Source organism: Frateuria sp. GZRR35, assembly GCF_051900415.1.
GTDB lineage: Bacteria > Pseudomonadota > Gammaproteobacteria > Xanthomonadales > Rhodanobacteraceae > Frateuria_A.
Genome location: NZ_JBHZGL010000007.1, coordinates 113,361 through 166,069, shown reverse-complemented (window position 1 = coordinate 166,069; position 52,709 = coordinate 113,361). Strand labels below are relative to the sequence as shown.

General features: G+C 68.4%; 62 protein-coding genes and 1 tRNA gene (1 of these 63 only partly in view). 42 read left to right on the top strand and 21 right to left on the bottom strand.

The features are described from left to right. On the bottom strand, window positions 1–126 hold the 5' portion of the coding sequence (locus tag ACFWZ3_RS10600; protein ID WP_439707700.1) for a hypothetical protein. Its footprint begins 63 nt before the window's first position; the window shows 126 of its 189 coding nt (coding positions 1–126); its start codon is at window positions 124–126; its stop codon lies off the left edge, out of view. A 170-nt stretch (window positions 127–296) separates the two neighbouring features. Here ACFWZ3_RS10600 and ACFWZ3_RS10595 point away from each other — a divergent pair, with 170 nt between their 5' ends. The 6 genes from ACFWZ3_RS10595 to ACFWZ3_RS10570 all read left to right on the top strand — a co-directional run bounded on the left by ACFWZ3_RS10595 (window position 297) and on the right by ACFWZ3_RS10570 (window position 2,693). Further along, the gene (locus ACFWZ3_RS10595) at window positions 297–764 is read left to right on the top strand and encodes a DUF1203 domain-containing protein (protein WP_439707699.1); all 468 of its coding nucleotides are present in this window, start codon (window positions 297–299) and stop codon (window positions 762–764) included. A 152-nt stretch (window positions 765–916) separates the two neighbouring features. Further along, entirely contained in the window at window positions 917–1,186 is a 270-nt protein-coding gene (locus ACFWZ3_RS10590; protein WP_439707698.1) for a hypothetical protein, read from the top strand. A 76-nt stretch (window positions 1,187–1,262) separates the two neighbouring features. Then, window positions 1,263–1,472 (top strand): hypothetical protein, encoded by a 210-nt coding sequence (locus ACFWZ3_RS10585; protein ID WP_209615603.1) that lies wholly within the window; start codon window positions 1,263–1,265, stop codon window positions 1,470–1,472. A gap of 44 nt (window positions 1,473–1,516) precedes the next feature. Continuing rightward, the gene (locus tag ACFWZ3_RS10580) at window positions 1,517–1,960 is read left to right on the top strand and encodes a hypothetical protein (protein ID WP_439707697.1); all 444 of its coding nucleotides are present in this window, start codon (window positions 1,517–1,519) and stop codon (window positions 1,958–1,960) included. After that, complete coding sequence (locus tag ACFWZ3_RS10575) at window positions 1,957–2,157, top strand: hypothetical protein (protein WP_439707696.1); 201 nt, start codon at window positions 1,957–1,959, stop codon at window positions 2,155–2,157. The genes ACFWZ3_RS10580 and ACFWZ3_RS10575 overlap by 4 nt, the downstream gene beginning before the upstream one ends. Further along, window positions 2,154–2,693, top strand: a complete 540-nt coding sequence (locus tag ACFWZ3_RS10570) for a GNAT family N-acetyltransferase (protein ID WP_439707695.1) — start codon at window positions 2,154–2,156, stop codon at window positions 2,691–2,693. The genes ACFWZ3_RS10575 and ACFWZ3_RS10570 overlap by 4 nt, the downstream gene beginning before the upstream one ends. 83 nt (window positions 2,694–2,776) lie before the next feature. Here the strand turns inward: ACFWZ3_RS10570 and ACFWZ3_RS10565 are convergent, their stop codons facing one another. Together ACFWZ3_RS10565 and ACFWZ3_RS10560 are read right to left on the bottom strand one after the other, a co-directional pair. Further along, window positions 2,777–2,950, bottom strand: coding sequence for a small, acid-soluble spore protein, alpha/beta type (locus ACFWZ3_RS10565; RefSeq protein ID WP_209615595.1), 174 nt, complete (start codon window positions 2,948–2,950; stop codon window positions 2,777–2,779). 155 nt (window positions 2,951–3,105) lie between these two features. After that, window positions 3,106–5,448: a PAS domain S-box protein gene (locus tag ACFWZ3_RS10560; protein ID WP_439707694.1), complete on the bottom strand. Its 2,343-nt coding sequence runs from the start codon at window positions 5,446–5,448 to the stop codon at window positions 3,106–3,108. Window positions 5,449–5,704: 256 nt separating this feature from the next. Between ACFWZ3_RS10560 and ACFWZ3_RS10555 the strand changes: the two genes are divergently transcribed. Then, complete coding sequence (locus ACFWZ3_RS10555) at window positions 5,705–5,926, top strand: hypothetical protein (protein WP_439707693.1); 222 nt, start codon at window positions 5,705–5,707, stop codon at window positions 5,924–5,926. Between the two features lie 30 nt (window positions 5,927–5,956). Here ACFWZ3_RS10555 and ACFWZ3_RS10550 read toward each other — a convergent pair whose 3' ends face one another. Continuing rightward, the gene (locus ACFWZ3_RS10550) at window positions 5,957–6,166 is read right to left on the bottom strand and encodes a hypothetical protein (RefSeq protein ID WP_439707692.1); all 210 of its coding nucleotides are present in this window, start codon (window positions 6,164–6,166) and stop codon (window positions 5,957–5,959) included. Between the two features lie 199 nt (window positions 6,167–6,365). Here ACFWZ3_RS10550 and ACFWZ3_RS10545 point away from each other — a divergent pair, with 199 nt between their 5' ends. From ACFWZ3_RS10545 to ACFWZ3_RS10505, 9 genes are all read left to right on the top strand, one after another. Further along, complete coding sequence (locus ACFWZ3_RS10545) at window positions 6,366–6,908, top strand: hypothetical protein (RefSeq protein WP_439707691.1); 543 nt, start codon at window positions 6,366–6,368, stop codon at window positions 6,906–6,908. 257 nt (window positions 6,909–7,165) lie between these two features. Next, window positions 7,166–7,780, top strand: a complete 615-nt coding sequence (locus ACFWZ3_RS10540) for an OmpA family protein (protein WP_439707690.1) — start codon at window positions 7,166–7,168, stop codon at window positions 7,778–7,780. A 489-nt stretch (window positions 7,781–8,269) separates the two neighbouring features. After that, window positions 8,270–8,461, top strand: a complete 192-nt coding sequence (locus ACFWZ3_RS10535) for a KGG domain-containing protein (RefSeq protein WP_439707689.1) — start codon at window positions 8,270–8,272, stop codon at window positions 8,459–8,461. A 116-nt stretch (window positions 8,462–8,577) separates the two neighbouring features. Beyond that, complete coding sequence (locus ACFWZ3_RS10530) at window positions 8,578–9,123, top strand: hypothetical protein (protein ID WP_439707688.1); 546 nt, start codon at window positions 8,578–8,580, stop codon at window positions 9,121–9,123. Between the two features lie 61 nt (window positions 9,124–9,184). Then, window positions 9,185–9,559 carry a YciI family protein gene (locus ACFWZ3_RS10525; RefSeq protein WP_439707687.1) on the top strand — a complete coding sequence of 125 codons (375 nt, stop codon included), beginning with the start codon at window positions 9,185–9,187 and terminating at the stop codon, window positions 9,557–9,559. Between the two features lie 315 nt (window positions 9,560–9,874). Beyond that, window positions 9,875–10,030: a DUF3309 family protein gene (locus tag ACFWZ3_RS10520; protein WP_209615534.1), complete on the top strand. Its 156-nt coding sequence runs from the start codon at window positions 9,875–9,877 to the stop codon at window positions 10,028–10,030. 64 nt (window positions 10,031–10,094) lie between these two features. Then, window positions 10,095–10,826, top strand: coding sequence for an HAD family hydrolase (locus ACFWZ3_RS10515; RefSeq protein WP_439707686.1), 732 nt, complete (start codon window positions 10,095–10,097; stop codon window positions 10,824–10,826). Then, window positions 10,813–11,289 (top strand): PIN domain-containing protein, encoded by a 477-nt coding sequence (locus ACFWZ3_RS10510; RefSeq protein ID WP_439707685.1) that lies wholly within the window; start codon window positions 10,813–10,815, stop codon window positions 11,287–11,289. Before ACFWZ3_RS10515 ends, ACFWZ3_RS10510 begins: the two co-directional genes overlap by 14 nt. A gap of 34 nt (window positions 11,290–11,323) precedes the next feature. Further along, window positions 11,324–11,512, top strand: coding sequence for a CPXCG motif-containing cysteine-rich protein (locus ACFWZ3_RS10505; protein WP_439707684.1), 189 nt, complete (start codon window positions 11,324–11,326; stop codon window positions 11,510–11,512). A 1,021-nt stretch (window positions 11,513–12,533) separates the two neighbouring features. Here ACFWZ3_RS10505 and pncA read toward each other — a convergent pair. Further along, window positions 12,534–13,175 carry a bifunctional nicotinamidase/pyrazinamidase gene (gene pncA / locus ACFWZ3_RS10500; RefSeq protein ID WP_439707683.1) on the bottom strand — a complete coding sequence of 214 codons (642 nt, stop codon included), beginning with the start codon at window positions 13,173–13,175 and terminating at the stop codon, window positions 12,534–12,536. A 124-nt stretch (window positions 13,176–13,299) separates the two neighbouring features. On the opposite strand from pncA, the gene ACFWZ3_RS10495 reads away from it, so the two are divergent. Beyond that, window positions 13,300–13,668, top strand: a complete 369-nt coding sequence (locus tag ACFWZ3_RS10495) for a hypothetical protein (protein WP_439707682.1) — start codon at window positions 13,300–13,302, stop codon at window positions 13,666–13,668. 66 nt (window positions 13,669–13,734) lie between these two features. Here the strand turns inward: ACFWZ3_RS10495 and ACFWZ3_RS10490 are convergent, their stop codons facing one another. From ACFWZ3_RS10490 to ACFWZ3_RS10480, 3 genes are all read right to left on the bottom strand, one after another. Continuing rightward, a complete protein-coding gene (locus tag ACFWZ3_RS10490; protein WP_439707681.1) occupies window positions 13,735–15,138 on the bottom strand; it encodes an FAD/NAD(P)-binding protein in 1,404 nt (467 codons plus the stop codon). A 23-nt stretch (window positions 15,139–15,161) separates the two neighbouring features. Next, window positions 15,162–15,731 carry a cysteine dioxygenase gene (locus tag ACFWZ3_RS10485; protein ID WP_439707680.1) on the bottom strand — a complete coding sequence of 190 codons (570 nt, stop codon included), beginning with the start codon at window positions 15,729–15,731 and terminating at the stop codon, window positions 15,162–15,164. Between the two features lie 88 nt (window positions 15,732–15,819). After that, window positions 15,820–16,479 (bottom strand): energy transducer TonB, encoded by a 660-nt coding sequence (locus ACFWZ3_RS10480; RefSeq protein ID WP_439707679.1) that lies wholly within the window; start codon window positions 16,477–16,479, stop codon window positions 15,820–15,822. Window positions 16,480–16,657: 178 nt separating this feature from the next. Between ACFWZ3_RS10480 and ACFWZ3_RS10475 the strand changes: the two genes are divergently transcribed. Then, on the top strand, window positions 16,658–17,092 hold the full coding sequence (locus ACFWZ3_RS10475; RefSeq protein WP_439707733.1) for a hypothetical protein: 435 nt from the start codon (window positions 16,658–16,660) through the stop codon (window positions 17,090–17,092). Window positions 17,093–17,181: 89 nt separating this feature from the next. Further along, the gene (gene trhA / locus ACFWZ3_RS10470; protein WP_439707678.1) at window positions 17,182–17,847 is read left to right on the top strand and encodes a PAQR family membrane homeostasis protein TrhA; all 666 of its coding nucleotides are present in this window, start codon (window positions 17,182–17,184) and stop codon (window positions 17,845–17,847) included. Between the two features lie 562 nt (window positions 17,848–18,409). Here the strand turns inward: trhA and ACFWZ3_RS10465 are convergent. Next, window positions 18,410–20,185, bottom strand: coding sequence for a DUF885 domain-containing protein (locus ACFWZ3_RS10465; RefSeq protein ID WP_439707677.1), 1,776 nt, complete (start codon window positions 20,183–20,185; stop codon window positions 18,410–18,412). A gap of 69 nt (window positions 20,186–20,254) precedes the next feature. Continuing rightward, window positions 20,255–20,734: a DUF456 domain-containing protein gene (locus ACFWZ3_RS10460; protein WP_439707676.1), complete on the bottom strand. Its 480-nt coding sequence runs from the start codon at window positions 20,732–20,734 to the stop codon at window positions 20,255–20,257. Between the two features lie 291 nt (window positions 20,735–21,025). Between ACFWZ3_RS10460 and ACFWZ3_RS10455 the strand changes: the two genes are divergently transcribed. Further along, window positions 21,026–22,606, top strand: a complete 1,581-nt coding sequence (locus ACFWZ3_RS10455; RefSeq protein ID WP_439707675.1) for an MASE1 domain-containing protein — start codon at window positions 21,026–21,028, stop codon at window positions 22,604–22,606. A gap of 62 nt (window positions 22,607–22,668) precedes the next feature. Here the strand turns inward: ACFWZ3_RS10455 and ACFWZ3_RS10450 are convergent, their stop codons facing one another. The 4 genes from ACFWZ3_RS10450 to ACFWZ3_RS10435 all read right to left on the bottom strand — a co-directional run bounded on the left by ACFWZ3_RS10450 (window position 22,669) and on the right by ACFWZ3_RS10435 (window position 26,170). Then, window positions 22,669–23,154, bottom strand: a complete 486-nt coding sequence (locus ACFWZ3_RS10450) for a hypothetical protein (protein ID WP_439707674.1) — start codon at window positions 23,152–23,154, stop codon at window positions 22,669–22,671. 147 nt (window positions 23,155–23,301) lie between these two features. After that, window positions 23,302–24,078, bottom strand: coding sequence for an alpha/beta hydrolase family protein (locus ACFWZ3_RS10445; protein ID WP_439707673.1), 777 nt, complete (start codon window positions 24,076–24,078; stop codon window positions 23,302–23,304). Then, window positions 24,065–25,207, bottom strand: coding sequence for a DUF3182 family protein (locus tag ACFWZ3_RS10440; protein WP_439707672.1), 1,143 nt, complete (start codon window positions 25,205–25,207; stop codon window positions 24,065–24,067). The genes ACFWZ3_RS10445 and ACFWZ3_RS10440 overlap by 14 nt, the downstream gene beginning before the upstream one ends. Window positions 25,208–25,393: 186 nt before the next feature. Beyond that, window positions 25,394–26,170 carry a ferredoxin--NADP reductase gene (locus ACFWZ3_RS10435; protein WP_439707671.1) on the bottom strand — a complete coding sequence of 259 codons (777 nt, stop codon included), beginning with the start codon at window positions 26,168–26,170 and terminating at the stop codon, window positions 25,394–25,396. 231 nt (window positions 26,171–26,401) lie between these two features. On the opposite strand from ACFWZ3_RS10435, the gene ACFWZ3_RS10430 reads away from it, so the two are divergent. From ACFWZ3_RS10430 to ACFWZ3_RS10410, 5 genes are all read left to right on the top strand, one after another. After that, entirely contained in the window at window positions 26,402–27,022 is a 621-nt protein-coding gene (locus ACFWZ3_RS10430) for a TMEM175 family protein (RefSeq protein WP_439707670.1), read from the top strand. A 65-nt stretch (window positions 27,023–27,087) separates the two neighbouring features. After that, complete coding sequence (dusA, locus tag ACFWZ3_RS10425; protein ID WP_439707669.1) at window positions 27,088–28,071, top strand: tRNA dihydrouridine(20/20a) synthase DusA; 984 nt, start codon at window positions 27,088–27,090, stop codon at window positions 28,069–28,071. Between the two features lie 77 nt (window positions 28,072–28,148). Next, window positions 28,149–28,451: a PepSY domain-containing protein gene (locus tag ACFWZ3_RS10420; protein WP_439707668.1), complete on the top strand. Its 303-nt coding sequence runs from the start codon at window positions 28,149–28,151 to the stop codon at window positions 28,449–28,451. After that, on the top strand, window positions 28,451–29,143 hold the full coding sequence (locus ACFWZ3_RS10415) for a response regulator transcription factor (protein WP_209615474.1): 693 nt from the start codon (window positions 28,451–28,453) through the stop codon (window positions 29,141–29,143). The genes ACFWZ3_RS10420 and ACFWZ3_RS10415 overlap by 1 nt, the downstream gene beginning before the upstream one ends. 83 nt (window positions 29,144–29,226) lie before the next feature. Continuing rightward, entirely contained in the window at window positions 29,227–30,603 is a 1,377-nt protein-coding gene (locus ACFWZ3_RS10410; protein ID WP_439707667.1) for an ATP-binding protein, read from the top strand. 134 nt (window positions 30,604–30,737) lie between these two features. Here ACFWZ3_RS10410 and ACFWZ3_RS10405 read toward each other — a convergent pair whose 3' ends face one another. After that, the gene (locus ACFWZ3_RS10405) at window positions 30,738–31,049 is read right to left on the bottom strand and encodes a hypothetical protein (RefSeq protein ID WP_439707666.1); all 312 of its coding nucleotides are present in this window, start codon (window positions 31,047–31,049) and stop codon (window positions 30,738–30,740) included. A gap of 186 nt (window positions 31,050–31,235) precedes the next feature. Here ACFWZ3_RS10405 and ACFWZ3_RS10400 point away from each other — a divergent pair, with 186 nt between their 5' ends. From ACFWZ3_RS10400 to ACFWZ3_RS10365, 8 genes are all read left to right on the top strand, one after another. After that, the gene (locus tag ACFWZ3_RS10400) at window positions 31,236–32,207 is read left to right on the top strand and encodes a biotin--[acetyl-CoA-carboxylase] ligase (protein ID WP_439707665.1); all 972 of its coding nucleotides are present in this window, start codon (window positions 31,236–31,238) and stop codon (window positions 32,205–32,207) included. Continuing rightward, window positions 32,204–32,959: a type III pantothenate kinase gene (locus tag ACFWZ3_RS10395; protein WP_439707664.1), complete on the top strand. Its 756-nt coding sequence runs from the start codon at window positions 32,204–32,206 to the stop codon at window positions 32,957–32,959. The genes ACFWZ3_RS10400 and ACFWZ3_RS10395 overlap by 4 nt, the downstream gene beginning before the upstream one ends. Before the next feature lie 27 nt (window positions 32,960–32,986). Further along, window positions 32,987–33,661 (top strand): SPOR domain-containing protein, encoded by a 675-nt coding sequence (locus ACFWZ3_RS10390; protein WP_439707663.1) that lies wholly within the window; start codon window positions 32,987–32,989, stop codon window positions 33,659–33,661. Between the two features lie 58 nt (window positions 33,662–33,719). Further along, window positions 33,720–33,795 (top strand) — tRNA-Thr (locus ACFWZ3_RS10385). A 48-nt stretch (window positions 33,796–33,843) separates the two neighbouring features. Then, window positions 33,844–34,758, top strand: coding sequence for an arginase (gene rocF / locus ACFWZ3_RS10380; RefSeq protein WP_439707662.1), 915 nt, complete (start codon window positions 33,844–33,846; stop codon window positions 34,756–34,758). A 120-nt stretch (window positions 34,759–34,878) separates the two neighbouring features. After that, window positions 34,879–36,237 carry a tryptophan--tRNA ligase gene (locus ACFWZ3_RS10375; protein WP_439707661.1) on the top strand — a complete coding sequence of 453 codons (1,359 nt, stop codon included), beginning with the start codon at window positions 34,879–34,881 and terminating at the stop codon, window positions 36,235–36,237. A 10-nt stretch (window positions 36,238–36,247) separates the two neighbouring features. Further along, window positions 36,248–36,577 carry a hypothetical protein gene (locus tag ACFWZ3_RS10370; RefSeq protein ID WP_439707660.1) on the top strand — a complete coding sequence of 110 codons (330 nt, stop codon included), beginning with the start codon at window positions 36,248–36,250 and terminating at the stop codon, window positions 36,575–36,577. Between the two features lie 7 nt (window positions 36,578–36,584). Then, entirely contained in the window at window positions 36,585–37,229 is a 645-nt protein-coding gene (locus ACFWZ3_RS10365; protein ID WP_439707659.1) for a DUF6348 family protein, read from the top strand. 117 nt (window positions 37,230–37,346) lie between these two features. Here ACFWZ3_RS10365 and ACFWZ3_RS10360 read toward each other — a convergent pair whose 3' ends face one another. From ACFWZ3_RS10360 to pdhA, 4 genes are all read right to left on the bottom strand, one after another. After that, entirely contained in the window at window positions 37,347–37,730 is a 384-nt protein-coding gene (locus ACFWZ3_RS10360) for a VOC family protein (protein ID WP_439707658.1), read from the bottom strand. A gap of 196 nt (window positions 37,731–37,926) precedes the next feature. Continuing rightward, entirely contained in the window at window positions 37,927–39,315 is a 1,389-nt protein-coding gene (locus ACFWZ3_RS10355) for a dihydrolipoamide acetyltransferase family protein (protein WP_439707657.1), read from the bottom strand. Window positions 39,316–39,489: 174 nt separating this feature from the next. Next, the gene (locus tag ACFWZ3_RS10350; RefSeq protein WP_439707656.1) at window positions 39,490–40,470 is read right to left on the bottom strand and encodes an alpha-ketoacid dehydrogenase subunit beta; all 981 of its coding nucleotides are present in this window, start codon (window positions 40,468–40,470) and stop codon (window positions 39,490–39,492) included. A 3-nt stretch (window positions 40,471–40,473) separates the two neighbouring features. Continuing rightward, on the bottom strand, window positions 40,474–41,559 hold the full coding sequence (gene pdhA, locus ACFWZ3_RS10345) for a pyruvate dehydrogenase (acetyl-transferring) E1 component subunit alpha (RefSeq protein ID WP_439707655.1): 1,086 nt from the start codon (window positions 41,557–41,559) through the stop codon (window positions 40,474–40,476). 384 nt (window positions 41,560–41,943) lie between these two features. Between pdhA and ACFWZ3_RS10340 the strand changes: the two genes are divergently transcribed. Next, a complete protein-coding gene (locus ACFWZ3_RS10340) occupies window positions 41,944–42,786 on the top strand; it encodes a tryptophan 2,3-dioxygenase (RefSeq protein ID WP_439707654.1) in 843 nt (280 codons plus the stop codon). Window positions 42,787–42,945: 159 nt separating this feature from the next. Continuing rightward, window positions 42,946–44,454: a peptide MFS transporter gene (locus tag ACFWZ3_RS10335; protein ID WP_439707653.1), complete on the top strand. Its 1,509-nt coding sequence runs from the start codon at window positions 42,946–42,948 to the stop codon at window positions 44,452–44,454. A gap of 179 nt (window positions 44,455–44,633) precedes the next feature. Here the strand turns inward: ACFWZ3_RS10335 and ACFWZ3_RS10330 are convergent, their stop codons facing one another. Further along, window positions 44,634–45,107 (bottom strand): MarR family winged helix-turn-helix transcriptional regulator, encoded by a 474-nt coding sequence (locus ACFWZ3_RS10330; RefSeq protein ID WP_439707652.1) that lies wholly within the window; start codon window positions 45,105–45,107, stop codon window positions 44,634–44,636. Window positions 45,108–45,244: 137 nt separating this feature from the next. Between ACFWZ3_RS10330 and hppD the strand changes: the two genes are divergently transcribed. Then, on the top strand, window positions 45,245–46,339 hold the full coding sequence (gene hppD, locus ACFWZ3_RS10325) for a 4-hydroxyphenylpyruvate dioxygenase (protein WP_439707651.1): 1,095 nt from the start codon (window positions 45,245–45,247) through the stop codon (window positions 46,337–46,339). Window positions 46,340–46,361: 22 nt separating this feature from the next. On the opposite strand, the gene ACFWZ3_RS10320 is transcribed toward hppD, so the two are convergent. After that, window positions 46,362–46,754: a DUF5362 domain-containing protein gene (locus tag ACFWZ3_RS10320; protein WP_439707650.1), complete on the bottom strand. Its 393-nt coding sequence runs from the start codon at window positions 46,752–46,754 to the stop codon at window positions 46,362–46,364. A 122-nt stretch (window positions 46,755–46,876) separates the two neighbouring features. On the opposite strand from ACFWZ3_RS10320, the gene hmgA reads away from it, so the two are divergent. The 6 genes from hmgA (at window position 46,877) to ACFWZ3_RS10290 (ending at window position 52,562) form a co-directional block, all read left to right on the top strand. After that, complete coding sequence (gene hmgA, locus ACFWZ3_RS10315; protein WP_439707649.1) at window positions 46,877–48,184, top strand: homogentisate 1,2-dioxygenase; 1,308 nt, start codon at window positions 46,877–46,879, stop codon at window positions 48,182–48,184. Beyond that, window positions 48,184–48,771: a lectin gene (locus tag ACFWZ3_RS10310; protein ID WP_439707648.1), complete on the top strand. Its 588-nt coding sequence runs from the start codon at window positions 48,184–48,186 to the stop codon at window positions 48,769–48,771. Before hmgA ends, ACFWZ3_RS10310 begins: the two co-directional genes overlap by 1 nt. Before the next feature lie 18 nt (window positions 48,772–48,789). Continuing rightward, on the top strand, window positions 48,790–49,776 hold the full coding sequence (locus tag ACFWZ3_RS10305; protein ID WP_439707647.1) for a fumarylacetoacetate hydrolase family protein: 987 nt from the start codon (window positions 48,790–48,792) through the stop codon (window positions 49,774–49,776). A gap of 75 nt (window positions 49,777–49,851) precedes the next feature. Beyond that, on the top strand, window positions 49,852–50,094 hold the full coding sequence (locus ACFWZ3_RS10300) for a hypothetical protein (RefSeq protein WP_439707646.1): 243 nt from the start codon (window positions 49,852–49,854) through the stop codon (window positions 50,092–50,094). Window positions 50,095–50,379: 285 nt separating this feature from the next. Then, entirely contained in the window at window positions 50,380–51,780 is a 1,401-nt protein-coding gene (gene hemN, locus ACFWZ3_RS10295) for an oxygen-independent coproporphyrinogen III oxidase (protein ID WP_439707645.1), read from the top strand. A gap of 20 nt (window positions 51,781–51,800) precedes the next feature. After that, window positions 51,801–52,562 carry a helix-turn-helix domain-containing protein gene (locus tag ACFWZ3_RS10290; RefSeq protein WP_209615402.1) on the top strand — a complete coding sequence of 254 codons (762 nt, stop codon included), beginning with the start codon at window positions 51,801–51,803 and terminating at the stop codon, window positions 52,560–52,562. Window positions 52,563–52,709: the final 147 nt, after the last annotated feature.

Sequence of the window (52,709 nt, the reverse complement as noted above, 5' to 3'; positions counted from 1 at the left end):
ATCGTTCGTGGCCTCGCCGCTGGCGGTCGTGTCGGCAGGGCGCTTGGGAATCTGCGCGCCCGGATCGCCGCCGGTGCGTTGGTTGCGTTCGGGCTCGTCGCCCTTGCCGGGATGGGACGTGTTCATGCACTGCTCCGATCGATGGCTTGTGGCCATTCTGGATACGCACACGGAAGTGCGGCGTGAGGGCGCCGTTCGGAATCCGGCACGGACTGGCATGGGTCTGCGCAAGAACCGGAGGGTGCCATGGCGGCCGGAGGTCCAGCCTTGTGGCTTGCCTTTTACCGGAGTTCGCCATGGCCTTCCGCATCCGCGGGCTTTCGCCCGAGCCTTTCCGTCACCTGTTCGGCCTGGACGATGCGGCGCTGGCGGCCGCCGGCGCGCGCCGCTACGTGGTCGACCACGCACCCGGATTCCCCGATCGCATCGAGGTGCGCGACCTCGAGCCCGGCGAGACGGCGCTGCTGCTGAACTACGTGCACCAGCCGGCAGACACGCCATTCCGCGCCAGCCATGCCATCTTCGTGCGCGAGGGAGCGACTACCGCCTGTGACGTCGTCGATCGCATCCCGGACGTTCTGCGCATCCGGCCGATTTCGCTGCGTGCATTCGACGTCGGCGGCATGATGGCGGACGCCGAACTGGTCCAGGGCACCGAGCTGGAAGCGGCCATCGGGCGTCTGTTCGCCCAGCCCGGCGTGGCTTATCTGCATGCCCACTACGCCACGCGCGGCTGCTACGCGGCACGCATCGACCGCAGCTGACGGTCCGCCCGCGCAGTACGTCTCTATGGCGGTTGCCGGGGATCCTGTCCTGAGCCGGCCATCACACTTCACCGCCTTGCCTGCGGGATTTTCATGTCGGCGTGATGTCGCGCGAGCCCAACATGGTCCTGCCGAGGCAGAGGAGCAGGTCCATGGCGTACCTCGTCGGAGACATCGTGGTGGTGGGTTCGTGGATCGTGCCCGCCGAAGGCCGGGGTTTCGTGGGCCAGTTCGCGCTGCTGCAGGCGCAGCCGGGATTGCCGCTCATCCGCACCGACACCGTGTGCGGTGAAGCGCCGTTCGCCGACCTGTTCGAAGCCGCCGAAGCCGGTTGCCAGGCAGGCATCGCGGCGGCCAAGCGCAAGCAGGGGGATGCCGCGCTGATACCAATCCCGTATCCGCCGGGCCCGTTGCCGGTCTAGCGCCACGGTCGCGCCTGCTTGCGTTGGCCAGGGCCGCCCGCAAGATGGAACCTACCCACCCACGAGGAGCCCCTCCATGCAGCACACCCACCATGAGCGCACCTTCGAGGACAGCGGCAAGCATTTCGTGGCGATCCTCAACGAGCAGGCCGACGGGTTGCTGAGCGTCACCGTGCGCCTGCCGGACGGCACCCTGCGCGTGGTGCCCGGCGAACACTTCCGCGACGAGGACCAGGCGATGGCGGCCGCCAGCTCGTTCGCACACGAGCTGGTGGGGTCCTGCTGAGAGCGCACGCCCAGCCCGACCCGTGCCCGGCCGGATGGCTGGGCGTGGCGTTCGGCGTCCTGTGGACCTTGCCCAACACGCTGCTCGGCCTGCTTGCCGGCGGCATCGGGCTGACGATGGGAGCCCGCGCACGGTGGCGCCCGCGCGAGCTCGCGCTGGTCTTCGCGCGCATGCCGTGGTTTTCGCCGGGTGCGTTGACACTGGGCAACGTCATCCTGCACACCGGCGACAGCCTGGACGTGACGTGCGCGACCTACGCACATCGCGCCGGGCACGCCATCGAGCCGCAGGTGTTGCTGACCGATCACGAGCGCGCGCACGTCTATCAGTACATGGTGCTGGGTCCGCTGTTCCTGCCGCTTTACCTGCTGTGCGGGGGCGTCAGCGTGCACAATCGGTTCGAACGCGCGGCCGACCGCTATGCGTGCCATGGCGCGGGCTGGTGGCCGTACAGCCGGGATGAAGCGATCGGAGGAGGCCGCCGATGACCGACAAGCTCGACCTGCAGGATCTGGCCCATCTCGCCCGCGTAGCCGAGGGCCAGGGGGCCATGGTGTCCGAGGAGGCGGTGGCGCGGCTGATGCTGGCCGGGCTGGTGCGCCGGCCGGAGCACGTTTGCGAGGGCGCTCCGGTACTGGAACTGACGCCGGCGGGACTGGCGCGGGTGCGTTCGAGCGACCAGTGACCGGCGTGCGCATCCGCGAGGCCCGTCCGGACGAGTTCGAGCCACTGGGGCGCCTGCTGGTCGACGTGTACGCGCGGCTGGAAGGTTTCCCCAGACCGGACGAACAGCCGCGCTATTACGCCCTGCTGGCGAACATCGGCCAGTTCACCCGCAAGCCGCAGGCGCAGTTGCTGGTGGCGCTGGACGATGAAGAGCGGCTGCTCGGTGGCGTGGTGTATTTCGGCGACATGGCGCAGTACGGCTCCGGCGGCATCGCCGGCACGCTCACGCACGCCTCGGGCATCCGCCTGCTCGGCGTGGCACCGACGGCACGCGGCCTGGGCGTGGGGCGGGCGCTGACCGGGGCCTGCATCCAGCGTGCCTGCGAGCACGGCCACGCGCGCGTGGTGCTGCACACTACCCGCGCCATGCAGGTGGCCTGGCGCATGTACGAGCGGCTGGGGTTCGAACGGGCGCCGGAACTGGATTTCATGCAGGGCGAGTTGCCGGTGTTCGGTTTCTGCCTCGATCTGCAGGGCGGCTTCCCTCTGTCCTGACGGCAAGGGCCTGGGTGCCTTCTGCCTGATGCAAAAAAAGCCTGGCGCGAGCCAGGCTTTTTCTGTCCGCGGACCCTGGGGGCCTAGCGATCGTTGCCGCTGCGGCCGCCCTCGGAATCCTTGCCTTCCTCGACCAGTTCGCGCACGCGCTGGCCGCCTTTCTGGCCGGCTTCGCGGACAGTCATGTCGCCGTTGTCGTCGCTGGCCGAACGGCCCGACTGCTGGTTGCTGCGCTCGTTGTCTCGCTGGTTTGCCATGGTGCCTCCGTGGGGTGTGGGAGTACGCGTGATACCCGACCGGATGGCCAGGCGCCTTGGGCGATGCAAGGGCGGCGCCAATGCCCGCAACCCGCGGACAGCCGAAGCACCGCCACCGGCGGCCTGAAAAAAAGCGTCCGCCGCTGGGAGATTTTTCAGGACGGATCGCCCGCCTGCGGCGCGCCACGTAGCATGTCGCGGATGCGCGAGGCCAGCGCATCCATCGCGAACGGCTTGGTCATCACCTGCATGCCCGGCTCGAGCGAACCGATGGCGGCGTTTTCCGCATAGCCGGTGATGAACAGCACGCGCAGGGCCGGCCGCGACATCCGCGCCGTGTCGGCCAGCTGCCGGCCGCCGATGCCGCCGGGCAGGCCGATGTCTGTCACCAGCAGGTCCACGCGTACCTGCGACTGCAGTACCCGCAAGGCGGAGGCGCCGTCGGCCGCTTCGATCGCGGTATAGCCGAGCTCGCGCAGCACCTCGCCCACCAGCATGCGCACGGTCGGCTCGTCGTCGACCACCAGCACCGCCTCATTGGCGCCAGCCTGGAACGCGTTCGCCAGCTCGGTGGCGGCGGCATCGGCCTCCGGCTCGCCCTTGTGGCGGGGCAGGTAGATCGTCACGGTGGTGCCCTGACCGGGCGTGGAGTCGATACGCACCTGGCCACCGCTCTGGCGCGCGAAGCCGTACACCATCGACAGCCCGAGCCCGGTGCCCTGGCCTTGCGGCTTGGTGGTGTAGAAAGGATCGAACGCGCGGGCGATCACCTCCGGCGGCATGCCGGTGCCGCTGTCGGACACGCGCAGCGCCACATACGCGCCCGGCACCATGTCCAGGCCCTTGGCGGCCGCCGCATCCAGCCGCGTGTTGGCGGTGCCGATGACCAGCCGCCCGCCGCCGTGCATGGCGTCGCGGGCATTGATGCACAGGTTGAGCAGCGCGTTTTCCAGCTGGTTGGAATCGCACAGCGTCGTCCACAGTCCGTCCGCCGGCTCGACCTCCAGCCGGATGTGCGGGCCGATGGTGCGCCGGAGCAACTCGACCATGCCTTGCACCAGCGCGTTGAGATCGGTCGGTCGCGGATCGAGTGTCTGCCGCCGGGAGAACGCGAGCAGGCGGTGGGTCAGCGCCGAGGCGCGATCCGCCGCACCGCGCGCGGCGGCGATATAGCGGTCCAGGTCGTTGTAGCGGCCCTGCGCCGTGCGCCGATGCAGCAGGTCCAGGCTGCCGACGATACCGGTCAGCAGGTTATTGAAGTCGTGCGCGAGGCCGCCGGTAAGCTGGCCGACCGCCTCCATCTTCTGCGCCTGGCGCAGCGCCTCTTCGACCTGCACGCGGTCGACCGCCTCGGCATGCAGCGCCTCCACCGCCTGGCGCAGCTCGGCGGTGCGCGCATCGACCTGCGCCTCGAGCGTCTCGTTGAGATGGCGCAGCGCCGTTTCGCTCTGGCGCAACTGCTCTTCGGCCATCCAGCGTTCGGTGATGTCCTGCCCGATCTTCATGTAGCCACGCAGCTCGCCGTCCGGCCCGCGCAGCGCCATCATGTGGCCCTCGATGAACACCCGCGAGCCATCGCGCCGCATGTGCCAGCGCACGTCCGGCGCCACGCCGTGCTCGCGGGCGAGGGCCATTTCCTTGACGGGGCGCCCCGACGCCTGGTCCTCCGGCGTGAAGATCATGGTCCCGGGTCGGCCGAGCACTTCCGCCTCGCTCCAGCCGAACACGGCAGTGGCACCGGGCAGCCAGCGCGTGATGCGGCCCTCGGGATTGGTGGCCATGATGGCGTAGTCGCGGGCGCTCTCGACGATGAGGCGCAGCTGTTCCTCGCTTTCGCGCAAGGCCTCCTCGGCCTGGCGTCGCGTGGTGACGTCCAGCACGACGCCGAGCGTGACGTCGCCCACCTTGCGGGCGGCGAATAGACCCCACCAGCGCGAGCCGTCCTTGCGCAGGTATTGCTTCTCGTAGGGCGTGCTTTCGCCCGTCGCCTGGATCTGCTCGATCGCGCGCAGCGTCACCGGATAGAACTCCTCGGGCGTCAGTTCGCGCCAGCTCAGGCCCTGCGCTTCTTCGCGGGTGTAACCGCTCATCGCCAGGAAGCCGTCGTTGACCTCGGCCATGGTCAGGTCCGGACCCCAGATCATCACGCCGAGGGTGTTCATCGCGAACAGACCGTGGAACCGCTCCTGGCTCTGGTTCAGGGCGGCCTCGCTGGCGGCGAGCGCCTCGTTGCTGCGGCGCAGGTCGGCGTTGAGCGCCTCGGCATCGGCCAGCCTTGCACGCCCCTGTTCCATCGCTTCGGCGTGGTCGTGGGCTGCAACGGCCGCCTCGTCGTGCGCCTGTCGGGTGGCCTGGCGGGCGACACCCGCCTCCTCCAACGCCTTGTCGACGTCCACGCCGGCCCGTTCGAGTGCCTTGCGCAGGCGCGCGTTCTCCCGCGCAAGCTCAGCTTCCCGCGGAGTGCGGCCGTGATCGTCTGCGGCATCGTGGGTGGACATGGCCCGGGCGACGGTCCCATGCGTGTCAGGCGGTCGCTCGCGCGGGACACGGGATATGCGCAAGCGGCCCCAGCGTCTGACGGCCGGGGGCAAAGGGATGTGTAAGTTGCGTAGGCGACGCCGCGGAGCGTCAGGACGATGCAGGCGGCGACGACCGATCGCGCGCGGCAGCTTCACCCGGGCGAACGTAGGCTGGCCATGCCAGGCGAGCTCTGGTGCATGCGCCGGTACGAAACGCCGGCAGGGAGCCGATCCGTTGGATGTCGATCACATCATCCAGGCCGACGCGAAAACCGAGCGGGTTCGCTATGACGGTTTCCGCGCCTTCCTGCTCGGTCGCGACCCGACCCGCCGGTTGGCCGACGCGTTCGCCCGGCAGATCGTGGCAAGGGGCGAGCATGCGCGTTACGGGTACGCGCCGGACGCGGGCGAGAAGGTGATCGCGCAGGATTTCTATTACTGGGTGTTGGGACCTTGAAACGGCCGCAGGGGCGTCCGGTTGCGCCGATCAGCGATGACCGCGGGCCAGCTCGGCGGCGCGGCGCTGCTCGGCGCGGCGGCGGTCCTGCGCCGCCAACAGCTGCTGGCGGCGGGTGGGCGGCACGATGGGTGCCTGCTCGGCGATCAGGCCCAGCTGGCGGCCCAGGCGCAGCGCCAGCTGGCGCCACCGGTTGGTGGGCCACAGGGAGTGGTGGGGGAGCTGTGCATGCGTGGTCATATGCGCGTTCCTGAACCGTCGAACCGGGCCGCGGCGGCGCGTGATCGCTGCCTCGGATGCTGAATGTGCACCGAACCTTGTTAGATACCTGTAATGCGCAGGCTATGACGGCGGCGATGAGCCCGCTGGCGCCCTTCGACGCTGCCCTGACGGCCATCGCGCGAGACTTTCCCGCACGCAAAGCCGAGGAAAAGACGCCATGGGCAACCAACACGACGAGCGCGACCGCGAGCCGATCGGAGGCCCGATGGCTTCCGATGCCGAGGGCAAGACCGCCGGTTCCAACACGCAGAGCCAGGGCGGGATCAGCCACAAGGTGGCGCAGGCCGCGCGCGAGGAGTTCGACACCGCCGCAGGCCTGCCCGGCGGACTGCCGCGCGTGGATCCGCCCGGCCTCTCGCTGGACGAAGGTGGCCCGGCGCGCAAGGGCAGCGCCGAGCAGGGTTTCAGTGGCGACGACGGCGGGCATGTCCCCAGCGATAGCACCGGCGTGCCGGCCTCGCGCAGCCCCGGCGCCGCGGCCGACCTCGGTGCGCAGCAGGATCAGCGCGTGCACGGCATGCCACGCGATCCGGCCGATCGCACCACCGGCGCGGATTCGCCCAACCGTGGGGGCACGGCCGGCTCGCCCGGTGGGTCGGCGCGCATGGCGCCGGCGCACATGCCCGGCCAGGAGCCTGACGAGGGCGTGATCCAGGGTGGCCAGAGCGGCAACGACGCGCAGCGTGACCAGCAGATCTGATGGCAGGCACGCCCTTGTTCCGCGGTTGGCACGAAGAGGCGGGCCCGCCGCCCGCCGCCTTAGCACAATCTCCACATTGCTAAACGCCTGGATATCCCTTCACGTGGTCTCGCGCACGTTTGTCCGTCCGAGTCAGGAAACGTCAAGGTAGCGGGCGACGGGGGGTGCTACGGTCCGACGCTCTGGGCCGACACGGTTGGTGGTTGTCCGAAGGGCAGGCACCCGCCAAGGGCTCGCTCATGAAGGAGAAGGCGCACATGGTCAACTCGACATTCCGGTGGGCCGCGGGATCGCTGGTCGTCACGGCGATCGCGCTTGGCGGTTGCACCAACTATGTGAAGAAAGCCGATTACGACGCCGCGATTGCCGAACTGCGCGCCAACGACCAGAAGCAGCAACAGCAGCTCGACTCGCTGACCCAGGAGATGCAGCAGCGCTTCGCCAAGTACGACGCGCAGATCTCGCAGATGGCCGGCCGCGTGCGGCTCGACACGGCAGCGCACTTCGCCTTCAACGATTCCACCTTGCGCGATGAAGACAAGCCGTTGCTGGACGACTTCGCCAAGGTCGTCGGACAGCACTATCCCGACGCCGTGATCACGGTGGAGGGCTTCGCCGACCCGGCCGGTTCGGCCAGCTACAACCGTCGCCTCGGCGAGCGTCGCGCCAAGGCCGTGCGCGACTACCTGGTGCAGAGCGGCCTGTCCGCCGACCACCTGCGCGCGGTCAGCTACGGCGAGGCGAGCGATCGCCAGGTCGAGCGCGGCCAGACGCGCGAGGCCGGCGCATCCAACCGGCGCGTGACGCTGGTGGTGGATTTCGCCGGGCAGTCGAGCGGCGATCAGTCGATGTCTTCCGGCACGACAGGCTGACAAGCCGGCCCGGTTCCTGACGGGAGCCGGATTAACGACGTTACGTGGGGCGGGCTTCGGTCCGCCCCACGCGTTTGTGCGATCGACCGAACCCGCACGCATTCTGCGTCGCTTGCAGCCGGACGCGTGTGGCTTCTGCGCTGTGGCTCCCGCTCGAGCCAGGCATCACGTGCCTGCGTGGCCGGCACCGTCCGACACGCCGACGTGCCTGACCGGGCATCGCCTGCTTTCCATGCACGCGACGCGATACCTCAAAAAGCGTCAGGCCGGGAATGTTCCTGCGTGCCGGCGAAGGGTATCGACCGCCAGTGGCGCCGGCACACCGCGCGATGGGTCGCCTGTGCGTTGACCACACAGGCAAGCTGGGTGAACGGAACGCTGTAGAGGAGCCCGTTGATCCACAGCTAAGGGCTTCTTTATGGCCCCCCCGCTAGGGTGGAAAGCGTTCGCCAGCTGGGCGGACTTTCCTTCCACAGACAGGAGAACGCCATGAGCAACGACAAGCGCGGTTTCGCATCGATGGACGAAGACAAGCAGCGCGCGATCGCCAGCAAGGGCGGCAAGGCCGGTGGCGGTGACCACGCCACGCACGAAGAGCATGTGCGCGCCGGCCAGCAGAGCAGTGGCGGCACGCACGAGCAGCACGTCAAGGCGGGCCAGCAGAGCCACAAGAACGACTGATTCCGCTTCGGTCCATTGCCACTGCGAAGGGCGGCCCTCGGGCCGCCCTTCGCTTGTCCGGCATGCGTCCGTCTATGATCGCCCGGCCGCGACGTGCGGCTTGGGGAGAAGCCTCGATGAGACGTTTCCAGATGGTTCTGCTGGGCGGCCTGCTGCTGGCCGGCTGCTCGTCGCATGACCAGGCCACCGATACGACGGCCAGCAGGTCGTCCGCACCTGCGATGGCCGACCAGCCGTTGGACCTGTGCCAGCTGATGCCGGTGGCCGACGTGGCCGCCATCCTGCAGGCCAACGGTGCCGACACCGTTACCGAGCAGAAGGCGGGCGCGGGTGGCATGTGTTCGTACCTGCACCAGCCGCAGCCGGGCGACTACCGTACCAAGCTGCTGATCGACTTCACCCGGATGGCCTCGCCCGAACAGGCCGGCCAGGCGCTGGCCGCGCACCGCGAGGATTTCACCGGCCGCGGCATCAGCGTCACGCCGGTGCCCGGGCTGGGCGACGAGGCCTTCCTCGCCGAAGCCGAAGGGGCGGCCGGTCTCAAGCTGCGCGTGGGCGCCTACCAGGGCCAGATCAACCTGCGCGTGGACGACCGCGACCCGGCCACGTTGCGCCCAGCCGTGCTGGCGCTGGGCAAGCAGGTGGTGGCACGCCTGCACTGAGGCTGCACGGCGTGGCGGGGCCGGCCATAATCGGCCGTCCCCAACTCGCCGGAAGCCGCCCATGAAGTTCCTGATGATGGTGTACGTCGACGACGCCCTGCTGCAGGCCCTGCCCGATGGCGAGTTCGACACGCTCATGCGCGGCTGCCTGGCGCACGCGGACGAATTGCGCGCACAGGGCTGCGTGCTCGACTCGCAACAGCTCGAGCCGCCCGCGACCGCCCGCTCGTTCCGCGTGCGCCAGCAGCGCACCACGGTGTTCGACGGACCGTTCGCGGAAACCAAGGAATACCTGGCCGGCTTCAACCTGATCGAGGCGGACGACCTCGATCACGCCATGCGCATCGCGCAAGACTTCCCGTGGGCACGCATCGGTGCGATCGAGCTGCGGCCGGTACGCGACATGGACGCGGTGCGCCAGCGCGTGGGCGCCTGAAACGCTGGCAAAAAAAGGCCGCGTCCTGCACTAAGGACGCGGCCATGAAAAACCGAGCCACTGCCAAGCAGATCGGATACCCGCGGCGGAGGACCGCGAGGCCCGGGAACGATAGTCGGCCGCTGTCTCAGGAATTCGGACGCCCGTCGGCGGCGGATCATTTGCCATTCGCGTCCGTTTCACTCTTCCGCAACCTTCGCCGCAAGGGGGTCGCCGGCTGTTCAGCGTCTGCACGTTTCCCGCTCCGCCGGCTCACACGCCCTGAACGGGTGTGGCGCGCACGATGCAAGCACCCTCAACGGCAAGGAGTCCTACATGCTGATTACCATCCTGGTCATCCTGGTGATCCTCGCGCTGCTCGGCCTGCCGACCTGGGGCTACTCGCGCTCGTGGGGCTACGGCCCCAGCGGAGGCCTGGGCCTGATCATCGTGATCGTGATCGTGCTTTGGTTGCTGGGCGTCTTCCACTGACGTCCTGAGGCCACGTGTGCGCCGTGCGTGGGAGAATGGGCAGCTCCCACCACGGCCCGCACCCATGCTCGAACTGATCGGATTCGACGGCGACGACACGCTCTGGCACAGCGAGGGCTACTACCAGGCCGCCGGCGCCGAATTCCAGACCCTCCTCGCCCGCTACATCGACGTCACCGACAGCCAGGTGCAGGCGAGCATGCTGGCGACCGAAAGGCGCAATCTCCAGCTGTTTGGCTATGGCGCCAAGGGCATGACGCTGTCGATGGTCGAAACGGCCATCGCCATGACCGACGCGCGCATCGAGGCGCGCGACATCCATCGCATCGTGCAATTGGGCAAGACGGTGCTCGAGCATCCGGTCGAGCTGCTGCCCGGCATCCGCGAGGCAGTCGAGGCGGTGGCCGCGCGGTATGCGATCGTGCTGATCACCAAGGGCGACCTGTTCCATCAGGAGAAAAAGGTCGCCGAGTCGGGCCTGTCCGACCTGTTCGGCCGCATCGAGATCGTGTCGGAAAAGAACGAGCGCACCTACCGCCGCGTGCTGGGCGAGTTCGAGCTTTCGCCGGCGCAGTTCGCGATGGTCGGCAATTCGCTGCGTTCGGACATCGAGCCGGTGCTGGGGCTCGGCGGCTGGGGCGTGCACATGCCCTACCACGTGACCTGGGCGCACGAGCTGGAGACGGGCCTGAGCGGCCAGGAGGAACGCCTGATCAGCGTGGACGGGCCGGCCGGTATTCCGGCTGCGGTGGCGCGTCTTGGCGAACGGGCGGCAGCATCGCTTGCTGCGCCCTGAGGTGACGGTCGTGCCGCCGCGCGTGGTGCTGGACACCAACGTCTGCCTGGACCTGTTCGTGTTCGATGACCCGCGCTGCGCGGGGCTAGCCGCCGCCCTCGCCAGTGGCGCCGTCGAGGCGGTGACCGCCGTGGACTGCCGCGCCGAATGGCTGGCCGTGCTGGGTTATCCGCAACTCGCACTGGACGGGGCCGGGCGCGAGCGCGCCGTGCTGGCGTTCGACCAAAGGGTGCGCGCGCTGCCCACCCTCCCGTGCGATGCCCCCCTGCCACGTTGCGCCGACCCCGACGACCAGAAATTCCTGACGCTCGCCGCCGCGGCTGGTGCACGTTGGTTGCTCAGCCGCGACAGCGCCTTGCTGAAGCTCGGGCGACGAACGCTGCGCGATGCCGGCTTTGCGATCCTCACGCCGGAACAATGGTCGCTGCAGCACGCTTCTCCGGCGCTCCGCGTGCGCATGTAGAAGCGCGGGCCCATCGGCTCTGGCGAGGTGACTCATGCTGACCCCCGCTGACGTGTCCTGCCCCTACTGCGGCGAGCGGATCGAGCTGCTGCTCGATGGCTCGGCCGGCGAACAGGCCTATATCGAGGACTGCCCGGTGTGCTGCCGTCCGATCGGCGTGCACGTCAGCGTGGACCGGGAGGGCGAGCCGCGGGCGACTGTGTCGGGCGAGAACGAGGCTTGAGGGACGGCAAGCGAAGCGCCGCGCGTGAACCTCTCCTCTCCGGGAGAGGGCAGGGTGAGGGATCGGGAGTCGCCCGACAAGTCGGCCGTGCGAAACATCCCGCCGCATTGTGAAAGCGGCGGTTTTCCCGCAAGCGCGCCCCCTCACCCCAACCCTCTCCCCGGAGGGGAGAGGGAGCCACGTGCGGCGCTCCTGCACCCAAACGCGCAAGCCCTCTTGCCTCAGCTCCCGAGCGCCCGCGGTAAAGCGGCGGCAGCTCCTCTAAGAGCAGGCGACCCACCACGCGAAGGCGGCGCTCCTGCGGGCATTCCCGCGAGCCCCGGCCCCTCACCCCAACCCTCTCCCCGGAGGGGAGAGGGAGCAAAGTGCGGCGCTCCCGCACCCAAACGCGCAAATCCTCTTGCCTCAGCTCCCGAGCGCCCGCGGTAAAGCGGCGGCAGCTCCTCTAAGAGCAAGCGACTGACCAAGCAAGGCGAGGCGGCACCTAGCTCTTATCCCTCACCGGGCTTAGCAGGCCATTTCTTTGGTTACTTTCTTTGGGCCAGCAAAGAAAGTGACCCGAGCGCCGGCAGGCGATCGGAAGCCCGCGGCAGGCGAGCCAAGTCGCGGTGAGGCCGCGCAAGAACGATAAGCAACACATCGCTCCTGCGGGCATTCCCGCGAGCACCGGCCCCTCACCCCAACCCTCTCCCCGGAGGGGAGAGGGAGCCACGTGCGGCGCTCCTGCACCCAAACGCGCAAGCCCTCTTGCCTCAGCTCCCGAGCGCCCGCGGCAAAGCGGCGGCAGCTCCTCTAAGAGCAGGCGACTGACCAAGCAAAGCGAGGCGGCACCTAGCCCTTATCCCTCACCGGGCTTAGCCGGCCATTTCTTTGGTTACTTTCTTCGGGCCAGCAAAGAAAGTAACCCGAGCGCCGACAGGCGATCGGAAGCCCGCGGCAGGCGAGCCCAGTCGCGGGGAGGCCGCGCAAGAACGACAGGCAAGACACCGCTCTCGCAGGCACCCCCGCGAGCCCCGGCCCCTCACCCCAACCCTCTCCTCGGAGGGGAGAGGGAGCCAAGCGTCGCGCGGGTGGCGTCATCGCTCGCGGGAGTCACCGGGCGCGTCAGCTCCCACAGCATGTGCGCGCGGAAGCCCAGCGCCTGCGCATCCTGCACCGTCCACAGCACGCATACGTCGCGCGCCAACCCGCACACGTGCACCTCGGCCACGCCGCGCTCGCGCAGCCAGCCGGCCAGGCCGGTCGGCGGACGCGTGCCGCCAGGGCCGTGGTTTTCGCGAAAGGCGCTGTAGGAGTCAACCGCCGGGTCGGTGCCCTTGCGCACGATCAGGTCCAGCGGTGTCCAATCGATCGCCGGGTGCAACGCCGCGCCCGGGGTGCCGGCGACGCAGTGCACCGGCCACAGGGTCTGCGGGTGGCCATGCAGGGCGATCTGCGCGAACGGCACCTGATCCGCATGGTTGGCGGCGAAGGAGACGTGCTCGCGCGGGTGCCAGTCCTGCGTGGCGACCACGTGGTGGTAGCGGCGCGCGCGCAGCAGGGCGTCGATGCCGGGCACGATGGCGTCGCCCTCGTGGCAGGCCAGCGGCCCGCCGGGCATGAAGTCCGGTTGCACGTCGACGAGGATCAACGCGGTATCGGACGGATGGGTCGGGTGGCTCATCGGGAAAGTGTAGTGGGTCGCCGGAAGCCTCCGCCGCCCGGACATGGGGGAAGGGGAATGCGTGGCCACGCGCAGCGGCAGTCGCGCACCCGGCATAATGCGTGTCCAACCATGGCGGACAGCAATGCATTACGACCAATCCTGGATGGGCTACGGCTGGATCGGCGGGCTGCAGGCGGGCCTCATCGCAGCGGTGGTCGGTGCGTTGCTCTTTCTGCTGTTCCGCTGGCGTACGCGCGAGGCCTGGAGCCATGGCGCGCAGATGGCCTGGGCCTACGTGCTGGGCGTCGCACTCGCCGGCAGTGGGGATCTGGCGGATCTCTTCTACTTTAATTACGCGCGCCTGCAATCGGTGCAGTTGCTGCGCGCGAAGCTGGCGGAGTTGCACGATCCGGATGGCCTGGGCACGCGCGTGCTGTGCGAGCTGGCCGGCGTGGCGGTCGGCATCGGGCTCGCCTGGATGGCCAGCGAGTGGGCCGCGCGACGCAAGTGACGTAGGACTTCAGCCCACTGCCTTTCGCGACGAGTCGCATGGTGGGCTCAAGCCCGCCTGGCGCCTTCAACCGGCCTGCGACGCGAGTCGCCGCCGTGCAGGCGCGGCGACCGGTTCGAGCATCTGCGACGCCAGCATGCGCGCCTGCAGCTGGATCTCGGGCATCGCGATCGATTCCCAGCGCGCGCCGCGCATGAGGCTGCCGATGCCGAACAGCCTTGGCCACGGCGTGCCGTCGCGGCACAGGTGACCATCCAGCGTCGCCTGGCAGCCCAGGCCCAGCGGATCGGGCGTGACGTGGCCGTTGGTGACCATCTGGCGCATCAGCGGGTGCAGCGTGTTGCGCACGTCGGTGTCCAGGCCGATGGTCTGGATTGCCAGGTCCGCGAGCAGCGTCGAGCTGGCCCCGGCGTGCCACGCCTCCAGTTCGACGCGCCCGTCCCTTGGCCGGGCGGCGGTGACGCGGCCGCTGACCCGTTTGAGCCGTCCTTCGCGTTCGAGCGCCAGCACCTGCCGCTCGACTTGTGGCGGCATGCGGTGGCGGGCGCGTTCCCACGCCCAGCGGGCGTGGCGCAGGAAGCGTGCGCGTTCGGCCAGCGGCAGCGCCTCCCACAGTTGATGGGTGGACGGGCGCAGGCTGTCGATCACCACGCGCCAGTCGTCGCCGGCGGCGATCGCCTCGCGCAACAGGTGCAGCCAGCGGCGGATTTCGGGCGCGTCGTGCATGGCATCGACCAGCGCGCCGCCGTCGTCGTCCGGCACGGCCGACACCGGCAGGTGAGCCGCCGGCAGGCGGCCGTGGCGCGAAACCGCAGTGAAGTGCGTGTCCGGCCAGCGATCGGCCAGTTCCAGCAAGACGTCGACCGCGCTCAGGCCCAGCCCGACCAGCGCGACTTCGCGCGGTGGCGCGTGCGCCTCGGCCGACGCCAAGAAGGCCCACGGGTCGATGATGTAGCGTTGTTCTGCCAGCAGCGAGGCCTCGACGCCGGCGAGTGGCCGCACCGGCAATGCGCCGACGGCCAGCACCGCGGCATCGACACGACTGGCGCGCTCGCCCTGGATCACCGTGACGCCGTCGATCTCGGGGACCAGCGCATCGGCCGCGAACGGCACCACGCGCACGTCCACGCCACGGCTGCGCGACCGCGCCAGGGCGTTTGCCGCTTCGTCTTCCAGGTAGTCGCCGTACAGCCGCCGCGGCAGGAAATCGGTGCCGGCGACCTGCGGGTCGACGCGCTGGGCGTAGTCCAGAAAGCCGCGCGGCCGGCGCGAGAACATGCCCATGGTGGCAGCGCGCACGTTGAGCAGGTGGTGCGGCGAGGTCGTCCCGTAGGCGATGCCCCGCCCGGGGTGCGCGGCGCCGCCGGTGTACCAGTCCAGGTGCAGCGGTGCACTGGCGCGATCGACCAGTTCGGTGAGGAGGGCGACGGCGGCGGCTCCGCCGCCAACGATGGCGACCCGTCGGAACATGGCGACTCTCCGGTGGTCGGCGCTCAGCCCGGCAGCGGTCCGGCGATGGCCGGTCGCGAGGGGGGCATCCGCTGCCGGGTGGAGGAGGGCGGGGCATAGGCCAGGCCTGCGCCCGGGGCGCCCCCGAAAAGGTGCAGGCTGAGCGCGACTTCGCGCCCGGAAAGATTGCGGCAGCGGTGCAGGCGCGACTGGTCGGCGTCGAACCACAACGCGTCGCCCGGGCCAAGCCAGTGGCGCCCGTGCGCCAGCGGTTCGCCGCCGTCGCTCTGGCGGCGCCAGGCCTCGATTTCCATCGCCCCGTGCAGCGGGATCTCCAGGCCCCAGCGCGCGCCGTGGTCGTGCAGCGCGGAGACGTGGTTGGCCGGCCAGGCGATCAGCAGCAACTGTAGTTGCGCGCTACCGGTCCGCAGCGGGCGGATGCGCGGGCCGCCGGCGGTGCGTACGCGCGTGGCCAATGCGGTGAAACCGTCCGTATGGAGGCGGACCACGCTGCCCAGTTCGCGGGCGAGGGCGGCCAGGTCGGGGTGCTCCCCTCGGCAGTGCGCCAGCGCGATACGGCGCAGCGCCTTCAAGCTTTGCCTGTGGTTTGCCATGGCAGGACCGTACGAAGAACGGCGCCCAGTGGAGCATGGGCGCCGTTAAGCAGTCGTAACCCTTCAGTGCGCGACGCTGGGCGGCTTTTTACAGCTTGCGCAGCTCGAAACTCACCGGCACGCGCGCCCACGCACGCACCGCGTGGCCATCCACGCTGGCCGGCTGAAAGCGCCAGCCCGCCAGCACCTGCGCGCGCGCACTGCGGTCGAGCAGCGCGTAGCCGCTGCTCCGCTCGACGATCACGTCCACCGGCTTGCCCGCTTCATCCACCAGCACGCGCAGCAGCACGGTGCCGTGCATGTGCTGGCGGATCGCCTGGGCAGGAAAGACCAGCGGCGCGCTGCGGTAGGCCAGGCTGGCTTCGATTGGCTCGCCCGGCACGGTGAATGGCGTCGATCCCACCGCCGGTGGCGCGATCGTGGGCACGTGGATCGTGGGCGCCGCGACGGTGCCTTCGTCGCTGATGTGCAGCGTGGTGGCGATGGGCGGCGCCACGCGCACGGGTGTGTGCCGCGTGATCGGCAGGATGGCCGGCAGCGGCGGTGTCTCGACGGGCTTGGGTTTGGGCGGGATGAAGCGTGCGCTCAGCGATGGCGCCTCCAGGCGCGGCAGGGCCGGTGGCGGCAACGGCCGGGTGGCGGCGATGAATACGGTGAGGTTGACGGCCATCGCCGCGCTCAGCGCGGTGATGCGGACCAGATCGGGCTGGGCGTGCGTGCGGGATGAAGCCAGGGCTGCGGACGACATGGGCGATCCTCCTGTGCTTGTGGCGCAGGCACGCTGCCCGGAGGCAGAGGGAATCGTGCCGACGCGATACCAGCCTAGGCCTGCTCTTCGCTCCTGCGCAAGCATTCCCGCTGCCGCGCGCTTTGCCGCACAATCGAGCGGCGCGGCCGCGGGGGCCGAAAGGGAGGCAATCATGACGATGTGGAAGCAACTGGGCGCGCTGGCGCTGCTGGTGGGTGGACTGGTGCTGATGCCGGGCCCGGCGCATGCGGGCGAGATCTCCTGCAAGATGACTTTCTCGCTGTCGGGCTGGTCGGTGTTCTACAAGACCGCCAAGGGCACCGGCATGGTCCGTTGCAGCAACGGCCAGACCATGCAGGTGAAGCTGCGCACCAAGGGCGGCGGGCTGACCTTCGGCAAGACGCATATCGAGGACGGCATCGGCAAGTTCACTGGCGTGTACGACATCCACGAGGTGCTCGGCCATTACGCCAACGCCGAAGCGCACGCCGGCGCCGGTGAATCGGCCGGTGCGCAGGCGCTGACCAAGGGCAACGTGGGCCTGGCGCTCAGCGGCAAGGGCGAGGGCTGGAACCTGGGCGTCTCCTTCGGCGCGTTCATCATCGAACAGTAAAGCCGGCTTGGACGTCCAGACGTCCGTCGCAAAACAGTACGCGCGGGTATGGTAAGGTGGCCGCCCGGCCTTTCCGTCAGGAGCCTGCCATGCCCGCGCCTTCCGTCGTCAGCCCGCCGCGCTACCGTTTCGGTGACGAACTGGCCAGCACGCTGATCCACGGCATTGGCATTCTGCTCAGTATCGGCGGCCTGGCGACCCTGGTGGCGTTCGCCGCGTTGCGCGGCGATGCGCGGGCGGTGGTGGCTTGTGCGGTGTTCGGTACCACGCTGATCCTGCTCTACACCGCCTCGACCCTGTATCACGCCATTCCCGGCGAGCTGCCGCGGCGGGTGCTGCGTACGCTCGACCACATTGCGATCTTCCTGCTGATTGCCGGGACCTATACGCCGTTCACGCTGATCGTGCTGCCGGGAGCGTGGGGCTGGGGGTTGTTCGGCACGATCTGGGCGCTGGCGCTGGTCGGTAGTGCGCTGGAGCTTGGGCTGTTGCGGCGCATCCAGACGCGCTGGCTGGCGGTGTCGATTTATGTGGCGATGGGCTGGGTGGCGCTGGTGGCGTTCGAGCCGTTGCGCACGCATCTGGCGCCGGGTGGGTTGGTGTTGTTGATCGCGGGTGGGGCGACCTACACGCTGGGGGTGCCTTTCTATCTGTGCAAGCGGCTGCCGTTCCATCATGCGGTATGGCACGGGTTCGTGCTGGCTGCCAGCGTGCTGCATTACCTGGCTGTGCTGCTTTACGTCATTCCCGACTGAGAGCTCCCGCTTTTCGCTCCCTCTCCTCTCTGGGGAGAGGGTTGGGGTGAGGGCCGGGGCTCGCCGGGATGTCCCCAGGAGCGCTGCCTTGCTCCTCGTTTTTGCGTGATCTCTCCGCGACTGGGCTCGCCTGCCGCGGGCTTCCGATCGCCTGCCGGCGCTCGGGTCACTTTCTTTGCTGGCCCAAAGAAACTAACCAAAGACATGGCCTGCTAAGCCCGGTGAGGGATAAAAGCTAGGTGCCACTTCGCCTTGCTTGGTCAGTCGCCTGCTCTTAGAGGAGCTGCCGCCGCTTTACCGCGGGCGCTCGGGAGCTGAGGCAAGAGGACTTGTGGGCGTGTGTGCGAGCGCCGCATTTGGTTCCCTCTCCCCTCCGGGGAGAGGGTTGGGGTGAGGGGGCGGGTTCGCCTGGAACGTGGACGTGTGGTGCAGATCTTCGGCCGCGGCGCGAAAGTCGCTACCACTTGCCGGTTCACGCAAGAAGCGGCGGGGTTCTTGCGCCCGCGTTCGGGTGGCCCCAGCTCTCCCCTGCGATGCAGGGGAGAGGCGGTCCGGTGCGCGGTCAGTGCTTCTGCTTCTGTTGCGGTACGAACTGGGTCTTCACTGCTTCGGCCAGCTGCGCCGGCGGCAGCAGGCCCTGGCCGATCACGAAGTCGTTGAAGGCCTTGCGGTCGAACTTGTCGCCGAGCGCCAGTTCGGTTTCCAGCCGCAGCTGTTGCAGGCGCAGGTAGCCGTAGAAATACGCCGTGGCCTGGCCGGGGCTGTTGAAGGTGTAGCGATCCAGTTCCTGGCGCGCCATGGCTTCGGACAGGCCGACATCCCCGGTGAGCACGTCGTGTGCGCGCTCGCGGGTGATCAGGCCCAGGTTGAGCATCGGGTCGAGGTAGGCGCGGGCGGCTCGCATCAGGCGCGCCTGCAACGCGGTGAACTGCCCGGCCGGCGGCTCGTAGGGCAGCATCTCGGACTCGGCATACAGCGCCCAGCCTTCCACGTTGACGCTGTTGAAGGCGAACAGGCTGCGCGCCAGCGACACGCCGCGCTCGACCATCGCGGCGAACTGCAGTTCGTGTCCGGGTCGGCCCTCATGCGCGGTCAGCGTCCAGGCGGCGGCCTTGAAGGTGAAGTCGTCGTAGGACTGGCTGTTGTCCTTGCCGTTGCCGGGGTTGCCCATGGTCAGCACGAAGGTGCCGCGTTCGCCGTGGTTGTTGAGGAACGGCGGTGGGTCCATGTGCGGCGCGGGTACCTGTGCAGCCTCGGCCTCCGAGGCCAGGCGCATCTGCATCTGGCGCTTGGGCAGCGTGACGATTCGCTTGTCGCGGATGGTGTCCTCGATGTGGCCGAGCACTTCGTGGTACCAGGGCTCCACCTGGTCGCGGGCAAGCTGTTGCTTCTTCAGCGCCTTGAACACATCGCGGTAGTCGGTGGCGTCGATACCTTCGTCCTTGGCCACCACCGGTGCCAGCGCCTGCATCATGCCGCGCAGTTCCATGAACTCGAGCTCGGCCTGCTTCATCAACTGCTCGGGCGGGATGTCGATGCCGACCTGCTTGAGGTTGAAGGCGTACAGCGGCTCGGGCAGGCGGAAGTCGGTGCGTGCGCGCGGCAGCACGGTGCTGCGTACCCAGGCGTCGTAGTCCTTCAGCTGCGTGTCGAGCGCGTCCAGCGCGACCTTGCCCTCGGGGGTATCGAGCTTGTACTTGGCGAACAGTTGGCGGATGCCCTCGACGTAGCGCGGTGTGTTGGCGAGCTTCTGCTCGATCTCGGCCTTGTACGGCCCCAGCAGCGGCTTCTCGTCCAGTCGCGCCGCGGTCAGCGCCTTGGCCTGCTCGGTGATCGGCGTGCAGCCGGGCGCCTTGCCGACGTAGCACTGAAGACGCTCGAGCGCGGCCGGACGGCGCTTGGCGTCGACGTCGTCCTTCAGCAGCGCGAACTCGCCGCTGAAGATGAGCGAGCCAACGTCGTTGTAGGGCAGCAGGTATTTGTGGTTGAGGTCGATGCCTTCGATCTGCTGGGCGGTGGCCTCGATCATGATGTCGAGATCCTCGCGCACGTTCGGGTCCTTCTCCGTCGCGAGCAGCTTTTCGAGCTTGCCCTTGGCCTCCACCAACGCCGCCCGCGAGCGTTCGTCGATACCGGGCCTGAGGTCGGCGACTTTCGTGTCGTAGCCGGGTACGCCGACTTGGGTGGCAAATTCGGGGCTGAAGCGGGCGATCGTGTCCAGCAGCACCTTGGCGTCGGCGTTGCTGCGCTGGACCCAGGTGTCGGGCGCGGCCTGCGCATGCAGCGATCCGGCGGTCGCCAGCGTGGCGGCCAGGGCGAGGGCGAGGCTCTTGCGCATGGGACGCTCCTTCTTGGGTGATGGCGCAGCGTACGCGGGTGTGGTCGAGGCGTGCCTGTGCCTTAGGGTCTAGAGCAGCATGGCCAAGCCGAACAGGCCGACCATCAGGAACGAGATCACCAGCTTGACCAGCGTGCCGGCGAGCAGCCCAATCCAGGTGCCGGCACCGACATGAGCCGAACGCAGCACGCTGGTGCCGGCCGAAAGCTCGCCCACCAGCGCGCCGACGAACGGTCCGAAGATCAATCCGGGGATGCCCAGGAACATGCCCACCAAGGTGCCGATGGTGGCGCCCCAGAGCGCCCGCGGACTGGCGCCGATCCGCTTGGCGCCCACCGCGCCGGCGACGAAATCGACCAGCACGCCGAGCGCGCCCAGCGCGCCGATCACCAGCAGCCAGGCGAGGCCCAGGTGGCGGTAACCATCGACCGCGGCGACCAGCCAGATGCCCCCGAAGATCATCGGGATGCCCGGCAGGATCGGCAGCACCGTCCCGGCGAGGCCGCCGAGGATCAGCAAGGCGGCGAGCAGGTAGAGCGCGATTTCCATCTGGCCGCCTCTCTTGGGGGAGACGACACTGTGGGGCAGTAGCTCCGGCGCGGGCAAGCCCGAAGCCCTTCGTGCAGCGGATTGCAGTCCCGTAACCGGCACGTTCTGCCACGGTCGCCGCAGTGCGGCGATCGGGTACGCTAGGATGCGTCGTGCGTGGTGAAGACATGGGACGGACGTCCCGGCTTCACCTGAATTTGATCTGTCAGATGGTCAGGTTGCGCGAATTTGCGCCGCGTACGCATCGGTCGGCGGGGCGGCCTGGTTCGGGCCAAGGGAAGGGGATGAAGGATGCTGAAAGGGATAAGGGCAAACTTCTGGCTGGGGCACGTGGCTGTCGCTCTCGCCTATGCGCTTGCGTACTTCCTCCTGCGCCAAGTGACGATTACCCACTGGGTTCCCATCTCCGGGCTCCGCTTCAGCGTGTTGTTGCTCTTGCCCTACCGGTACTGGCCGGCGCTCGTGGTTGGCGAGTTCATCCCTCTGGCCTATACCGGCATTACCTGCGCCGGTGAATTCGGTTGGCCGTGGGCCCTCGCGCTGATGGCGCCCCCGATGGTGTTCGCGATGCCCGTTGTCCGATGGTGCCGCGAGCGCCGCCGACTCTTTCCGGCGGGCCTTGCACCAGACATCAACATTCTTTTGCTTGGCCTGTCGGCGACGGCCCTCATCTGGGCGGCAATGAGCTTCCTTGTGCTGTTGCTGGTGCAAGGGCCTCCTGGAGTGGCATACCGCGAGGCTGCGGGCTGGTATGTCATCGGCTTTTACCTCGGCAGCCTTACGCTGGTTCCGCTGGTGCTCCTGGTGCGAGAGGAGCTGTTGACGCACGGCGCGCGTCGGCTATGGGCGCGATTGTCGGAAAGCCGGTTGGCCATGGAAACCGTCTGCCTGTTGCTGCCGACCTTGGCGTTGTTGGTATGGCTCGCCTTGGGGCCAGCGGGGGCTGCCAGCGAGGAGGCGCGCGTTGCGATGTTCCTTCCCGTCACGTGGCTGGCTTTGCGGTATGGCTGGCGCGGCGCGGCGGTTGGCGGTACTGCCGCCAGTATCGCGGTGATGCTTGCCATGCCCCATCGCTACGACCCGGCGACGCTGCACGCCGAGGTGTTCGTGGCCTTTGCGATAACCACCATGTTGATGCTCGGCGGGCGAATCGCAGTGCTCCATACACGCGAGGAGCGTGAAAAGGCCGATGCGCGGCTGACGCTCGCGTTGGCACAGCGGAACCTCCACCTGGGCGAGCTGCAGCTGCGCCAGACCGCATATGCTCTGGAACAGATGAGCGGGGCGATTCAAGCCTCCTACACGCAACTGCTCGGGCGCCTGCGTTGCCTGCTGCCAGGAGCCGACGAACGCACCTACTACCGCCAGGCGGCGGTGACCCAGCACCAGATCTATCGCCTGGCCGATTCGCTCTATCCGCTGGCTTGGCGGGAGCGTGGCTTGCCGGCTGCGCTGCGTGAGGGCTCGGTGGCACGTGCCCTGGACGAAGCAGGAGTCGCGTATTGGTGCGATATCGACGGCCCCAAGCTGGGTGGGCTCTCCAGCAGCGTCCATCTGGCGCTGTACCGCCTCGCCAACGAAGCGATAGCCGTGATCTGCGCTGGTCGCAACCTCAATCGCATCCAGATGAAGCTCAGGGGCGGATCGTTTGGAAGGCGCCGTTGGGTGCTGCTTCGCGTGGAAGCCAGCGTTGACTACGAACGGCTGAGTCGTGTGCGTTGGGATGGCCTGCAGGCCGCGTTGAACCCCAGCGGACTGGGCCTGGGCGCCATAAAGGACCGGGCCGCCGTTTTCGGTGGCAAGGCGCGGATGTATTCCGTGGCTGAGGGCACCCGGATCAGCATCTTGTTGTTTGACCCGGAGCTCGTCTGACTTCGTGCGACGTCTGACTTCGTGACAAAAAAACCGCCTTCAACGGCGGTTTTTTTTTGGTTTCAGTCGACGTGGGTGCTGCACTCGGCCGGATTATCGCATGGGGCGACCAAGGTGGTCGTGGATGGTGCCGCGGTAAACATCGTCGCACCGCTGCTCAGGGGCGTGGCCTGAACTTGAATGGCGGCGTCGCGATAGACAGTTTGCGCGTACGAAGTCAATGCAACCACGCTATTGTCGAGCGTCATCGGCTGCTGGGGCGTAGCGATGCGCTGCGCGTCGCGACCCATCGGCAGGACCAGGAACTGACCATTGGCGGCGGCGAAAGCTCCACGCACGTTGCCGTTGAGGTCGTTGATCTGCACGTACCGGATCCCGTTGACCGTGAAGACGTAAACATGCCAATTGGAGTTGGTGCTTACGTCTTGCGCGTTCGGCCAGGCCTGGCCCAGGCCGGTGCTTGACGATTCGGACGCGAAAACAGGAGCCGAAAGACCCATGACGACCAGGCCGGCGAAAATGGCACGGCGCGACAAGTGTTTGATCATAGCCATGTCCCCTTGATGGACCGCTCACTCATTGAGCCTGGTCACTCTATCAGCAGCAAAAGTGATTTTTGTGCGAAAGCCACCGTTTTAGGTTTGTTCCTTTCCACTGCTGTTTTTCGTCTTGGGTAAGTTGCTGGCGCCGACTTGCTACGGAGATTCTGGCTGATAGGTCTGCATGGGGCCGCGACCGGCGCGGGCGCCGAACACCATTTCGGTGGTCCAGCCCAGCAGCATCGAGGTGTAGGCGCGCTGGCAGTCGGGACTGGAGAGCGCATGGTCGGCCTCGTCGATGATCCGGTAGGTGACCGAGTGGGTGCGACGGAACGCGTTGCGGTAGCTGACGATGGCCGGGTGAGGGACCAGGTGGTCGTGGCCCGACTCGACGACGAGCACGTCGCCGCGGAAATCGCTGCAGGCGCGCAGCGCGCGGTTGTCGTCCGGTTCGAGCACGCGGCTGCGGTAGGCGTCCAGTTGCGCGCGTGGCAGCGACCGTTTGGGTTTGTCCCAGTCCTCGTCCGCGTACAGCGCCGGGACTCGCAACGCGAGCCATTTGACCGGACGCAGCGAGGTGAGGATCGACGCGAGGTAACCGCCGTAACTGGCGCCGACGACCAGGATGGAATCGGGGTCGACGTGGGGCTGCAAGCGCAGGTGGTCGTAGGCGGCGACGACGTCGGCGAGGTTCTGCTCGCGGGTGACGGTCTGGCGCATCGCCTCGGTGCGCACGTGGCCTCGCATGTCGAAGGTCAGGCAGATGCAGCCCAGTGCGGCGATCTGCTGGGCGCGGCCCAGGTCGCGTTCCCGGCAGCCGCCCCAGCCATGCACGAACAGCACGCCGGGGATGGTCGAGCCGGGGGCGAGCACGGTGCCGGCGATGCGCGCGCCGTCGACGAGGATGTCGGTGTCTTCGCTACGTGTCGTCATCATCCTCCACCACGGTGAACTTCAGTAGCGGGCCGACTGCCGGGTCGGTGCCGCGGAACAGCACGGTGGCGCCGGGCGGCGGTTCGGCATCGCTCCCGTAGCGTTCCTCCGTGCGCACGCCGAGCCAGCGGCGACCCGGTTCGTCGCGCAAGCGCAACAGCGCGGCGGCCTCCGCGCCGCTGGCGCCGCCGATACGCCAGGACGACTCGAGCACGCCGGCATGCGCCTGGCCGCGATGGTCCTTGCCCTGCACCACGTCGTAATTGCGGCGCGAGGCGAACATGCGCGGGAAGCATTGCCGCGCGGCCTCGTCGTAGAGCTGCGCCTGCGCGGCCGCCTCGCGCACCGGCGGCGGCAGCGGTTCACGCAGCAGTGCGTCGAAGCCGCCGCGGTGCACGCGCAGACTGGAGCCGCCATAGGCCACCTCGCCGGCGTTGTCGCGGGTCAGCCACTGGGTGCCGTAGTAGGCGATGGTGTGGTGATCCACGCGGACCTGGCCCACGCTCCAGGTGGTCAGGTCGCGCAGGTCGGTTTCCAGCACCAGGCCATCGCTGGCGAGCGCGTCCTCGTCGACGTCGGCGATGATCGCATCCAGTTCGCCAATGTCGCTGGCCACCCGCTGGCCACGACCGGCGTTGCCATGCGCCGGCTTGATGCGCACGGGACCCAGGTGCAACAGTGCGCGCCCCGCGCGGCGTGCATCGGCGGGCGCGTAGGCGCTGTAGCCGGGCAGCACCACGGCGCGCACCCGCTCGGCGAACGCCTCGGACCAGCCTTCCGGCGCGCGCGTGGGAGCGTCGACCAGGGGATGGGTGATCGCCTTGGAGGCCACCACGCGGTCCGGCACCACGCCGCCGAAAAGGTCGGATGCACTGCGGATGCCGCAGGCCGCAGCCGTATCCAGTCCGGTCAGCACGTCGCCCGGCACGAAGTAGAGCGGGCCAGGATAGGGCTGTCCCGGCACGTAGGCACCGGCGAAGTCGTAGTGCAGCAGGTCGGCCAGCTGCTGCGCGATGGCCGCGTGCGCGGCCGCCTCGTGGCTGGAGTGCGCCGCGTCGCGGCCCACGCCCAGCACGACGCTGCCGCGTGCGTGGCCTGCCTGTACCGGGGGCGGGGCGCTGGATGCCACGGGAGTCTCCGCAACCTGAGGGCGCGTGAGGCGCCGGATCGTCAGGAGGCTAGTGGTCGCGGTGTGGATGGGCTGTTGAAGCTGCCGGCAGTTGTCTCATCCGCCTGTCACCTCCCGTCGCCTCGGTGAAGGATCGGCTCGTCTGAGCCAACAACCCGGACGGAAATGGAGGCGCTTTGCGGGCGGCTACTTCTCGACGAACGCCCGCTCGATCACGTAGTCGCCCGGTTCGCGCGTGCGCGGCGAGGCCTGGAAGCCGCGTCCGTCCAGCAATGCGCACAGGTCGTCGAGCATCGCCGGGCTGCCGCACAGCATCACGCGGTCGGTGCTGGGGTTGAGCGGCGGCAGGCCGGTGACCCGGCTCATCACGCCGTCGACGATAGCGTCGGTGATGCGCCCGCGGTTCTTGAACGGCTCGCGGGTGACGGTGGGGTAGTAGATCAGTTTCTCGCGCGCCAGCTCGCCCAGGTACTCGTGCTGCGGCAGTTCGCGCTCGAGATAGTCGGCATAGGCCAGGTCGCTGACCTGGCGCACGCCGTGAGCCAGCACGATCTTCTCGTAGCGCTCGTAGGTGGACGGATCGCGGATCACGCTCATGAACGGCGCCAGGCCCGTGCCGGTGCCGAACAGGTAAAGATTCCTGCCGGGCTTGAGATCGTCCAGCACCAGCGTGCCGGTGGGCTTGCGGCTGACCACCAGCGGATCGCCCGGCTTGAGGTGCTGCAGGCGCGAGGTCAGCGGGCCATTGGGCACCTTGATCGAGAAGAACTCCAGGTGTTCCTCCCAGCTCGCGCTGGCGATGGAGTAGGCGCGCATCAACGGACGGCCGTCCACCTCCAGGCCGATCATCACGAACTGTCCGCTCTCGAAGCGGAAGCCGGGATCGCGCGTGGCGCGGAAGCTGAAAAGGCTGTCGTTCCAGTGACGCACGTCGATCACGTGCTCGGTCGCCAGTGCCACCATGGTTGTCGTGTCTCGTCGAAAAGCAGTCGCGCGGCAATCGGCCGGGCGCCGGACAGGCCGGGGTTGTGGGGAACAGGCCGGCGGCGGGTTCGCTGCGCCTGGCGGGCGCCACGCGGCGCGCGGCGGCAGCGATACAGGATACGTGATCCGGCCGGCCGCTGCGCGCCATGACGCCGTCGGCGGCCTGCGGCATCATGGCGCGCCGGGGTGGATAGCAAAGGAGCAAGCGGGATGGGCAGTCGCGTACAGGAACCGATTTCCGACCACCACGTCGGCCAGCGCCACCTCGATCGCATGGTGATGCTTTCCGATGGCGTGTTCGCCATCGCGATCACGCTGTCGGCGCTGGAGATCCGCCCGCCCGAATCCATCGCCGCCGGCTCGCTGTGGGATGCATGGTCGACGCCGCTGCTGGTTTATTTCATCAGCTTCCTGCTGATCGGCGTGATCTGGTTCCACCACCGCCGGATCGTGGCGCATTTGCGTGACGTCGACGGCGTAGGCACGGCAATCAACCTCGCGCTGCTCAGCATCGTCGCGCTGATGCCGATGGCGACCCGCTACGTGATCGAAGTCACCCACGGCAAGGGCATCGTCGTCTACGTGGCGGCCGTATTGGCGACGTTCGGTGCGACAGCGTTGCTTTGGGCCTACCTGGCGTTCGTGGCGAGGCTGGCGCCGGAGGTACCCCGCGCGCGGGCCTTGCGCTGGTTGTTCGAAATCCTCGCACCCGCGGTGGGCGCGTTCATCGTGATCCTGTATGAGCCGCATCCCTGGGTCGCGCTGGGCATCCTGCTGGCGATCGTCGGGGGTATGAGCTGGACGGCTCGCATGGATCGGCGGGCGTCCTAGCTTCCCCGATGCGGTAACGCCTTGCCTCGCGGGCAGCCGGCCAGCCGCCCGCCTACAATGGACGGATGGCTTCCTCCCCCGCTCCCGCCGATTTCCGCCTGACCGTCGCGCCGATGATGGACTGGACGGACCGGCACTGCCGCTACTTCCACCGGCTTCTGTCGCCCCACGCGCGGCTGTATACCGAGATGGTGACCAGCGCCGCGCTGGTGCGCGGTGGCCAGCTGCACCTGCTCGAGCACAGCCAGCAGGAGCATCCGGTCGCGCTGCAACTGGGCGGCAGCGACCCGGCGGAACTCGCGCAGGCGGCGCGGCTGGGCTCGCAGGCCGGCTATGACGAGATCAACCTCAACGTCGGCTGCCCGTCCGACCGCGTGCAGTCCGGCCGCTTCGGCGCCTGCCTGATGCGCGAGCCGGCGCTGGTCGGCGATTGCGTGCGGGCGATGCGGGATGTCGTGGACGTGCCGGTGACGGTCAAGTGCCGCATCGGCGTGGACGAGCAGGATGATTACGCGGACCTGCAGCATTTCACCGAAACGATGGTGTCGGCGGGCGTCGAAGTGCTGGTGGTGCATGCGCGCAAGGCCTGGCTGAAGGGCCTGAGCCCGAAGGAAAACCGCGAGGTCCCTCCACTGGATTACGAACGGGTGTACCGCCTCAAGCGCGAGTTCCCGCAACTGGTGGTGGTCATCAACGGCGGTATCACGACGGTAGAGGCGGTGCAGGCGCACCTGACCCAGGTCGACGGCGTGATGCTGGGCCGCGCGGCCTACCACGATCCCTACCTGCTGGCGCAGCTGGAGGCGGCGCTGTATGGCGCGCCGATGCCCTCGCGCGAGGAGGTGCTCGGGCACCTGCGCCCCTACGTGGAGGCGGAGCTGCGGCGCGGCACCGCGCTCAAGCACATCAGCCGGCACCTGCTCGGGCTGTATCAGGGCGAGCCTGGCGCGCGCACGTTCCGGCGCGTGCTGAGCGAGGGCGCGCATCTGCCCGGCGCGGGCTGGAGCCTGCTCGAACAGGCCGCCAGCGGCCGTCGGGACGCGGCATGAGCCGGCCGGCCAGTGTTCAGCCCGGCCTGCCTAGGCTGGTATCCATTTGAATCCGAGCCACCGCCTTGCCGACTCTGTTGCCCCGACGCCTCCTCGCCTGCCTGCCGGCCCTGCTGCTGCCGGTGCTTGCGCATGCCGTTCCGCCGCAGGAAAAGACGCCGATGACACTGGAAGAGGCGGTGGCGAAGGTGCAACAGGACACCGGCGGTAAGATATTGTCGGCTGATCCGCGCAAGTTCGGCCGGCGGACCGAGTACCGCATCAAGGTGCTCACCCCGGAAGGCCACGTGCGGACCATCTCGATTTCGTCCGATGCCCCGCGTGCGGGCACGGGCAAACCACCGGCCGGCAACGGCGCAGGCAAGAAGGAGAAACACTGATGCGCATCCTTTTGGTCGAGGACGAGGCTCCCTTGCGCGAGACCCTCGCCGCGCGGCTGAAGCGTGACGGCTTCGCGGTCGACGCCGCGCAGGACGGCGAGGAGGGCATCTACCTGGGGCGCGAGGTCCCCTTCGACCTGGCGATCATCGACCTGGGTCTGCCCAAGATGTCGGGCATGGAACTGGTCAAGGCGCTGCGCGAGGCCGGCCAGCGCTATCCGATCCTGATCCTTACCGCACGCGGCTCCTGGCAGGACAAGGTCGAGGGCCTCAAGCACGGCGCCGACGACTACCTGGTCAAGCCGTTCCACGTCGAGGAACTGCTGGCGCGCATCAATGCGCTGGTCCGCCGCGCCAGCGGGTGGTCCAAGCCGGTGCTCGCCTGCGGCCCGATCAAGCTGGACACCACCGCGCAGACGGTGACCGTCGAAGGCAAGCCGGTCGACCTGACCAGCTACGAGTACAAGGTGCTCGAATACCTGATGCTGCACGCCGGCGAGCTCGTCTCCAAGGCCGATCTCACCGAACACATCTACCAGCAGGATTTCGACCGCGACTCGAACGTGCTGGAAGTGTTCATCGGCCGCCTGCGCCGCAAGCTCGATCCGGAGAGCGCGCTCAAGCCGATCGAGACCGTGCGCGGCCGCGGCTACCGCTTCGCCATTCCGCGCAGCGACGGCGACGACGACTGAGTCCCGGGTCCATGGTCCTGCGGCGGCTCCTGAGCATGATGCACGCCTCGCGCCGCCCGCAGCCCACGGGCGGTCGCTGATCCATGTTCGCGCCCCGTCCGTTTTCGCTGGCGGCGCGCGCGGCCATTGCCACCGGCCTGGTGCTGGCCGGCTTCCTCGGGCTGGTCGGGCTGACGCTCTCGCGGGCCAACCACGAGACCGCGCTCAACAACCTGCACGACCGGCTGCAGAACTACGTGATCGCCTACCTGGCCGGCAGCGAGGTGTCGCGCTACGGCAAGGTGCTGCTGCCGGACGCACCGCCGGACCCGAGCTTCTCGCAACCCGGTTCGGGCCTCTACGCGGTCGTGCTGGGCGACAAGGGTTTCCGCTGGGAATCGTCCTCCGCGATCGGCCGTGATTTCGCCTTCCTCAAGACGCTGGACCCCGGCGAGAACCGCTTTGCCGGTCCGATCGACACGCGCATGGGCCGGCTCTACTACTACGCCCTGGGCGTGGCGTGGGACGTGCCCGGCAAGAAGCCGCTGCGGCTGACCTTCATGGTCGCGCAGACCGAGAGCCAGTTCGAAGGCGAGAACGCGGTGTACCGGCGCACCCTGGTCGGCATGCTGTCGATCCTGGGCGTGATGCTGATCGTGCTGCAGTTGCTGCTCTTGCGCTGGAGCCTGACGCCGCTGCGCAAGGTCGCCACCGACATGGCGCGCGTGGAGCGCGGCAAGAGCGACCATCTGGACAGCCAGTACCCGCTGGAATTGATCCCGCTGACCGACCGCATCAACGCTTTCATCGATTCGGAGCGCGAGCAGCGCACCCGCACCCGCAACACGCTGGCCGACCTGGCGCACAGCCTGAAGACGCCGCTGGCGGTGATCCGTTCGCGGCTGGAATCGGTTGGCGACCAGCCAGGCCTGCGCGGCGACGTGCTCGACCAGGTGCGGCGCATGGACGAACTGGTCGCCTATCAGCTCGCCCGCGCCGCCACCTCCGGTCGGCAAACCTTTGCCAGCGCGGTGCCGATCGCCGGCCACGCCGAGGACCTGGTGCGCAGCCTGGAGAAGGTCTACGCGGCCAAGAACGTGCTGTGCGAGTTCGAGATGGACGAGGGGGCGGCGTTCTACGGCGAGCAGGGCGATCTGCTGGAACTGATGGGCAACCTGCTGGAAAACGCCTTCAAGTGGGCCGGCCACCGCGTGCTGCTGGTGGTCAAGGCGCAGCCGCAGGCGGCCCGCCAGCGTCCGGGACTGTGGCTGAGCGTGGAGGACGACGGCCCCGGCATCGCCGAGGACCAGATCGAGAAGGTGCTCCAACGCGGCGTGCGTGGCGACGAGCGCGTCCAGGGCCACGGCATCGGCCTTTCCATCGTGCAGGACATCGTCAAGGCATACCGCGGCGAACTGGTGGTCGACCGCTCGCCCGAACTGGGCGGCGCGCGCTTCAGCGTGAACCTCCCGGCGAGCTAGCGCTTCCTGGAGCCAGCTTCCCTCAGGGAAGGGGCTGATGAGGAACGGGCCTCGCGAGGTACCCATCCACGCGACGTCCGTCGCCTGGGATCGAGGCTACGAAGGACGCGGCCTCGGGGAACGGAACCGATCGGTTACTGGATCGAACCGGGCAACAGCGACTGCCAGCCCAGGCTGCTGCGGCGGCTGGCGCGCGGATGCGGCGTCATGGCACCGCCGCCACCGCCGGTGCTGCTGTCATCGGCACTGTCGCCGGCAGCATCGGGCAGGATGCAGTCGTGATTGGCGCTCGAGCTGTCGCTGCCCGCGCCGCCACCGTCGTGGCTGCCGCTGTCGATGGTCGCGTGCGGGGCGGTGGGGTCCTGGGTGGACACGCCCATGGCCGACGCGGTGCCCACGCTGGCGAGCGCGAGCAGGCATCCGAACAGGCAGCGTTTCAGTTCCATGGCGACCAACCCCTTGATCCACCAGCCAAGGCTCCGGATCGTCGCAGAAACGTGAGGGGCTTGCCAGTGCCCGGCGCGAGCGGCGCCGCGGGGCGTGACGGGGCGCCGGAACGGCTAGAATCTCCCGATGCGCGAGACCCCTTTCCCCGCCCGCGTCGCCGGGTCCGACCCTGGAGCATGTGGCTGATGCAGGCCCAACAACTGCTGGCCGCACTGGCCTCCGGTGAAGCCGTCTCCGGCGCGCAGCTCGCCGACCGTGCGGGCGTCACCCGCGCGGCCATCTGGAAGCAGGTCGAGACGCTGCGCGCGCGTGGCGTGCCGGTCGAGGCGCGTGGCGCCGCCGGCTACCGGCTGCCCTGGCCGGTGCAGTTGCTGGATGCCACGCGCATCCGTGCCGCGCTGCCGCGTGCGTGCGCCTCGCGCCTGGGCGCGCTGGAGGTGCACTGGGAACTGGATTCGACCTCCAGCGAACTGCAGCGTCGGCTGGCCGACGCGGCCGACTTCTCCATGGTTCTCGCCGAAACGCAGACCGCCGGGCGCGGCCGTCGCGGGCGCAGCTGGCTGTCGCCGCCCGGGCTGAACCTGTATCTCTCCTGCCTCAAGCGTTTTGACCGCGGCTTCGGCGCGCTCTCGGGCCTGTCGCTGGCGGTCGGCACCATGGTGCTGCGCGCGATCGACTCGCTCGGCATCGCGGGTGCGGGCCTCAAATGGCCCAACGACGTGCTGGCCGGCGGCGGCAAGCTGGCCGGCGTGCTGGTGGAATTGAGCGGCGAATACCAGGGGCCGTGCGCCGCGGTGATCGGCGTGGGTCTCAACCTGCGCCTGACCGAGGCGCTGCGGGAACAGGCCGGGCAACCGGCTTGCGACCTTGCCACGCTGGCAACCGAGATGCCCGATCGCAACCTGGTGGCCGCCCGGCTGATCGCCGCGCTGGTCGAGGGGCTGCGCGAGTTCGAGCGGTATGGCTTCGCACCCTTCGCGGAGGATTACGCTCGCCACGACCTGCTTGCCGGGCGTCAGCTCAAGCTCAGTGGCGCGCAAGGCCATTTCGAGGGCGTGGGCGCTGGCGTCGATGCACGCGGCGCGCTGCAGGTGCGCCTCGGCAACGGCGAGCTGCGCTCGATCGACAGCGCGGACGTCACGGTCCGTCGCGCATGAGGCTGCTGCTGGACCTCGGCAACACGCGCCTGAAATGGGCCTTGGAGGACCACGGCCGCTGGCACGCTCAAGGCGCGGCGGCCTGGAACGAGGATCTGGCGCTGCTCGCCGCCACCTGGCAGACCCTGCCGGCGCCGGTGGCGGCCTTCGGCGCATCGGTGGTCGATGCCGAACGCGAGCAAGCGGTGGCGGCACAGGTGCGCGCGCTGTTCGGACTTGAGGTCACCTGGTTGCGCACGCCGGCGATGGCCTGCGGTGTGCGAAATGCCTACCCCGAGCCCGCTCGGTTGGGTGTCGACCGCTTCCTGGCGATGGTCGCGGCCCGCGCCGCCGGCGCGGGCGACTGCGTGCTGATCGGCGTCGGCACCGCGCTCACGCTGGATGCGTTGGCCGCGGATGGCCGGCACCTGGGCGGCCTGATCGCCCCCGGCCCGCGGCTGATGCAGCAAGCCCTGCTCGGCGCCACCGCACAAGTGCGCCCGCGTGGCGACGGGGTGCTGGTGGACGCGGCCGACAACACGTCCGACGCGGTCGTCTCCGGCTGCTGGCAGGCGGCCGCCGCACTGGTCGAACGTTTCGCCGTGCGCATGGCCCCACGCTTCGGCGGCGTCCCGACGGTACGCCTCGATGGCGGCGATGCCGAGGGCCTGGTGCCGTTGCTCGGCCTGTCGGCGACCATGGTCGAGCACGGCGTGCTGCACGGCCTGGCGGTGTGGGCGCAGGCACAGTCAGGCGCCGCCGCGACGCCCTAAGATGTGCGTCCACCCGGGGGGAGTCCGATGTTCCTGCGCCTGCTGTTCGTCCTGCTGATCGCGCTCAATATCGCGGTGGGTGCCTGGCTGGTACTAGGCCAGGACGACTCGCACGGGCGTAGCGTGACCGACCCGGGCGTGCCGATGCTGCACCTGTTGTCCGAGCAGACTGCGCCACCGTTGCCGCCGGTCATTCCGTCGCCGGCCACCGTCCCGGCGCCCGCCGCCAGCACTGCCGCGGCGCTGGAAACCCGCTGCCTGGCGATCGGCCCGTTCGATACCCCGCAGGACCTGCGCAATGCCCGTACCGCACTGACCGGCCCGGGCGTGCGCATGCGCTCGCGCCAGGAGCAGACCACCGAGACGCGCGCCTGGTGGGTCTACCTGCCCGCGCCCGGTGCCCGCGCCCAGGCGCTCGCGCTGGCACGACGGCTGGAATCGGCCAACGTCGGCGACTACTTCGTCATGAGCTCCGGCGACCAGTCCAACGCCATCTCGCTGGGCCTGTTCAAAGACCCGGCCAACGCGCGCAAGCGCCGCGACGAGGTCACCACCGCCGGTTTCCCCGCGCAGATCCAGGAACGCACCGAGCAGGTGCCCGAATACTGGCTCGACCTGGTCGTGGCCGACGGTGCCCGCTTCGATTGGCACGGCCGGGTCCGCACCGCCGGGATCGGATCGCACAGCACCACCTGTTTCTAGGCTCGCCCGCCAGCGGGCGCGTCGGCGCCCTGCCTGCTAGACTTCATGCCTTCTCAAGGCCGGCATAGCTCAGTTGGTAGAGCAACTGATTTGTAATCAGTAGGTCGCGGGTTCGACTCCTGCTGCCGGCACCAGCCGCGCGCCAGCGCGCGCGGGCACCCCACCGGACGGACGAGGCCCTTATGACCCAGCAGACAGTCAGCCTGATCGGCGCACCCACGGATATCGGCGCGGGCCATCGCGGCGCCTCGATGGGGCCCGAAGCGCTGCGCGTGGCCCGGCTGGGCGAGAAGCTCGAAGCGCGCGGGATGAAAGTGATCGACCGCGGCAACCTGCAGGGCCCGCTCAACCCGTGGCTGCCGCCGGAGAACGGCTACCGTCATCTGGACGAGGTGACGGCCTGGAACATGGCCGTCCATACGGCCGTACGCCAGGAGCTGCAGGCCGGTCGCGTGCCGGTGATGCTCGGTGGCGATCACTGCCTGGCGATCGGTTCGATCTCGGCCGTGGCCGACCATTGCCGTGACACCGGCAAAAAATTGCGCGTGCTCTGGCTGGATGCGCACGCCGACTTCAATACCGCCGATGCGACGCCTTCGGGCAATATTCATGGCATGCCGGTGGCCTGCCTGTGCGGCAATGGCCCGGATGCGCTCACCGGCATCGGCAGCCACTCGCCCTCGACCTCGCCGAGCGTATTCCGCCAGGTCGGCATCCGCTCGGTGGACGACGACGAGAAGAAGCTGGTGCTCGAGGCCGGCATGCAGATCTTCGACATGCGCCATATCGACGAGGTCGGCATGAAGCGCACGATGGAAGAGGCGCTGGCCGACATCGACGAGAACACCCACCTGCACGTCAGTTTCGACGTCGACTTCCTCGATCCGTCGATCGCCCCCGGCGTGGGCACCACCGTGCGCGGCGGTCCGACCTACCGCGAGGCGCAGCTGTGCATGGAGATGATCGCCGACACCGGCCGACTGGGCTCGCTGGACATCGTCGAGTTGAACCCCGCGTACGACAAGCGCAACCAGACCGGCAAGCTGGCGGTCGACCTGGTCGAGTCGCTGTTCGGCAAGTCCACGCTGATCCGCTGACCGCCCGCACCGGTCTGCGACAGCAGCGCGCATACCGGCCCGGCTTGCGAACGCCTATCATCGACCGGCTGGCAGCGCGTGCTGCCGGTCGTGTCCTCGTATCCAGAAACGAAAGAAGCCATGAACCGAACGCGCGTCCTCACCGGCATCACCACCACCGGTACCCCGCACTTGGGCAACTATGCCGGCGCCATCCGACCGGCGATCGCGGCCAGCCGGCGCGAGGACGTCGATGCGTTCTTCTTCATGGCTGACTACCACGCGCTGATCAAGAGCGACGATCCGGCACGCGTGGCGCGGTCGCGGCTGGAGATCGCGGCGAGTTGGCTGGCCTGCGGGCTGGATCCGGAGCGGGTGACGTTCTATCGCCAGTCGGACATCCCCGAAATCCCGGAGCTCACCTGGCTGCTCACCTGCGTCACCGCCAAGGGCCTGCTCAACCGCGCGCATGCCTACAAGGCGGCGGTCGACCGCAACGTGGAGACCGGCGAGGACCCGGATGCCGGCGTCACCGCAGGCCTGTACATGTACCCGGTACTGATGGCCGCCGATATCCTCGCCTTCGACGCGCACAAGGTGCCGGTGGGGCGCGACCAGATCCAGCACCTGGAGATGGCGCGCGACATCGCGCAGCGCTTCAACCACATCTACGGCCAGGACTTCTTCGTGCTGCCGGAAGTGCAGATCGAGGAACAGGTGGCGACGCTGCCGGGCCTGGACGGGCGCAAGATGTCCAAGAGCTACGACAACACCATCCCGCTGTTCGCCGGCGGCACCAAGGCGCTGCGCGAGGCGGTCATGCGCATCGTCACCGACTCGCGCCTGCCGGGCGAGCCGAAGGATCCGGAAAGCTCCTCGGTGTACACGCTCTATCGCGCGTTCGCCAACGAGGCCGAGGCCGCCGCGTTCCGCAAAGCACTGGAATCGGGCCTGTCCTGGGGCGAGGCCAAGCAGGCGTTGTTCGAACTGCTGGAGGGCCAGATCGCTCCGATGCGCGAGCGCTACGACGCGCTGATCGCGCAGCCTGCGCACATCGAGGCGATCCTGCAGGAAGGCGCACGCAAGGCACGCGCGATCGCCACGCCGAAGATGGCACGCCTGCGCGATGCGGTGGGCCTGGGCAGCCACGTGGTGGCGACCAGTACCGCTGCCGCGGCCAAGCCGCGCGGCGACAAGCCGCCGCGTCTGGCCAGCTTCCGCGACGAAGATGGCCGTTTCCGCTTCCGCCTGTTCGCCGGTGATGGCGAGGAGCTGCTGCTCTCGCGCGCCTTCGACGATCCCAAGGCGGCCGGCGCAGCGCAGAAGCAGCTCAAGCAGGACGGTCGCGCCGCCACGCTGCGGAATACCTCCGCGGGTGTCGTGCTCGAACTCGATGGCAACGAAGTCGGCAACACACCCGCGTTCGCCGACGACGCGGCGCGCGACCAGGCGCTGGGCCGGCTGCGCGAGGCGCTCGACCTGCTCGCCGGCGAAACGTGAGGAGAGCGCCATGCTTCGCTATCTCGCGCTGCTGCTGCTCGCGCCCTGGCTGCTGGTGCTGGCCTGGGCGTACTTCACTTATCCCAAGAGCCTGCCGCGGACGGCCGCGCGCCGCGCGTTCGACTGGCTCGCGCTGGTGCTTGCGGCGATCGCGGCAGCGGTGAGCGCCGGTTGGGGCTTCGAAGCCGCGCCGCCGCCGCAGGTCGACGCCTTCGGCCGCGCCAGTGGCGCGATCTGGCAGCAGGTGCTGCCGGCCTTGCTTGGCTACGGCGCCTGCGTGGCTGTGCTGGGACTGGCGATGCTTCTCCGCTATCTGCTGTGGCGCCAGGCGCGCCGGTGAGCTCCCGATGACTTCCGACAAGCTGCACATCCAACTGGCCCGCCTGTTCGAGCGGCACGACGTGGAACTCGAGCCTGACGAAGACTGGTTGCTGACCGACGGCGACTATCCGGCGCTGCGCGCGCATTGGCAGGACGCCTCCGCCATGGGCGAGCCCGGACGACTGGACGTCGATCTGGTGCTGGAAGAAGAGCGCCAGCTCGAGCTCAGCTACGCCGGCAACGGGCAGGGCGAGGCGGGCTGGCGCGATGCGCTGGATCGCTTCGCGCGCAGCGACCTGCCGGTATTGCTGGCCGCCTGCTGGTACGTCACCGACGAGCGCAAGCTGGATCTGGCGCAGTGGGAGATCGGCCTGCGCCAGTGGGACGCCTTCATCGGGCGCTTCGCCGTGGAAGATGCGGACGTCGACGTGCCGTCCGGCGCCATCGCCAGCGTGGCGGACGCGTTGAAGAGCGAATCGCTCGCGCCGCACCTGCACTGGATCCGGCTGTTCCTGCGCCGCACCGCCGATGGCACGCTGGCCACCGAGGTGCTGCTGGACAATGCGCCGTGGCCGGCCGGCGATCGTGCACTGGCGTCGCTGACGTGGCCGGAGGCCGCGCAGGCGTACGACGTGCGCAACCTGATCGCGCTGGACGTCCGGGATTACTGAGCCTCCGGCGCCGGACCCAACCGCTCGCGGACTTTCTGTAGGAGCGCACCTGTGCGCGACCGCCATGCATCACGGTCGCACACGGGTATCGGTCGATGCCGGGGTTGCGCTCCCTGCCTACTCCCAGCTGTTGAGATGCGGCCCGAATCGCTCGCGCTGCTTCTGCACCACGCAGAAGCGGTGGCCGGTGGGCGCCTGCATTACCCACCAGCGCTCGCGGACGAAGGCGATGGCACGTGCGCCCAGCGCTTCCAGGCGAGCCACTTCGGCGTCGAGATCGTCGGTTTCGATATCCAGGTGCACGCGGCTTTCGTGCGCGACCTTCTGCAGCAGGATGATCGGCTCGTCGTCGGCGGTGGCGAGTGCGGCGTAGCGGCCGTCGCCGTCCTGGTCGGCATCCTCGACGAGCTTGCCCAGCGTGGCGCTCCAGAAGCGGATGGCCGGCTGCAGGTCGTCGAGCTGGCAGTCGAGCACGATGGTGCTGAGGCGGCTGTGGTGCATGGGGACCTCCGTGCATACGGAAGGCCGAGAGTGCGCCCGGAGGCGTGAAAAGAAAACGGAGCGCAAAGCGCTCCGTTCCCGGGTGGGTGTGGAAGCAAGGGCCTCCCCCTCTCCCCAGCTCTCTCTCCCCCGGCGGGGCCGGGGGAGAGAGAGCGGTTTGCGGCCAGCTTGCCGTTTCCCGCTCCCGTTCCTCGCTTTATTGCGGCAGCGCCAGATCGTCCAGCAACGCCTTCAGGAAGCGCGCCGCCTCGCCGCCGGTCGCAGCGCGGTGATCGAAGGTCAGGCTGATCGGCATGCGGCGATGCACTTCGATGCCGCCCATCACGGCGACTACGTCGTGGCTGAGCTTGCCGGCGCCGATGATCGCCACGCACGGCGGTACCACCACCGGCGTCGCGTAGCGGCCGGCGAACATGCCGAAGTTGGACAGGCTGATGGTGTAGCCGGAGAGTTCCGACGGCGGGATCGTGCGGTCTTCGACCTGGCTGCGCAGGCGCTTGATCGCGGCGCGCACGCCGGCGCCGTCGAGCACGTCGGCGTTGCGCAGGGCCGGCACGAACAGGCCGTCGTCGGTATCGACCGCGATGCCGATGTCGACGTGCGGGTGCATCGTGCGGGTGAGGTTCTTGCCGTCGAACCAGGCGTTGAGCGCCGGCACCGCCTTGCAGGCGGCGACGATGGCGCGGATCAGCCGGGCGGTGATGTCCTGCTTGCCCAGCCAGGCGTGCAGGTCGGCGTCGTCGACCAGCGTGGTCGGCACGACCTGGGCGTGGGCGTCGGCCATCACCCGGGCCATGTTGCGACGCACGCCCTTCAGCTGCTCCGGCTGGCCGCTGGCCTGCTGCGATGGCGGCGCGGTGCGCACCGGCTTGCCGGCCAGCGAGACGGGGCCGCGCTGCGGGGCCGGGCCTGGCTCGGGCAGTTCCGGCGCCAGGTGGCGACCGGCCGAGGCCGGCACCGCGCGCGCCGGCGTGCCGCCGAGCGGGGCGCTGCCGTTGGCGGCGGCGTCCTTGACGTCCTTCATGGTGACCACGCCCTCGGCGCCGGTCGGGCGCACCTTGGTGAGGTCGACTTTCAGCTTCTTCGCCAGCGCGCGCACCGCCGGTACCGCCTTGACGCCGCCGATGCTGGCAGCCTGCTCGACGTGCACGGTGTTGCCGCTGACCATCGCGCCGACCACGGTGCCCTCGTCCTCGCGGTCCTTGCCGTTCGTCTCGACTTCGCCACCTTCGTCGGAGGCAACCACCTTGTGGCCGTCATCCGGCGCCGGGCTGCCGACGCTCTTCTTCGGACCATGGTGGTGGCCGGTGGCCTCGGCCTCGGCACGCTGCTTGGCGTTCGGATCGGGCTCGAAGTCGGCCAGCGCGGCGCCGGTCTCGATCACGTCGCCAGCGGCGCCGTACAGCTTGGTCACCTTGCCGGTGTAGGGCGAGGGCACCTCGACGACCGCCTTGGCGGTTTCCATCGAGGCCAGCGGCGCGTCGAGTTTGATCGTGTCGCCGACTTTCACGTGCCATTCGACGATAGTCGCGTCAGGCAGGCCTTCGCCGAGGTCGGGCAGGTAGAACGTCTTGATGTCAGCCATGAGTAAGCTTCCAGGTTTTGGGTTTTCTCCCTCTCCCCTGCGGGGAGAGGGCTGGGGTGAGGGGGCGGGGCTCGCCTGGAAATCCATCGAAGCCTTCACGTCATGATGGGATTTACCGCAAGCCTCGGCCCCTCATCCGCCCTCCGGGCACCTTCTCCCCGGAGGGGAGAAGGATCAAGAAGCGGCCAGCGTGCGCTTGGCCGCCTCGACCACGCGCTCGGTGCTGGGCAGGTATTTCATTTCCAGTCGGAACAGCGGGATGTGCGTGTCGAAGCCGGTCACGCGTTCGACCGGCGCGAGCAGGTCGAACATGCATTCCTCGGCCAGGCGCGCGGCGATCTCCGCGCCAAAGCCCGCGGTCTTCGGGGCCTCGTGCACGATCACGCAGCGGCCGGTCTTGGCGACCGATTCGGCAATGGTGTCGAAGTCCAGCGGGGTCAGCGTGGCGACGTCGATCACCTCGGCGCTGATGCCCTCGGCGGCCAGCGCGTCGGCCGCTTCCAGCGTCTCCTTCACCTGCGCGCCCCAGGTCACCAGGGTCACGTCGGTGCCGTCGCGCAGCACGAAGCACACGTCCAGCGGCAGCGCCTCGCCGTCGTCCGGCACTTCTTCCTTGTACTGGCGGTAGATGCGCTTGGGCTCGAAGAACATCACCGGATCCGGATCGCGGATCGCCGCCAGCAGCAGGCCGTAGGCCCGCGCCGGCGAGGAGGGCATCACCACGCGCAGGCCGGGGATGTTGGTGAACAGGTGCTCGTTCGCCTCGGAATGATGCTCCGGCGCACGGATGCCGCCGCCCCACGGGGCGCGCCACACGGCCGGCACGGTGAGGCGGCCGCGGGTGCGGTTGCGCAGGCGCGCGGCGTGGCAGGCGATCTGCTCCATCATCGGGTAGATGAAGCCCTCGAACTGGGCCTCGGCCACGGGCTTCATGCCCTGCACGGCCAGGCCGACGGTGACGCCGGCGATGGTGGTTTCGTCCAGCGGCGTGTCGAGCACGCGCAGCTCGCCGAACTTCTCCTGCAGGCCCTGGGTCGCGCGGAACACGCCGCCGTTGACGCCTACGTCCTCACCCAGCACCACGACCGATTCGTCGTGCGCCATCTCGTAGGCGAGCGCCTGGGTGACTGCTTCGATAAGGGTGATCTGTGCCATGGGTCAGTGAGCCTTGTTCTCGAGCGAGAGCGCGAGGTCGCGCTGCTTTTCCAGGTCGGCGGGAACTTCCGCGAAGGTGTAGTCGAACATCGCGGTGACCGGCTGGGTCTTGGTCTCGAGGTAGGCGTTGACCTCGTTGTCCATCCAGTCGTCGCACTCGGCCTTCCAGGCTTCTTCCTTCTTGTCGTCCCACACCTTCTTGGCCACCAGCCAGTTCTTCAGGCGCTTGACCGGATCTTTCGCCCAGGCGTCCTTGACCTCCTGCTCGCCGCGGTAGCGGCGAGCGTCGTCGGCGGTGGTGTGGTCGCCCAGACGGTAGGTGACGGCCTCGATGACGGTGCCGCCCTCGCCGTTGCGGGCGCGCTCGAGCGCGTCCTCCATCGCCTTGCGCACGGCGATGATGTCGTTGCCGTCCACCTGGATGCAGTACAGGCCCGCGGCGATGCCCTTCTGCGCCAGCGTCGGCGCGCCGGACTGGATCTTGCGCGGCACCGAGATGGCCCACTGGTTGTTCACGATCACCGCGACCATCGGCAGGTTCTGCGCGCCGGCGATGTTGATGGCGCCGTAGAAGTCGCCCTTGGACGAGCCGCCGTCGCCGATGGTGCACACCGCCACGCGCTTCTCGCCGCGGATCTTGAACGCCAGCGCGGAACCGGCCGCATGCAGGCACTGCGTGGCGATCGGCACCGACCAGGCGAAGTCATGGCGGGCCGGCTCGTTCTGGTAATCGTTGCCGCGCTCGTCGCCGCCCCAGTACATGTAGACCTCGCGCGGCTGCACGCCGCGGTAGAGCTGCGCGCCGTACTCGCGGTAGCTCGGCGCCAGCACGTCTTCCGGCTTCATGGCACTGCCGATGCCCACGTGCGCGGCCTCGTGGCCCAGGCAGGAGGCGTAGGTGCCGAGCTTGCCGGTGCGCTGCAGTGCGATCGACTTGGCGTCGAACACGCGGGTGGACAGCATCAGCTTGTACAGCTCGACCATCTGGTTGAGGTCCTGCGCAAAGGCAGGCAGGTCGTCACGCACCTGCTTGCCCTCGGCGTCGAGGTATTGCAGGTACTCGATTTCAAACTTGGCGGCGATGGACACGACTCGCTCCCGTGAAGGTGGAGTGGAGATGGGATACGTTGGGGAGGCGGCGGCCCATCCAGCGGGGCCAGGCACGCGCAAACGGCCCGAAAAGACCGCCTTTGATAGCAGGCGCGCGTGTTGCGCTGCAAGGTACGGTGCAACATGCGCGGGCGTGTGGAGGGTGCCGGCAGGAGGCCGCGCAACGGCCAAATCGCCCACCGCTGCAGCGTTCCCGTAGGAGCGCCCTTGGGCGCGACCGCGGGGTCGCAGGTCACGCAACAGCAATCCGGCGTCGCATCGGCGATGGCTGCCGCCCGCGCTCCCCTTGTCCTGGATCAGGCGCGCCTGCGAAGCACCCCCGTTACCATGGCGGCCTGGATCGAAAGGGACGGAAAGCACTCCATGGGCGACAACCAACGCGACCTCGAAGCCGGGATCGAGACGGACCTCAACGGCAAGATGACCTACGGGGGCTACCTGCAGCTGGGCACGCTGCTGTCCGCGCAGCGGCCGCTCACCAGCCACCACGATGAGATGCTGTTTATCGTGCAGCACCATGTCTCGGAGTTGTGGATGAAGCTGGTCATCCATGAGCTGAAGGCGGCGATCGAGGATTTGCGCAAGGACGACGTGGACGCCTGCCTGAAGGTGCTGGCCCGCGTGAAGCAGGTGCAGCGCCAGCTGTTCGAGCAGTGGGCGGTGCTGGAGACACTGACCCCCGCCGAGTACCTGGAATTCCGCGACATGCTGGGGCCCTCCTCGGGCTTCCAGTCGCTGCAGTACCGGCTGATCGAGTTCGCGCTGGGCAACAAGCACGTCGACATGCTGGCGGTGTTCGCCCATGACCCGGCGGCGCAGGCGCAGTTGCGCGAGGTGCTTGAGGCACCCAGCCTTTACGACGAGTTCCTGCGCTACCTCGCCCGCCGCGGCCACGCGGTGCCGGTGGAACTGATCGAGCGTGACTGGACGCAACCCTACCGCCGCAACCCCGGCCTGCTGCCGGTACTCAAGCGCATCTACGAGCAGCGTGGCGATTTCTGGCCGGAATACCATCTGTGCGAACAGCTGGTGGACGTCGAGGAGAGCTTCCAGCTGTGGCGTTTCCGCCATATGAAAACGGTCGAGCGGATCATCGGGCATCGGCGCGGCACGGGCGGTTCGTCCGGCGTCTCGTTCCTGAAGAAGGCGCTGGAGCTGGAGTTCTTCCCGGAGTTGCTGGACGTGCGCACGGTGCTCGGTACGTGATGCGTCTGTAGGAGCGCCCTTGGGCGCGACCGTGGTGCAGGGCGGTCGCGCCCAAGGGCGCTCCTACAGGAAACCGCCATTGACGCGGCGCCCTTGCGCCGGTTACACGTCACCGATTGGCGTGCCAAAGAGCGCGTCCCTCCATGCCAAGGGGAATCCATGACCCAGACCGCCGAAACCGCGCCGGCCGCCGCGCCCGACTATCCGCAGCTGCTCGGCCATCCGCGCCCGCTGTGGATGCTCTTCATGACCGAGTTCTGGGAGCGCTTTGCCTATTACAGCGTGAGCTGGGCGCTGGTGCTCTACATCGTGGCGCAGTTCTTCCACGGCGATCCGGCGGGGCAGGGCTGGGCGGCCGGCATCTACGGCGCGTACACCGCGCTGATCTACGCCGCCTCGATCTTCGGCGGCTATGTGGCCGACCGGGTGATCGGCTACCAGCGCTCGATCCTGCTTGGCGCAGCGGTGATGGCCGCCGGCCTGTTCACGCTGCTGGTGCCAAGCCAACCGCTGATGATGCTGGGCCTCGCGCTGGTGATCGCCGGCGACGGCCTGTTCAAGCCCAACATCTCGACCATGGTCGGCCAGCTCTATGGCCGCGACGACCCGCGCCGCGACCGCGGCTTCACCCTTTTCTACATGGGCATCAACGCCGGCGCCTTCGTCGCGCCGCTGCTGACCGGCTGGATGGCCGCCTACTTCACCGACACGCCGATGCAGCAGAACTACCGCATCGTGTTCGGTGCCGCCGGCGTGGGCATGCTGCTGAGCTTCCTGTGGTTCTGGTTCGGCCGCCGTGGCCTGAAGGGCGTGGGCCGGCCGCTGGCGGGCATGGAAAACCGCCTGCGCGTGCTGTGGGTGCTGATCGGCACCGCCGTGGCCGTGCCGTTGATCTATGCACTGCTCGCCTACGTCGGCGCCGAGGGCCTGCAGTGGCTGCTGGGCGTGCTGTTCATCGGCGTGGCGGCGGCGTTGATCGTCGAGGCGATGCGCCATGACCGGGTACAGCTCCACCGTGTGATCGCCATGCTGATCGTGTTCGTCTTCAGCGTGGTGTTCTGGACGTTCTACTTCCAGTTCGGTACATCGCTCAATTTCCTGGCCGAGAACTGGGTGGACCGCGAGATGTTCGGCGGCTGGGTGTTCCCGGTCGGCTGGTTTCAGTCGGTGACGCCGCTGGCGATTCTCACGTTCGCACCGCTGCTGACGCTGGTGTGGGCGCTGCTTTCGCGCCGCAATGCGGAGCCCTCGATCCCGCGCAAGTTCAGCTTTGGCCTGATCTTCAACGGCCTGGGCTTCATCGTGCTGGTGTATGCGCTCAAGGAACTGCTCGGGCCGACCGGCCTGATCCCGTTCTGGCCGCTGGTGTTGTGCTACGTGATGCAGACGCTGGGCGAGCTGTGCCTCTCGCCGATCGGTCTGTCGATGGTGACCAAGCTCGCGCCGCCGCGCTTCGTCGGCCTGGCGATGGGCGGCTGGTTCCTGTCGCTGGCGGCCGGTGGTGATTTCTCCGGCCTGGTGGCGCGCTCGATCAGCGGCGAGAGCGGCATGACCGTCGCCTCGGCGCTGTCGGGTTTTAACTTCTGCTTCTGGGTGCTGGTGGGCTCGGGCGTGTTGCTGCTGCTGATCTCGCCGCTGATCAACAAGCTGATGCACGGGATCAAGTAATCCAGCCAGTGAGCCTTCCCCCGCTTGCGGGGGAGGGTGCCGACAGGCGGATGGGGGAAGCCTTGCCGGGTGCTTCGCCCTCGCCGGACATCAGGAAGCCGCCCCGGCGGAACGCGGCGGCGCGCTCCGCCAACCCCCATCCGCCCTTCGGGCACCCTCCCCGCCGAGCGGGGGAAGGATCAGTGGTGCTCCGGCGGCATCAGCTTGTCGAGAATGCGCTCGAGCCAGGCCTGTTCCTCGGCATCAAGCTTCGCCAGCAATTCGCGCTCGCGTTGGCGCGCCATCGGCGCGACCTGGTCGTGGATTGCCCATCCGGCCTCGCTCAAATTGAGCACCGAGCGGCGCTTGTCGCCGTCGTGGATCGCGCGATCCACGCGCCCGGCCTCGACCAGCCGCGCCAGCGCACGGCTTACCGCCACCTTGTCCATCGCCGTCCGCTCGGCTACCTCGCGCGCCGACAGCCCGTCGAAGCGCGCCAGCACGGCCATCACCCGCCACTCGGTCACGCCCAGGTCGAAGCGGCGCTGGTAGTCGTCGGCGATCGCCTGGCTGACCGTGTTGGAGACGATCGACAGTTGGTAGGGCAGGAAACGCTCCAGTTCGAGCGGTGCGTGCTCGGCCGGTGGGCGGACGGGTTGGCGCTTGGCTGGCACGGCAGCGCGGCTCCTTGCAAATGGTTTCATATGTAACTATAACGGAGATCTAGCCGGATTCTTCGTGGCCCCCGCGCATGCTCGTGGACGTGGCCGCACCGCCCACTCTACGTCTTCCAGTCTTTGAGGAGAGCGCCATGAACGCCCAACCGAACCTCGGCATGCAAGTCACCACCTTCGAGAACCCGATGGGCATCGACGGCTTCGAGTTCGTCGAGTTCGCCGCGCCTGCGGGTCGCGGTGGCGAGCTGCATGAACTCTTCCGCAAGATGGGTTTCACCGCGGTGCTCAAGCACAAGGCTCGCGCGATCACCGTCTACCGCCAGAACGGCGTGAACTTCCTGGTCAACGAGGACCCGGACTCCTTTGCCGCCGACTTCGCCGCCAAGCACGGTCCATCGGCCTGCGGCTTCGCCATCCGCTTCAAGATGCCGGCCGACGAGGTATGCCAGAAGGTGCTGGGCAACGGTGGCGAGGCGGTCGAGCACAAGGCCCAGAGCAAGGCGGTCAACGCCCCGGTGGTCAAGGGCATCGGCGACTGCATGCTGTACCTGGTCGACCGCTACGGAGCCAAGGGCGACGTCTACGACGGCGACTATGAGCCGGTGCCGGGCGCCGAGCAGAACCCCAAGGGTTTCGGCCTGACCTTCATCGACCACCTCACGCACAACCTCTACTTCGGCAACATGCAGAAGTGGTCGGACTACTACGAGCGGCTGTTCAATTTCCGCGAGATCCGTTACTTCGACATCAAGGGCGCCAAGACCGGCCTGGTGTCCAAGGCGATGACCGCGCCGGACGGCATCGTGCGCATCCCGCTGAACGAGTCGAACGACCCGAAGAGCCAGATCAACGAATACCTGGACGCGTACCACGGCGAGGGGATCCAGCACATCGCCTGCTTCACCGACGATATCTATGCGACGGTCGAAGCGATGCGCGAGCAGGGCGTCGAGTTCCTCGATACGCCCGACACCTACTTCGACGTGGTCGACCTGCGCATTCCCGACAACGGTGAAGACGTGCCGCGCCTGCGCAAGAACAAGATCCTGATCGATGCCGATCCGGAGACCAAGCAACGCAAGCTGCTGCAGATCTTCACGCAGAACAACATCGGGCCGATCTTCTTCGAGATCATCCAGCGCAAGGGCAACGAAGGCTTCGGCGAGGGCAACTTCCAGGCGCTGTTCGAATCGATCGAGCGCGACCAGATGAAGCGCGGCGTGCTGTAAGGCACGCCGCGGGAACCGCCGGTCAGTGACCGAGGTTGTTGTGCACCATGGCGGCGACCACCGCACCGAAGAAAACGAGGTAGATGACCAACAGGGCGAGGCCGACCAGGTAGAGCACGCCCTGGATCACGAAGTAGGTTTTCAGGCGCGACAGGGCTTCGATCAGTGCATTGGCGTCGTCCTGGATCTGCGAGCGCTGCGCCGCCCCGGCCGACTGGAGCAGCAGCACGCCGGTCCAGATCGGCAGCCACGCAATGAGGATGCCGATGATGGTGAGGGCAGTGATCGCACCCTGGATGATGAACATGATGCCGATGAACTTCATCCATCCGGCGGCCGATGCCAGCGGCAGGCTGATTTCGCGGGTTGCGCGCGCAGGCATGCCCGCGCCGGGTGCGGCAGGTACGTAAGACATGTGGTTCCCCTGGTTATTGATTGCGTAAGTGGACCGGGCTTCCCCCTGGAGGCCTGGTCGGCAGAGAGTAGAGGCAAAAGGCGGGGCCGCACAGGACCCCGCCGACTACCGGAGCTGAGGTCATGAAGACGGGCAACGCATCGGCGTACCAATCGGGTTTCGGCAACGAATTTGCCACCGAAGCCATCCCCGGCACCCTGCCCCAGGGGCAGAACTCGCCCCAGCGCGTGGCCCATGGCCTCTACGCCGAACAGCTCTCCGGCACCGCGTTTACCGCGCCGCGCCACCTCAATCGCCGCAGCTGGCTTTACCGCATCCGGCCGGCGGCCGTGCACGAGCCGTTCGAGCCGCTGGAGCACGAGCGTCTCCACAACCGCTTTGACGAAGCCCCGGCCACGCCCAACCAATTGCGTTGGGATCCGCTGCCCAGCCCCGCGCAGCCCATCGACTTCGTCGACGGCCTGGTCACCATCGCCGGCAACGGCGGCCCGGCCGAGCAGGCCGGTATCGGCATCCACCTTTATGCCGCCAACCGTTCGATGGAAGGCCGCTTCTTCTACGACGCCGATGGCGAACTGCTGATCGTGCCCCAGCAGGGCCGCCTGCGTCTGGCCACGGAGCTGGGCGTGATCGAGCTGGAGCCGCAGGAGATCGCCGTGATCCCGCGCGGCGTACGCTTTCGCGTGGAGCTGCCCGACGGCGAGGCCCGCGGCTACGTCTGCGAGAACTTCGGTGCCCTGCTGCGCCTGCCCGACCTTGGGCCCATCGGTTCCAACTGCCTGGCCAACGCCCGCGATTTCCTCACTCCCTGCGCGGCCTACGAGGATGCCGAAGGCGACTTCCGCCTCATCGCCAAGTTCCAGGGCAGCCTGTGGCAGGCGAAGATCGGCCACTCGCCGCTGGACGTGGTCGGCTGGCACGGCAACTACGCGCCGTACAAGTACGACTTGCGCCGCTTCAACACGATCGGCTCGATCAGCTACGACCATCCCGATCCGTCGATCTTCACCGTGCTGACCTCCGGCAGCGATACGCCCGGCACGGCCAACATGGATTTCGCGATCTTTCCGCCGCGCTGGCTCGTCGCGCAGCACACCTTCCGGCCGCCTTGGTTCCACCGCAACGTGGCCAGCGAATTCATGGGCCTGATCACCGGCGTGTACGACGCCAAGGCCGAGGGCTTCGTGCCCGGCGGCGCCAGCCTGCACAACTGCATGAGCGGCCACGGGCCGGATGCGGCCACGTTCGAGAAGGCTTCCAGTGCCGACCTGTCCAAGGCCGACGTGATCACCGGCACCATGGCTTTCATGTTCGAGACGCGCAAGGTGATCCGCCCGACGCGGCAGGCGCTGGAGTCGCCGCAGTTGCAGAAGAACTATTACGAGTGCTGGCAGGGCATCGCGCGGCATTTCATGCCGGGACGCGCTTGATGCGCCGGTTCGCAGGCCCGCTCTGCGCCCTGCTGCTCGCCGCCTGCGGTAGCTACGAGCAGGCCGGTCCACCGGCGCACGCGACCGCCGCCAGCGCCCCGGTCGCTAAGGTGACCGACCAGCCGACCGCCACCCCTTCCGCAGGCATGGCGCGCTACGACGGTTACGGTGACCTCAGCTTCGGCATGGACGAACAAGCCTTCGCCGCCGCCTGGCAGGGTGAGCTCAGGCGCCTCGGCCCAGCGGGCGAGGCATGCTTCTACCAGACGCCGAAGTGGGTGAAGACACCCTCCGATTTCGCTTTCATGTTCGAACGCGGCCGTTTTGTGCGCTACGACGTGGGGACAGCGAAGGAGACTGCGCCGGGCGGCGGCAAGGTCGGCATGGGGGCAGAGCAGATCCGCGCGTTGTACGGTGCACGGGTCAGCGAGCTGCCGCACAAGTACGTCCCCGGCGCCAAAGTATTACGCGTGACAGCGCCGCAGGGCGAGGGCGCGCTGGTCTTCGAGACCGACACCCAGGGCAGGGTGACGCACTGGCGCGCCGGCGTGCCGCCGCAGGTCGATTACGTGGAAGGCTGTGGTTAATCTGAATCCGGAGTTCTCATGAAACTGGCAAGTCTCAAGGAAGGCGGCCGCGACGGCACGTTGATCGTGGTCAGCCGTGATCTCACGCAGGCGGTGACCGCCATCCACATCGCGCCGACGCTGCAGGCGGCGCTGGACGACTGGTCGAACGCGGCGCCTCGGCTGAACGCGCTGTCGGAGTCGTTGAACGCCGGCCAGGTCGTCGGTGCGTTCGCGTTGGACATGGCCGACCTGGCCGCGCCGCTGCCGCGCGCCTACGAGTTCGTCGATGGCTCGGCCTACCTGCCGCACGTCGAGCGCGTGCGCCGCGCGCGCGGCGCCGAGGTGCCGGCAAGCTTCTACACCGACCCGCTGATGTACCAGGCCACCAGCGCCGGCTTCCTCGGCCCGCGCGACCCGGTCGTGGTGCCGAGCGAGGACTTCGGCATCGACCTGGAAGCGGAGGTGATCGTGGTCACCGACGACGTGCCGATGAGCGCCACGCCCGCCCAGGCCTCCGAACACATCCAGCTGGTCGGCCTGATCAACGACGTGTCGCTGCGCGGGCTGATTCCCGGCGAGCTGGCCAAGGGCTTCGGCTTCCTGCAGAGCAAGCCGCGCTCGGCGCTCTCGCCGGTGCTGGTCACGCCCGACGAACTGGGCGACGCGTGGAAGGACGACAAGCTGCACCTGCCCATGCGCACGTGGCTCAACGGCCAGTGGTTCGGCGAGGCCGAGTGCGGGGTGGACATGCAGTTCAGCTTCGCACAGCTGGTCGCGCACGTGGCCAGGACCCGCCCGCTGACCGCCGGCACCATCGTCGGCTCGGGCACCATCGCCAACGAGGACACCGGCAAGGGCGCCTCCTGCCTGGCCGAGCAGCGCACGGTGGAAACCTTGCGCGACGGCAAGCCGAGCACGCCCTTCATGAAGTTCGGCGATTCCCTGCGCATCGAGATCACCGACGCACAGGGCGCCTCGATCTTCGGTGCCATCGAACAAACCATCACGCCGCTGAAGGCATGATCGGTGCCGCCCTGGCGCACAGGCGCCTGGGCGGTCCTGGCCTGCGGGCCGCCCGTTCACAGAAGGAGCCTGACGATGCCGCACCCATTGCCTGCCCTTGCCGCTGCCATGGCCGCGCCGCTGCTCGGCTTGGCGGTACACGCCGCCTCGGCGCACGCCACCGGCCATGCGCCGGCCGCCCGCGCGGCAAACCTGCCGAACAACCTTTGCGCCTCCTGCCATGGCGGTGGGAGGGTGGCATCGCTTGGTCGGAATGCGCTCAGTGCGCGTGACCTAGTGGCTGCACGCACCTACCTGCAGGGTGCGCCGCAGGGGTAGGCGCTCCGCAAGGCTTCCCCCATCCGCCCTTCGGGCACCTTTCCCCGCAAGCGGGGAAAGGATCGTTGCCCGCCGGCTGCTGCAGAACGAGCCTTTCCTTCCACTGGATGGACGCGTCGCCGCCATGCTCCAGAACGAGCCTTCCCCTGTCCCACGGGGAAGGTGCCGACAGGCGGATGGGGGAGGCCTTGCCGATCAGCCGCCCGCGACCTTCTGTCCCACCCGCCGCGCGCGTGCCTTGACCCGGATCAAGAGCCTGCTGCGCCGCGCCGGCACACTGGCCCCATGAACCACGCCATTGCCGCTCCTGCCTTCGATCCGGCGCTGATCGCCCGCTACGACACCGCCGGCCCCCGCTACACCAGCTACCCGACCGCGCCGCAGTTCCACACGCGCTTCGGCGAGGCGGCGTTGCGCGAGGCGATCCGCCAGTCCAACGAGGAACCGATCCCGCGCCCGCTGTCGCTGTACGTGCACGTGCCCTTCTGCATGAGCCCGTGCTTCTACTGCGGCTGCAACCGCGTGATCACCCGCGAGATCGCCAAGGCCGACCGCTACCTCGAACGGCTGTACCGCGAGATCGAGCTGACCGCGCCGCTGTTCGACCGCGACCGCCCGGTGCGCCAGCTGCACTTCGGCGGCGGCACGCCCAACTTCCTCGACCTGCCTCGCATGCGCGAGCTGATGGAATCGATGGCGCGCCACTTTAGTTTCAGCAGCGAGCGCTCGCGCGAGTTCGGCATCGAGATCGACCCACGTTTCGCCGACGGCGACTACATGCGGGGCCTGGGTGAGATGGGCTTCAACCGCCTGTCCGTGGGGATCCAGGACTTCGACCCGGCCGTGCAGCAGGCGGTCAACCGCATCCAGAGCGTGGAAGAGACGCGCGAGGTCATCGAGGTCGGCCGTGCGTCGGGCTTCGTCTCGGCTAGCGTCGACCTGATCTACGGCCTGCCGAAACAGAACCTGGAAGGCTTCGACCGCACGCTCACCGAAGTGATCGCGCTCGAGCCCGACCGCGTGGCGGTCTACGGCTACGCCCACCTGCCGGACCTGTTCAAGGCGCAGAAGCACATCCACGCCCAGGACCTGCCCGATCCGGCCACCCGCCTGGCGCTGTTCGGCCGCGCGCTGGAACGGCTTTCCGCCGCCGGCTACGTCTATGTCGGCATGGACCACTTCGCCCGCTACGACGACGAACTGGCGCGCGCCCAGCGCGAGGGCAGCCTGCAGCGCAACTTCCAGGGCTACTCCACCCATGGCGACTGCGACATCGTGGGCCTCGGCGTGAGCGCGATCGGTCGCGTGGGCGACACCTACAGCCAGAACGCGCGCGACCTCACCGGTTATTACGCCGCGCTGGACGCCGGCCGCCTGCCGATCGCGCGCGGACTGCAACTGGACGAGGACGACATCATCCGCCGCGCGCTGATCGGCGAGCTGATGTGCCACGGCGAGGTCGACACCCGCCTGTTCGGCGCCCGCCACCGGCTGCTGTTCGACGAATATTTCGCCGCCGAGCTGGCACGCCTGCGCGTGCTGGCCGACGACGGCCTGGTGACGCTGGAAGGGCGCATGATCCGGGTGACCGAGCGAGGACGGCTGTTGCTGCGTAGCATCGCGATGTGTTTCGATGCCTACCTGCATGCCGACGAAGCGCCGCGCCGCTTCTCGCGCACGATCTGACCGGCCACAAGGCGTTGCTGATGCGTTTGGAAAACCAGGCGGGCCGCCTGCCCGAACCGCCCAGCCCGATCGCCGACGACGGCGACGAGGCCCACTTCTGCCGCACCTGCGCGTTCGCCGGCGCCTGCCAGGCGGTGGGCTACGGCAAGCTGGAACTGCGCGAGCTGCATTGCCTGGTCGAGCACGTCGGCCCGTTCCGCGCGGGCGAGTACGTGTTCCGCACCGGCAACCCGTTCCGCGCGATCTTCGCGGTGCGCTCGGGCACGGTGAAGACCAGCATGGTGGACAAGGAAGGCCGCGAGCAGGTGCTCGGGTTCTACCTGCCCGGCGAAGTGATCGGCCTGAATGCGATCTACCCGGAGCACTTCCCGTGCGATGCGATCGCGCTGGAAACCTCCTACTTCTGCCGCTTCTCCTTCCCGGCGATGAGCGCGCTGGCCGCACGCATGCCGGCGGTGCAGAGCCACCTGTTCCGCCTGCTCAGCAAGGAGCTGGGCTCGGCCAGCCTGCTGGCCGGCGACCACAGCGCCGACGAGCGCATGGCCGCGTTCCTCACCGACCTGGGCCAGCGTTACGCGGCGCGCGGTTTCTCCGGCACGCAGTTCCAGCTCAGCATGTCGCGCGGCGACATCGCCAACTACCTGCGCCTGGCCGCCGAGACGGTCAGCCGCGTGCTGAGCCGCTTCCGCGCGCAGAACCTGATCCAGGTGGAAGGGCGCCAGCTGCTGATCCTGGATCCGGCCGGCCTGCACCACATCGGCCGCAGCCTGCTGCCGGACTGAACCCACCGCGGCCGGCCGGTTGCCGGCGGTGCTGCGGCTCGCGGGCGCGATGTCTGCGAAGCCGGGACTTTTTTTTAGCGCCGTAGGAGTGAGCTTCCCCGCAAGGCGTCCCCCATCCGCCCTTTGGGCACCTTCCCCTGCGCGCGG

Excerpts from the sequence above, each read along its gene's own strand:
- ACFWZ3_RS10595 (WP_439707699.1), top strand. The coding sequence starts at position 297 with ATGGCCTTCCGCATCCGCGGGCTTTCGCCCGAGCCTTTCCGTCACCTG.
- ACFWZ3_RS10590 (WP_439707698.1), top strand. The coding sequence starts at position 917 with ATGGCGTACCTCGTCGGAGACATCGTGGTGGTGGGTTCGTGGATCGTG.
- ACFWZ3_RS10585 (WP_209615603.1), top strand. The coding sequence starts at position 1,263 with ATGCAGCACACCCACCATGAGCGCACCTTCGAGGACAGCGGCAAGCAT.
- ACFWZ3_RS10575 (WP_439707696.1), top strand. The coding sequence starts at position 1,957 with ATGACCGACAAGCTCGACCTGCAGGATCTGGCCCATCTCGCCCGCGTA.
- ACFWZ3_RS10565 (WP_209615595.1), bottom strand. The coding sequence starts at position 2,950 with ATGGCAAACCAGCGAGACAACGAGCGCAGCAACCAGCAGTCGGGCCGT.
- ACFWZ3_RS10560 (WP_439707694.1), bottom strand. The coding sequence starts at position 5,448 with ATGTCCACCCACGATGCCGCAGACGATCACGGCCGCACTCCGCGGGAA.
- ACFWZ3_RS10550 (WP_439707692.1), bottom strand. The coding sequence starts at position 6,166 with ATGACCACGCATGCACAGCTCCCCCACCACTCCCTGTGGCCCACCAAC.
- ACFWZ3_RS10545 (WP_439707691.1), top strand. The coding sequence starts at position 6,366 with ATGGGCAACCAACACGACGAGCGCGACCGCGAGCCGATCGGAGGCCCG.
- ACFWZ3_RS10540 (WP_439707690.1), top strand. The coding sequence starts at position 7,166 with ATGGTCAACTCGACATTCCGGTGGGCCGCGGGATCGCTGGTCGTCACG.
- ACFWZ3_RS10535 (WP_439707689.1), top strand. The coding sequence starts at position 8,270 with ATGAGCAACGACAAGCGCGGTTTCGCATCGATGGACGAAGACAAGCAG.
- ACFWZ3_RS10530 (WP_439707688.1), top strand. The coding sequence starts at position 8,578 with ATGAGACGTTTCCAGATGGTTCTGCTGGGCGGCCTGCTGCTGGCCGGC.
- ACFWZ3_RS10525 (WP_439707687.1), top strand. The coding sequence starts at position 9,185 with ATGAAGTTCCTGATGATGGTGTACGTCGACGACGCCCTGCTGCAGGCC.
- ACFWZ3_RS10520 (WP_209615534.1), top strand. The coding sequence starts at position 9,875 with ATGCTGATTACCATCCTGGTCATCCTGGTGATCCTCGCGCTGCTCGGC.
- ACFWZ3_RS10515 (WP_439707686.1), top strand. The coding sequence starts at position 10,095 with ATGCTCGAACTGATCGGATTCGACGGCGACGACACGCTCTGGCACAGC.
- ACFWZ3_RS10505 (WP_439707684.1), top strand. The coding sequence starts at position 11,324 with ATGCTGACCCCCGCTGACGTGTCCTGCCCCTACTGCGGCGAGCGGATC.
- pncA (WP_439707683.1), bottom strand. The coding sequence starts at position 13,175 with ATGAGCCACCCGACCCATCCGTCCGATACCGCGTTGATCCTCGTCGAC.
- ACFWZ3_RS10495 (WP_439707682.1), top strand. The coding sequence starts at position 13,300 with ATGCATTACGACCAATCCTGGATGGGCTACGGCTGGATCGGCGGGCTG.
- ACFWZ3_RS10490 (WP_439707681.1), bottom strand. The coding sequence starts at position 15,138 with ATGTTCCGACGGGTCGCCATCGTTGGCGGCGGAGCCGCCGCCGTCGCC.
- ACFWZ3_RS10485 (WP_439707680.1), bottom strand. The coding sequence starts at position 15,731 with ATGGCAAACCACAGGCAAAGCTTGAAGGCGCTGCGCCGTATCGCGCTG.
- ACFWZ3_RS10480 (WP_439707679.1), bottom strand. The coding sequence starts at position 16,479 with ATGTCGTCCGCAGCCCTGGCTTCATCCCGCACGCACGCCCAGCCCGAT.
- ACFWZ3_RS10475 (WP_439707733.1), top strand. The coding sequence starts at position 16,658 with ATGTGGAAGCAACTGGGCGCGCTGGCGCTGCTGGTGGGTGGACTGGTG.
- trhA (WP_439707678.1), top strand. The coding sequence starts at position 17,182 with ATGCCCGCGCCTTCCGTCGTCAGCCCGCCGCGCTACCGTTTCGGTGAC.
- ACFWZ3_RS10465 (WP_439707677.1), bottom strand. The coding sequence starts at position 20,185 with ATGCGCAAGAGCCTCGCCCTCGCCCTGGCCGCCACGCTGGCGACCGCC.
- ACFWZ3_RS10460 (WP_439707676.1), bottom strand. The coding sequence starts at position 20,734 with ATGGAAATCGCGCTCTACCTGCTCGCCGCCTTGCTGATCCTCGGCGGC.
- ACFWZ3_RS10455 (WP_439707675.1), top strand. The coding sequence starts at position 21,026 with ATGCTGAAAGGGATAAGGGCAAACTTCTGGCTGGGGCACGTGGCTGTC.
- ACFWZ3_RS10450 (WP_439707674.1), bottom strand. The coding sequence starts at position 23,154 with ATGATCAAACACTTGTCGCGCCGTGCCATTTTCGCCGGCCTGGTCGTC.
- ACFWZ3_RS10445 (WP_439707673.1), bottom strand. The coding sequence starts at position 24,078 with ATGACGACACGTAGCGAAGACACCGACATCCTCGTCGACGGCGCGCGC.
- ACFWZ3_RS10435 (WP_439707671.1), bottom strand. The coding sequence starts at position 26,170 with ATGGTGGCACTGGCGACCGAGCACGTGATCGACGTGCGTCACTGGAAC.
- ACFWZ3_RS10430 (WP_439707670.1), top strand. The coding sequence starts at position 26,402 with ATGGGCAGTCGCGTACAGGAACCGATTTCCGACCACCACGTCGGCCAG.
- dusA (WP_439707669.1), top strand. The coding sequence starts at position 27,088 with ATGGCTTCCTCCCCCGCTCCCGCCGATTTCCGCCTGACCGTCGCGCCG.
- ACFWZ3_RS10415 (WP_209615474.1), top strand. The coding sequence starts at position 28,451 with ATGCGCATCCTTTTGGTCGAGGACGAGGCTCCCTTGCGCGAGACCCTC.
- ACFWZ3_RS10410 (WP_439707667.1), top strand. The coding sequence starts at position 29,227 with ATGTTCGCGCCCCGTCCGTTTTCGCTGGCGGCGCGCGCGGCCATTGCC.
- ACFWZ3_RS10405 (WP_439707666.1), bottom strand. The coding sequence starts at position 31,049 with ATGGAACTGAAACGCTGCCTGTTCGGATGCCTGCTCGCGCTCGCCAGC.
- ACFWZ3_RS10400 (WP_439707665.1), top strand. The coding sequence starts at position 31,236 with ATGCAGGCCCAACAACTGCTGGCCGCACTGGCCTCCGGTGAAGCCGTC.
- ACFWZ3_RS10395 (WP_439707664.1), top strand. The coding sequence starts at position 32,204 with ATGAGGCTGCTGCTGGACCTCGGCAACACGCGCCTGAAATGGGCCTTG.
- ACFWZ3_RS10390 (WP_439707663.1), top strand. The coding sequence starts at position 32,987 with ATGTTCCTGCGCCTGCTGTTCGTCCTGCTGATCGCGCTCAATATCGCG.
- rocF (WP_439707662.1), top strand. The coding sequence starts at position 33,844 with ATGACCCAGCAGACAGTCAGCCTGATCGGCGCACCCACGGATATCGGC.
- ACFWZ3_RS10375 (WP_439707661.1), top strand. The coding sequence starts at position 34,879 with ATGAACCGAACGCGCGTCCTCACCGGCATCACCACCACCGGTACCCCG.
- ACFWZ3_RS10370 (WP_439707660.1), top strand. The coding sequence starts at position 36,248 with ATGCTTCGCTATCTCGCGCTGCTGCTGCTCGCGCCCTGGCTGCTGGTG.
- ACFWZ3_RS10365 (WP_439707659.1), top strand. The coding sequence starts at position 36,585 with ATGACTTCCGACAAGCTGCACATCCAACTGGCCCGCCTGTTCGAGCGG.
- ACFWZ3_RS10360 (WP_439707658.1), bottom strand. The coding sequence starts at position 37,730 with ATGCACCACAGCCGCCTCAGCACCATCGTGCTCGACTGCCAGCTCGAC.
- ACFWZ3_RS10355 (WP_439707657.1), bottom strand. The coding sequence starts at position 39,315 with ATGGCTGACATCAAGACGTTCTACCTGCCCGACCTCGGCGAAGGCCTG.
- ACFWZ3_RS10350 (WP_439707656.1), bottom strand. The coding sequence starts at position 40,470 with ATGGCACAGATCACCCTTATCGAAGCAGTCACCCAGGCGCTCGCCTAC.
- ACFWZ3_RS10340 (WP_439707654.1), top strand. The coding sequence starts at position 41,944 with ATGGGCGACAACCAACGCGACCTCGAAGCCGGGATCGAGACGGACCTC.
- ACFWZ3_RS10335 (WP_439707653.1), top strand. The coding sequence starts at position 42,946 with ATGACCCAGACCGCCGAAACCGCGCCGGCCGCCGCGCCCGACTATCCG.
- hppD (WP_439707651.1), top strand. The coding sequence starts at position 45,245 with ATGAACGCCCAACCGAACCTCGGCATGCAAGTCACCACCTTCGAGAAC.
- ACFWZ3_RS10320 (WP_439707650.1), bottom strand. The coding sequence starts at position 46,754 with ATGTCTTACGTACCTGCCGCACCCGGCGCGGGCATGCCTGCGCGCGCA.
- hmgA (WP_439707649.1), top strand. The coding sequence starts at position 46,877 with ATGAAGACGGGCAACGCATCGGCGTACCAATCGGGTTTCGGCAACGAA.
- ACFWZ3_RS10310 (WP_439707648.1), top strand. The coding sequence starts at position 48,184 with ATGCGCCGGTTCGCAGGCCCGCTCTGCGCCCTGCTGCTCGCCGCCTGC.
- ACFWZ3_RS10305 (WP_439707647.1), top strand. The coding sequence starts at position 48,790 with ATGAAACTGGCAAGTCTCAAGGAAGGCGGCCGCGACGGCACGTTGATC.
- ACFWZ3_RS10300 (WP_439707646.1), top strand. The coding sequence starts at position 49,852 with ATGCCGCACCCATTGCCTGCCCTTGCCGCTGCCATGGCCGCGCCGCTG.
- hemN (WP_439707645.1), top strand. The coding sequence starts at position 50,380 with ATGAACCACGCCATTGCCGCTCCTGCCTTCGATCCGGCGCTGATCGCC.
- ACFWZ3_RS10290 (WP_209615402.1), top strand. The coding sequence starts at position 51,801 with ATGCGTTTGGAAAACCAGGCGGGCCGCCTGCCCGAACCGCCCAGCCCG.